This is a genomic window from Nocardioides caldifontis, from assembly GCF_008087345.1.
GTDB lineage: Bacteria > Actinomycetota > Actinomycetes > Propionibacteriales > Nocardioidaceae > Marmoricola_A > Marmoricola_A caldifontis.
Genome location: NZ_VHIB01000012.1, coordinates 54,808 through 110,579 on the forward strand (window position 1 = coordinate 54,808; position 55,772 = coordinate 110,579).

Below are 55,772 nucleotides of genomic sequence, written 5' to 3' on the forward strand. Positions count from 1 at the left end.
TGACCAGGGCGGCCAGGAACCCCTCGACCAGGTAGACCCACCGCGGCGGGATGACCGTGAATTGCGTCGACGCCAGCGCCAGGGCACCGAGCGCCAGGATCACCAGGGTGGCCTGGAAGACCCGTGGCTCCCGGAACGCCGCGGCCAGCCCGACGACCGTCGCCAGGAAGAAGGCGCGGGTCGCCAGCCCGAGGCGCTCGCTGGGCGTCACAGGCGGCCCGAGAACGCCTCGAACATCGTGATGCCGGCCGGCCCGAGGACGGCGATGAACAGGCAAGGGAGGATGCAGAAGATCAGCGGGATCAGGATCTTGATCGCGACCTTCTGGGCGGCCTCCTCGGCCTTCTGGCGCCGCTTGGTCCGGATCTCCTTCGACTGCACCCGGAGCACCTGGGCGATCGGGATGCCGAGGGCGTCCGCCTGCACCATCGCGCCGACGAAGCCACGGACGTCCGGCACGTGCGTGCGGTCCGCGAGCGCGCGGAGCGCGGCGCCCCGGCCGAGGCCGATCTGCATCTCCTGCAGGACGCGGGCGAACTCGTCGGCCAGCGGACCGTCGGTGTTGCGGGCCACCTGGGCCAGCGCCGCGTCGAACCCGAGGCCGGACTCGACGGAGATCGTCAGAAGGTCGAGGGCGTCCGGCAGCGCCCGCTCCATCTTCTGGGTGCGGTCGTAGCCGAGCTGGTAGAGGTACATGTTCGGAGCCATGTAGCCCGCCACCGCGATCAGCATGCAGACGGCGAGGCTGGGCAGCAGCGACAGCCCGAAGAGCATCGTGGCAACCAGTCCGATGACGAGCGCCACCACGAACCCGATGAACTTCAGCGACGTGACACGGTCGGTCGTCCAGCCGCGCGGGTTGCCGGCGAGCTCCAGCTTGTGCCGGATCCGCTCGCTGAAGTCGGCCGGCGTCAGCTTCTTGCCCACTCCTAGGGTGCGGTCCATGAGGGGCGTCAGGACGCGGTCGTGGAAGGAGGGCTGGAGCTCGTCGCGCATCTCCTGCGGCGCCGCGGAGAACGCCTGCATGACCGCGAGCGACTTGCTGATGCCGCGGGCACTGTTGTCGGACAGCGTGACCGCCGCCATGCAGAGGAAGAGGGCGGCGAAGATGCCGGCGATGCCGACCACGAGGTAGACGGTGCTCATCTCAGACCTCCACCTTGACGACCCTCTTCATCCAGAAGATCCCTCCACTCAGCAGGATGCCCATCAAGATCAGCATGGCCCACCCCAAAGGGCTCGACCACATGGGTGAGACGTAGCCCGGATTGAACGCGACCAGGTAGGCGAGGAACGCCGGCGGGAGGCCGCCCAGGATCCACACCGACATCCGACCCTCAGCCGACAACGTCTTGACCTGGCGCTCGAGGTACTCGCGCTCGCGGATGGTGTCCGCGACCTTGTTGAGCAGCTCCGACAGGTTGCCGCCGACCTCGCGCTGGATCCGGATGGCCATCACGACCCACTCGAAGTCGACGCTCTCCATCCGCTCGCCGACGCCGGCGAGGGCTTCCTCGATCTCGACGCCGAGGCGGGTCTCGATCAGCGCCCGCCGGAACTCGGCCGCCATCGGGTCGCTGCCCTCCCGTACGACGGTGTCGACCGACTGGGCGAGGGAGAGGCCGGCGGAGAGCGATCCGGCCATCAGCTGGAGGGTGTCGGCGAGCTGTGCCTTGAAGGCGGCCAGGCGTCGGGACTTCTTCAGCGACAGGAAGAGCCAGGGGCCTCCGGCGCCGAGCAGCAGCCCGACGAGCATGAACAACGCGCTTCCGCCACCCAGCAGGATCGCGACCACCCCGAGCCCGAGCGTGAGCCCGGCGTGGATCAGCAGCCACTCGGCCGGGCGCAGGGCCAGGCCGGCGCTCTCGAGCCGGGACTCGAGGGCAGCCTGGAGGCCGCGCTGGCCCTCGAGGACGTTCTCCGCCACGGCGACGGCCTGCTGGGTCACCGATGCGGGCTCGGCGCGGCCGGCCTCGGCCAGCTTGCGGGCTCCCTTGCGGGTGTAGGCCTCGATGCGCCGGTCGACGGCATCCCGCTTCCGGTCACGGGTGCCGCCGAAAGCGAGGAAGAGAATGACCACCAGAGCGACCGCCGTCGCGGCGAGCCCGGCGAGCATCCACTCCTCGGGGATCACCGGACCGCGCTCGGCCGCGAGCACCTCCTCGGTCGGCTCTTCGGGCTGCGGGGCTGCTTGCGGCAGCTGCACGAAGGCGCCGTCGGTGACGGTGGTGCCGTCGACGTGGAAGGAGACCGACAGGGTTCCCTCGGCGCCGCTGGTCGCCTCGGTCGGGGTAACAGTCACCAGCACCTGCTGGGCCAGCGCCTCGGCTTCCTGGGCGAAGACGTCGCTGAGGGCGGCGGGGTCGCTCGCGCTGAGCAGCTTGCCCCCGCCCGCGTCGGTGAGCTGCTGGAGCAGCGCCATGTTCTTCGTGCTCTGGGCCAGCGCCACGACGTCGAGCTTGACCTCGGCACCTTTGACCGCAGCGGTGACGTCGGCGATGGCCGTGGTGGAGGTGTCGGCTCCGTCGGAGAGCACCAGCACGCTGCGCGCGCCGTCCTCTCCGGTTGCCGCGACCGCCTCCGTGACGCCGTCGTAGAGCCGGGTCTGGCGGCTCAGCGCGAGGCCGGCAAGCGCATCCCGCACGGCGTCGTGGTCGTCGGTCGGAGCCTGCACCTCGACCACGTCGGCGGCGAAGGTCACCAGCCCGACCCGAACGTCGGCGGGCACGGTGTCCAGGAAGACCTCGGCCGCCTGCTTGGCCTCGGCGAACTTGTCGCCACGCATGCTGTTGCTCACATCCATCGCAAGCACGGTGGTCCGCTGGATCTCCCGGCCGCCGTCGTCGAGGACGTGGGCCTCGGCGGGCAGCGGCTCGCCGTCGAAGGTGACGGCGACCGACGCGAGATCGGGGGTGGCGCCACCAGTCTCGCCCTGGAGGGAGACGAGCACCTGGAGCTCCTCGCCGTCGCCCTCGACGTGGTCGATGGTGCTCTCGACCGCCCATGCGGGCGCGCTCCCGCCGAGCACCAGCGCGAACGGCGCGGCGCAGAGCAGGGCGGAGGCGGCGAGCGTCCTGCGGGTGCGGTTCATCGGTCAGCCACCGTCCCGGGCGAAGACCATCGGGTCGACGTGCACGTTGTTGTGCGCGAGCTTCTCCAGGAACTTCGGGCGGAGCCCGGTTGCGCGCAGCGAGCCGAGGCTGCGCCCGTTGGCGTCGAACCCCTTGGTGTGGTCGAAGAGGAAGACGTCCTGGAGGGTGATCACGTCGCCCTCCATCCGCTCCACCTCGGTCACGTGGGTGATCCGGCGCGAGCCGTCGCGGAGCCGGGCCTGGTGCACGATCAGGTCGACGGCGGACGCCACCTGCTCGCGGATCGCCTTGATCGGCAGGTCCATGCCGGCCATCAGCACCATCGTCTCGATGCGGGCGAGGGTGTCGCGGGGGCCGTTGGAGTGGACGGTGCAGATCGAGCCGTCGTGGCCGGTGTTCATCGCCTGGAGCATGTCGAGGGCTGCGGAGTCACGGACCTCACCGACGACGATGCGGTCCGGCCGCATGCGCAGCGAGTTCTTGACCAGGTCGCGGATGTCGATCGCGCCCTTGCCCTCGATGTTGGCCGGACGGGACTCGAGCCGGAGCACGTGGTCCTGGTGGAGCTGGAGCTCCGCGGCGTCCTCGATCGTGATGATCCGCTCGTCGCTCGGGATGAACGAGGACAGCACGTTGAGGGTCGTCGTCTTGCCGGCGCCTGTGCTTCCGGAGACGATGATGTTCAGCTTGCCGCGCACGCACGCCGAGAGGAACTCTGACGTCTTCTGCGACATCGTGCCGAAGGCGACCAGGTCGTCGGCCATGTACGGGTCGGCGGAGAACTTCCGGATCGTGAGCAAGGACCCGTCGATGGCGAGGGGTGGGATCACCGCGTTGACGCGCGAGCCGTCGGGGAGCCGGGCGTCGACCATCGGGCTCGACTCGTCCACGCGGCGGCCGATGCGGGAGACGATCTTGTCGATCGTGCGGCGCAGGTGCTGCTCGTCGTTGAAGCGCCCCTCGGCGCGCTGCAACTTGCCGCTGCGCTCGATCCAGATGTCGTCGCAGCCGTTGACCATGACCTCGGTGAGGTCGGGGTCTCGCAGGAACGGCTCGATCGGCCCGTAGCCGAGGATGTCGTCGGCGATCTCCTGCGCGATGCGGGTCCGGTCGGCCGGGGTGAGGATGATGTCCTCGTCGTGCATGGCCTCCTGGAGGGCGCCTCGGACCATCCGCTCGAGCTCGGCCTGCGTCAGGTTCGCGTCGTACAGCTTGGGACCGAGCTCTTGGAGGAGCCGGTTGTGCACCGTCGACTTCAGCTCGCGGAAGGAATCGTGGGCCTCGGCCTTCTTCGGGCGCCCACCCGGCCCCTTGGTCTCCAGCTCGCTGCTGGACTGGTTGGCGACGGCCCTGTCACGCGATGCGGCGGCGAGCCGGTCGGCGAGGCTGCTCATCGTTCCTCCTACCTGGCCTGACGGCGGAGCAGCCCGCGCTTGGGTGCGGTGCTGCGGGACTTCGCGCGGGCGGCGTCGTCCGCCTCCGGCACCGCGGCGGCTGCAGGAGCCCCGGTGACGGCGTCGGCGAGGCGGAACAACGCCTGGCTCGCACTGTGCTTAGGGTGTGAAGCGGTGATCGGCTCGCCGGCGTTGGTGGCGTTCGCGACCTCGGCCGAGGTCGGGATCGCCTGGTCGATCTTCATGTCGAGGGTGCTCTCGACCTTCTCCGGTGCGAGCCCGACCTTGTCGTCGGCACGGTTGAGCACCAGGTGACGGCGAGCCTTCGGGAAGTTGAGCAGGTCAAGGGTCTCGCAAGCGATCTTGACGTTCTTGAGGGTGGGCACGTCGAGCGTCGTCACCAGAAGCAGGTTGTCGGTCTCGTCGAAGGCCTGCAGGACGTGCTCGTCGAACGCCGGGGAGGTGTCGACGATGACGAACTCGAAGTTGGCCTTGAGGATCGCCAGGACGCGCGAGACCAGCGAGGCCGGGATCGAGTCCTTGGCGTCGGGCTGCACGGGTGCTACGAGCGTCGAGAACCCGCGGCGGTGGGGGGTGAGCAGCGGCTCGAGGGCGGCGAAGTCGAGGTCGCTCTCGAGAGCCACCGCGTCCGCGATCGTGCGGGCCGGGAACAGCTGGAGCGTGATCGCGACGTCGCCGAACCCGAGGTCGAGGTCAACCAGGCAGACCCGGGTCTTGTCGCGGGTCGCCAGTGCCACCGCCAGGTTCGCCGCGATCGTCGTCTTGCCCACGCCTCCCTTCGGCGAGAAGACGGTCACGACGCGGCCGACCGGGTGCTCGTCGAGCCGGCTGCTCGGCCCGGTCACTGCCCGGTAGACCTGGAAGGCCCGTTTGATGGCGTCGCTGAGGCCGCTGAGGTCGCGCTCCTCGACCACCTCACGCATCCCCGACCGGAGTGCTTCGGCGAGCACGGCGGTGTCCACGCGGCGGCGCATCAGGATGACGCTGACCGCCGGGCGGGTGATCCGGAGGTTGTCCGCGAGCGCGGCCGCGGCCTCGAGGTCGACGGCGGGGCCGAGGACGACGGCGTGCTCCTCCGGGGTCTCGGCCAGGGCGCGGCGGAGCTCCTCCAACGTGGGGACGACCTTGGCGCCGGCCCCCGCCACCGAGAGGAACAGCTCGGCGTTGGTGGTGTTCTGCTCGACGATGAGGGGCATCAGGTCACCGGAAAAGGTTGGACAGGGAGACGCCGGGACCGGGCTTGACCTTCGAGTCCTCGTCGAGGAGCCCGAAGGACAGCTCGCCGTGGGTCGAGGCGTAGAGGATCTTCTCGGCCTGGTCCTGGGTGACCGCCAGGGTGAAGAGCGTGCGCGGCAGGCTCTCGACCGTCTGGTCGCCTGTCTGGGTGGTCGTGGTGGACGTGGTCATCGTGGTCTGGGCGACGGCGATGACCTGCACCTTGGGGAGCAGCAGCCGCGTACCGTCCTCGCCGCCGGGCCCGATGGGGCCGTTCAGGAAGATCGCCACCTCGGAGCCGGGGGAGACGAAGCCGGCGACACGGCCGGTGTCGGAGAGGTTCACGGAGATCGCGAAGGAGCCCTCCGGGACGGTCAGCGCCTGCTGCTCGCCGGGCGTGCCGAACTTGGAGGTGGTGACCTGCTCGTTGGGGTAGATCGTGCTGAGCGCGACGAGGCTGCCGTTCTCGCCGATCGAGACCAGCGCGCCGTCGAGCCGCTCCTCGGCGGGGACGTCGTCGAGCTCGATCTTGCCGGCGGCCGAGGCGTCGGCCAGCGTCTCGCCGGGCTCGATCTGGGCCACGGCCTTCAGCACCTGCACCGGCGCCTGGGCCTCCTTGGCGCGGTCGTCGGCGCCCTTGACGTAGAGGTACACCATGCCGGAGCCGAGCACCGCGATCAGTGCGGCGACGATCAGCAAGATCGTTCTGCGTCCCATGCCGAATCCTGGTCCTTGTGCGTCGTCCCGGGAGCCTCCCGGGCCGTCGACCGACGTCCACGCGTCGGGGCTCACCGGTGGAGAGCCGAAACAAACGATCCCGTACGAAACGGACATCCGTCCCCGGAATGCAAAATTTCGTCCGGCCCCTCGTGACGGTCAGTCGTAGAGCCTCTCGACGGCGTCCCGGTAGCGCCGGTGGACGACGTTGCGGCGGAGCTTCAGGCTCGCCGTGAGCTCGCCGGTCTCCTCGCTCCAGGTGTCGGGCAGCACCTCGAACCTCCGGATCGCCTCGGCCTGCGAGACCGTGGCGTTGGCGGCGTCGACCGCGGCCTGCACCTCGGCCCGGAGCGCCTCCTCGTCGGTGTGCGCGGAGAGCGGCCCGCGCAGCCCCCGGTCGGCGGCCCACCCGGCGTACGCCTCGGGGTCGAGGGTGACCAGGGCGGCGACGTACGGGCGGCCGTCGCCGACGACCAGGCACTGGTCGACCAGGGGGTGGTCCCGCACCCGCTCCTCGAGGGCGCCCGCCGCGACGTTCTTGCCGCTGGTGGTGACCAGGATCTCCTTCTTGCGGCCGGTGACGCGGACGAACCCCTCGTCGTCGATCTCGCCGACGTCGCCGGTCCGCAGCCAGCCGTCGCCGGGCAGGGCCTGGGCGGTCGAGACCTCGTCCTGCCAGTACTCCCGCATCACCTGGGCGCCCCGGACCAGGAGCTCGCCGTCGTCCGCGACCCGCACCGAGGTGCCGGGCAGGGGGCGGCCCACCGTGCCGATGCGCAGCGTGTCCGGCAGGTTGACGGTCACCGCGGCCGTGGTCTCGGTCAGGCCGTACCCCTCGAGGATCGGGACCCCGATGCCGCGGAAGTAGTGGCCGAGCCGCTCGCCGAGCGGGGCGCCGCCCGAGACGACGAACCGGCACCGCCCGCCGAGCAGCTCCCGGACCCGTGCGTGGACCAGCCGGTCGTGCAGCGTGTGCCGCGCGCGGAGCACCGGGCCGACCCGGCCCCGGTCGAGCGCCTGGCTCCACCGGATCGCGGTCTCGGTGGCCGCGTCGAAGAGCCGCCCCCGCCCCTCGGACGCGGCCTGCTGGCTCGCGGCGTTGACCAGCCGCTCGAAGACCCGCGGCACGCCGAGCAGGAACGTGGGGCGGAAGGTCGCGAGGTCGGCGGGGAGCGTCCGCACGTCGGGGGTGTGGCCGAGCGTCACGCGTGCCTTGACCGCGCCGAGCTGCACGACCCGGGCGAACACGTGCGCCATCGGGAGCACCATCAGCGTCGAGGCGTCCTCGTCGGCGAACAGCTCGTGCAGCTCCGCCAGCGTCGCGCCGAGCCCCCGGTGGAAGTTGGCGTGGGTGAGCACGCACCCCTTGGGATGGGCGGTGGTGCCGGAGGTGTAGATGATCGTCGCGACGTCCTCGGCCTGCACCGACGTGCGCCGGCGCTCGAGCCGCTCGTCGTCGACCTCCCGGCCCAGCTCGGTGAGCGCGGCGACCGCACCGGGGCCGTCGGCGTCGTCGAGCACCCACAGGTGCCGCTCCCCGTCGGGCCAGCCCGACTCGCGGACCCGCGCCCCCAGCGCCGGGGTCTCCACGACGGCCGCGACAGCGTCGCTGTCCTCGAGGATCCACCGGAGCTGGTCGACGGGTGCGGTGGCGTAGACCGGGACGCCGACCGCGCCGGCGTGCCAGATCGCGTAGTCCAGGAGGGTCCACTCGTAGCGCGTGCGGCTCATCAGCGCCACACGGTCGCCCGGGCGGACGCCGGCGGCGACCAGACCGCGGGCCACCTGCCGCACCTCGGCGAGGAACGTGGCCGCGGTGACGTCGCTCCACCCCGGGCCGTCGGCGCCGGGGGAGCGGCGGCGGAAGGCCACCCGGTCCGGCTGCTCCGCGGCGTACTCCACGACGTCGTCGGCGAGCCCCCCGCGGCGGTCCGTGTCGGGACCGGCGGCGGCCGTCGACGGGCTGGTGTACTCGCGCACCGGAGCCTCCTGTCCTGTCGGTAGTCTCAGCGGCACCGTATTGCAGGAGACGCAGGAGGCCCGGCTCCATGGCCGACCAGACCAGCTCGAGCATCGTCATCGCCGCGCCACCGGCCGCGGTGATGGAGGCGATCGCGGACTTCGAGGCCTACCCGGAGTGGGCGCAGGGGGTGCACACCGCCGAGGTGCGCGAGACGTTGCCGGACGGTCGCGCGAAGGAGGTCTACTTCGAGATCGAGGCCACCCCGATCAAGGACTCCTACACGCTGGGCTACGACTGGCACGGGGACGAGTCGGTCACCTGGTCGCTGGTCTCCGGCAAGATGATGAAGAAGCTCGACGGCGCCTACGTGCTGCGGCCGACCGGGTCGGGCACCGAGGTCACCTACCGGCTCGCGGTGGAGGTCGGCATCCCGATGATCGGGATGCTCAAGCGCAAGGCCGAGAAGGTCATCGTCGACACCGCTCTCAAGGGGCTGAAGAAGCGCGTCGAGTCGCAGGTCGGCTGAGCTCGCCCGTGCGCATCATCCTCTTCACCGGCAAGGGCGGGGTCGGCAAGACCACCGCCGCCGCCGGCACCGCGGCCGTCGCGGCGGCCCGCGGGCGGCGCACCCTGGTGATGTCGACCGACACCGCGCACTCGCTCGCCGACGCGTTCGCGGTGCCCATCGGTTCGGAGCCGACACCGGTGGCCCCGGACCTCTACGTGCAGCAGGTCGACCCCCAGCGTCGGTTCGAGCAGTCGTGGTCGGAGGTGCAGCAGTACCTCCTGTCGGTCCTCGACGCCGCCGGCGTGGACCCGATCACCGCCGAGGAGCTCACGGTGCTCCCGGGCGCCGAGGAGGTCCTCGCGCTGCTCGAGCTGCGCCGCCAGGTGGTCTCGGGCCGGTGGGACGTCGTCGTCGTCGACTGCGCGCCGACAGCCGAGACACTGCGGCTGCTCGCGCTGCCGGAGGCGCTCGGGTGGTACATGGACCGGATCTTCCCGGTGGAGCGGCGGGTGGTCCGCGCGCTCAAGCCGGTGCTCGCGCGCGCGGCGGGGGTGCCGATGCCGCACGAGGCGGTCTTCGACGCCGTCGAGCGGCTCCACGCCGACCTCGAGCAGGTGCACGAGATCCTCACCGCCAAGGACACCAGCGTCCGGCTGGTGCTCACCCCGGAGAACGTCGTGGTGGCCGAGGCACGCCGGTCGCTGACCACGCTGTCGCTCTTCGGCTACCGGGTGGACGGTGTGGTGGCCAACCGGGTCTTCCCCGCCGAGGGCGCCGACGCGTGGCGGGAGCGGTGGGTACGCGCCCAGCAGTCGGTGCTCACCACGGTCGAGGAGTCGTTCGTCGGACTGCCCGTGTGGCGTTCGGCGTACCAGGACAGCGAGCCGGTGGGCGTCGCGCAGCTCGACGCGTTCGCGCGGGCGGCGTACGGCGAGGACGACCCGCTCGCGGCGCCGCTCGGCGAGGAGCCGCTGGCCGTACGCCGGACCGCCGAAGGTGCCGTGCTGCGGCTGTCGCTCCCCTTCGCCGAGCGGGGGGACGTTGACTTGGCCCGCCACGGCGACGAGCTGGTGGTGACCGTCGGCTCCTACCGGAGGGTCCTCGCGCTGCCGGCCGCGCTCCGCCAGCACGTCGTCCGCGGGGCGAAGGTCGACGACGGGGCGCTGCGGATCCGGTTCGCCGCGCCTGCGGAGCCGGCGCGGCCGGCAGAGGAGGGTGGAGAGTGAGCGGGACCGACGAGAGCCCCGGGGCCGGCGAGCCGCTGGGCAGCGTGGCCGAGGAGGCCGCGAAGCTCTTCGACGCGCTCCAGGGCTGGGCCCGCGAGAACGGCGGCGACGCGGCGGGCGCGGCGGCGTCCGGGCTGGGCGCCCGGCTCAAGGAGATCGACGAGCACCTCGCCACCGGGGGAGCGGAGTGCACGTGGTGCCCTCTCTGCCGGACGGTGGCGGTGGTGCGCGAGACCAGCCCGGAGGTGCGCGCCCACCTCGCCACGGCGGCGAGCTCGCTGCTCCAGGCGGGCGCTTCGTTGCTGGAGGCCCACGCCCGGAAGGCGGCCACCGAACCCTCGGGAGTGGAGAAGATCGACCTCGACGAAGGGGACGACTGGCCGGACGACGAGGGCGGCTGGGACGCCGAGTGATGGCGGACCCCTCGACCGCGTGACGCCGGCCGCGCCCGGACGAACGAGTATGAGCGATTAGGACATATGCGGCGGAAGCATCACCTATCGTGATCAACGACTGACGGTAGCCCGGTGCTCGGGCAAGGACCGTCGCCGTGAGCCATGAAAGGTGGGGTTATGCCGAGCTTGCCGGGCCTGCGTGGCTGCCGACGTGCCTCACGTTCACGCTCGCAGCGGGGAGCGTCCGCGGTCGAGCTGGCGCTGGTCAGCTTCATCTTCTTCCCCCTCATGTTCGGACTCATCGACTACGGGATGTGGTTCAACGACTCCTTGAACGCGCGCCAAGGTGTTCGAGAGGCGGCTCGACTCGGCGTGGTGCAGGAATTCGGCGCTGGTTGCACCTCCTCGAACAAGATGGAGTGCTTGAAGCAGATCGTGAAGTCCGAAACCAGGGCTGTTGCCGGTCAAACAGCGGTCAAGGTCCTCGTGCCAGAAGGCTGGAGCAGGCGAAAGCCCCTCATCGTGTGCGCTGCGATCAAGGAGACGGGCGTGACCAACCTGACGCCCCTGCCCAACGACGGGGTCATCGTCGCCGAGACGCGCATGTCGATCGAGGTCGACACCCCGCCACAGCCTGCCCTCACGCCGGGGACGTCCGTCGAGGATCCGTTCCCCGGCGCGACCGGCTCATGGGCGTGGTGCGGCAAGGAGGACGACGATGACGCGTGAGGTCTCGCGTCGCGCTGAAACAGGAGCAGTGGCGATCGTTGCTGCGGCTCTCGCGCTCGTGCTCTTCGGTCTGGCCGCCCTCGTGGTCGACCTGGGTCTGGCCCGGGACACCCGGCGGCAAGCGCAGAGTGCCGCCGACGCAGCGGCTCTCGCTGCGGGGAACGCCCTCTATGCAACGAGCATGACGCCGAACTTCGCGGCGGCCGTGGACGCAGCCAAGGCTTACGCCGAGGAGAATTATTCGTTCGACTCCTCGCAGTGGAGTGCTTGCGCGGACCCGTCGCCGCTCGCCTATGTCCCGTCAGCTGCGCATGGCTGCATCTCCTTCAACAACCCGACCAAGCCCACGACGGTCCGAGTGGTCCTCCCCTCACAGAAGGTCAACACCCTCTTCGGTGCCGTTGCGGGCATTCACGAAGTAGAAGTGAGTGCCCTCGCTGAGGCGTCATGGGAAACGGACTCCAAGTCGGAATGCGGAGTCTGTGTCATCGGGGAAGGGCCGCACGAACTGCAGAACGGTGAGCTCTCACTGTCCGGCGGGTCAGACATTCATTTCAACGGCGACGTCTGCGTACAGCAGAACGGTGAAGTGGAGGTTGCCGCCACGGACGGTGGACAGGTCCTCATCGAAGGACAGGCAATGAATGGTGCCGGCGGCTGCAAGGACGGCCCCGAGCAGTACCCGAGCGGCCATACCGAAGGCGCGCTGCCCGTGAGCGACCCCCTCGAGCTGCTCGCTCTTCCTCCACCGGGGTGGGATGCGCTTCCTACGAAGGCGGCGACTCAGAACGCATGCGCGACTGGCGGTGGCCCAGGCGTCTACGGATCCCTCAACATCCCGCAGAACGCCGTGTGCAACCTCTCGCCGGGCCTGTATGTCGTGACCGGACAGAACCATTCGTCGGCTAATGGCACCGTCGTCAACGCCCTCGGAGTCACCCTCTACTTCGCTTGCGGTGACCGCTTGGCTCCCCGCGCGTGCTACCAGAACGGCGAGGAAGGCGGCGACCTTCTCTTCACCGGGAACGCGGTGCTCAACCACAGTGCGCCGACGTGCCTCGAGGTCCCTGCCATTCCGAACTGCGAAGCCATCAAGGGACTGTCCATCGCGGCGGACCGCAACAACACCTCCGCCTTCAGCTGGCGCGGCAACGGGAGCGGTCAGGAATCGTCGGGCACGATCTACCTGAAGAGCGGTTCGCTCGACTACCGCGGCAACGGAACCGGCACGGTCGTCGAGTCACTCATCGTGGTCGACACGCTGACCAACAGCGGGAACAATGCAGGCCTCCAGGTCAAGTACACCGGCGACAAGAATGTGCGACTTCCCTTCGCGAATCTGCGACTCACCAAGTAGAGAAATGCGGTAGGAGGACGGCTCGGCCAGGTCGACCGCTCACCGCCCGGCGTACGACGGGACCAGCTCGCGGGTCAGCTGCTCGATGAAGAGCCCGACGTCGGTGACGATGCCCCGCGCTTGCGAGGAGCCCCGGTCCGCGAGCTTGGTGACCGACGCGGGGTTGATGTCGACGCAGACCAGGGGGATCGAGGCCGGCAGGATGTTGCCGGTCGCCACCGAGTGCAGCGTCGTGGCGACCATGACGCAGAACCCGACGTCCTCCAGCGCCGCCCGCATCGCGCGCTGCCCCTCGATCACGTCGCTGTAGACGTCGGGCAGCGGCCCGTCGTCACGGACCGAGCCGACCAGCACGAACTCCTTGCCGCCCTTGACGAGCGCGTGCATGATCCCGCCCGTCAGCACCCCCTTCTCGACCGCCGCGGCGATCGAGCCGGCCTTGCGGATCTCGTTGATCGCCCGGATGTGGTGCTCGTGGCCGTGCTCGACGCCGTGCCCCTGGTTGAGGTCGATGCCGAGCGAGGTGCCGTAGAGCGAGGCCTCGATGTCGTGGGTGGCCAGAGCGTTGCCGGCGAAGAGGACGTCGACGAAGCCGGCCTCGGTCAGCGCCACCATCGCGGGCGCCGCCCCCGTGTGCACGACCCCCGGGCCGCCGACCCACAACACCTTCTTGCCGGCCGCCTTGGCGTCACGGATGCCGTCGGCCACCTGGCGCACCAGCACCGCCTGGGGCTTCTCGCTGGAGACGTCGGACTCCATGAAGCCGAAGACGACGCCCGACCGCACCTCGCTCGGCGCCGCGACCTCGATCCCCGCTGCGCCGACGACGATGCGCATCCCCGCCTTCACGTCGACCATCGGCACGGTCCGGACCCGCAGGGCCTCGCCCTCGCCCTCGACGAGCAGCCCACAGTCCATCTCCGGGTTCTCCACCTCGACCCAGCGGCCGTCGACGCGCACCTTGGTCGCGAGGTTCGTCGTGGAGTAGAAGCCGTCCGGGAAGACCCCGTCCTGCTCGGCCACCGCGGTCTCGGCGGCGCCCGGGTCGACCTGGTTGAGGCCGCGGGTCTGGATCCGCATCAGGAGCCGCTGCAGCGCCTCGTCGTCCTCGGCGGTGACGGTCAGCGTCGCGTAGGACAGGTCCTGCTGCTCGTGGCCGACGTCGAACCGGTCGATCGTGTAGTCGGCGCCGTACTCCTTGATGTCGTTGAGCACCCCCGACAGGATCCCGCTGTCGATGAGGTGTCCGGTGATCTCCACCTGCTCGCTGGCCGCCAACGCTGGCTCCTCCTCGCTCGTCCGGTCCGTGCGCCCCTCAGACGACCGCGCCGTCGTCCCCCGACCAGTCGTCCGGCGGTCGTGGCCGCATCGTGGCCACCAGGTAGCCGAACCCTCCGACGAAGGCGGCGACCAGGAAGAACGCCACCCACCCCGGGATCGTGACCTGGAGGACGACGAGCAGGAGCGCCACGACCGGGGTCCCGAGCAGGCCGGCCCAGGCCAGCCGGCGGGGTGGGTCGACGGTGGGGAGCGGCGGCGGGGGAGGCGGCACGAAGTGGCCCTCGTCGTCCCACGGCACCGGCGCTCCCGTACGCCGGTCCGCCGGGCCGTCCTCCGGCAGCACGTCGTGGAGGGGCTCCGGACCGGGCTCCGCGTCGGCCGGGTCCGCGACGGCCTGGTCGGAGGCGGCGTCCTCGACTGCCTCGTCGCCAGCCTCGTCGCCAGCCTCGTCGCCAGCCTCGTCGCCCCCGGGGTCGCTCGGCTCCCAGTGGGCCACGATCTCCGCGAAGGCGGCATCGAAGTCCAACCCCTTGTCGGGGTCCTCGGGGCGGGGCTCGGGAGTCACGGCAGGCTCGTCGGGGTCGGGGATGCTCATGCGCCGTCGACGCTACCCCTCGGTGCGAGCGCGGATGAACTCGGCGCTGACGGTGAAGATGACGCCGGCGTCGTTGTCGAGGGTCGCCACGTGGTAGCTGTCCTCGAGGATCCGCTCCTCCAGGTCACGGCTGGAGACCGTCGTCATGATGGTGCGCCCCGAGGAGGGATCGATGACGTGGTCGACGCGCGAGCGGAACATCAGCAGCGGCTGCGTGACCTCCGGCAGCCGCTGCTCGACGACCCGCATCCCCTGGAACAGCGAGTGCAGGGCGCGCAGCGGGGTGCGTCGGTAGCCGCGCTCCTCGACGCCCTCCTTCTTGATGTCGCTGGCGATCCCGGGGAAGGACGGGACGACGTGCTTGAGCACCGGGAGGAGCTTCACGTCCTTGCGGGTGGAGGTGACGAACGGGTTGACCAGGACCACCCCGCTCACCTCGCGCCCCTTGTCGACCGCGAGGTTCAGCGCCAGGCAGCCGCCCATCGACAGCCCGGCGACGTACACCTCGTCGCAGTCGGTCTGGAGCTTCTCGAAGGCCCGCTCGGCCTCGGCGTACCAGTCGGCGTAGGTGGTGGTGTTGCACTCCTGCCAGGTCGTGCAGTGGCCCGGCCAGCGGGGGACCGAGACGGCGTACCCGCGCTCGTGGAGGTACTCGGCCCAGGAGCGCATCGACGACGGGCCGCCGGTGAAACCGTGGCACAGGAGGACGCCGGTGCGGCGGCCGTCGCTGCGCGGCTGGGCAGGGGCGGAGAAGGCCTCGTCTTCGGGGGCAATGCGCACGTCGGAACTCCTGAGGAGATGGGCCCGGGGAAGGTTCGGGGGCGGGTCCGGGGCCGCAGGAGGATCGTCGCACGGGCGCGGGGGTCAGGCTAGGGTGTGACGGCGCGAACGGCGCGCCGGACGCGATCGCCAGGAGGTGGAAGACCGCTTGTTCTACTGGTTCCTCAGGTGGATCGCCCTCGGCCCCCTGCTCAGGCTCGTCTTCCGCCCGACGGTCGAGGGGATCGAGAACGTCCCGGTCGAGGGGCCCGCGATCCTGGCCAGCAACCACCTCTCCTACGCCGACTGGCTCTTCATGCCGCTCACGCTCAACCGCAAGGTGACCTTCGTGGCGAAGGCGGAGTACTTCACCACCCCCGGCATCAAGGGATGGTTGCAGAAGACCTTCTTCTCCGGCGCGGGGCAGGTGCCGATCGACCGCTCCGGCCGCGACGCCGCAGCCGGGGCACTGCTCTCGGCGAAGCGGGTGCTGGCGTCGGGCGGGCTGTTCGGGATCTACCCCGAGGGCACCCGCTCCCACGACGGCCGGCTCTACCGCGGCAAGACCGGCGTCGCGAAGCTTGCGATCGAGACCGGTGTCCCCGTGATCCCGGTGGCCGTCGTCGGCACCGACGTGGTCGCGCCCCCGGGGAAGACCTTCGGGCGCTGGACCCGGCCGCACGTGCGGTTCGGCAAGCCGCTGGACTTCTCGCGCTACGAGGGGCTGGAAAACGACCGGTTCATCCTGCGGTCGGCCACCGACGAGATCATGTACGAGATCATGCGGCTCTCCGGCCAGGAGTACGTCGACATGTACGCCAGCCGGGCCAAGGCGCTCGACAAGGAGGCCGCCCGCCGCGGCTCCGGTGACGACTCGGGCGACGCCGGCGACGGTGGCTCGGCGGGGCTCAAGGCGTCCTGACGGTGGCGGTCCGCCCCGGCCCGGACCCGGAGGCTGCGGCCGACCAGGTCGAGACCACCCTCTTCCGTGCCCTCGGGGTGCTGCGGCTGGTGGTGCTGGTCTACGCACTGGCCCTCAACCTCGCGCGCTTCGAGGAGTTCACCCGCCCGCGGCTGCTCCTCGTGCTGCTGGGAGTCATGGTGGTGTGGACCGGCTTCGTGTCGTGGGCGTTCGACGCGCCGCGCCGGCGGGGGCTCCCGCTGTACGTCGCCGACCTCGGCGTCGCCGTCGGCCTGCTGCTCTGCACGCCGCTGGTGGAGTCCGAGGCGATGCTCGAGCGGCACGCGTCCACCGTGCCGACCTTCTGGGTGATCCCTGCCGTGCTGGCCTGGGCGGTCGGCCGCCACTGGGTGCAGGCGCTGGGTGCCGCCGCGGTGCTCTCGCTGGCCGACCTGTCGGTGCGGGTCGAGGCCGCCGGACGCACCTGGGGCAACATCTTCCTGCTGCTGCTCGCCGCGGGTGTGGTCGCCTACTCCACCCGGACCCTCCGGGTGGCCGTGGAGATCCGGGCCCGGGCCGAGCGGGAGGCCGCCGCGCACGCCGAGCGGCTGCGGCTGGCCCGTGCCGTGCACGACGGCGTGCTCCAGGTCCTGGCGCTGGTGCAGCGGCGGGGGACCGAGGCAGGCGGGTCGATGGCCGAGGTCGGCCGGCTCGCCGGTGAGCAGGAAGCCGCGCTCCGGGCGCTGGTGCAGGCCCAGGACCACGTCGACGCCGTGGACACCGGCGGGGGGTCCGTCGACCTGCTCGAGCTGCTGCCGGCCGCGCCGTACACCGTCTCGGGTCCGGGCCGCCCGGTCCCGATGCCCGCACCCCGCGCCCGGGAGCTCGCGGCGGTCGTCGCCGCCTGCCTGGACAACGTGCGGCGCCACGTCGGGGAGGATGCTCCTGCCTGGGTGCTCGTGGAGGACCTCGGCGGCTCCGTCGTGGTGACGGTGCGTGACGAGGGGCCCGGGATCCCGCCAGGGCGGCTCGACGAGGCCGAGCGGGAGGGGCGGCTGGGCGTGCGCGAGTCGATCCGGGGCCGGGTCGCCGACCTCGGTGGGGAGGCCCGCCTGGTCTCGGCGCCCGGGCAGGGCACCGAGTGGGAGCTGGTCGTGCCGCGCGGCTGAACGGCTGGTCGGGCCGCCGGTCGGAGGCCGCGGAGCAGGTGGCGGTCCTACGATCGGCCCGTGACCTCCCAGCCGGCAGCCGAGTCGTTGCGCGTCATGGTCGTCGACGACCACCCCATGTGGCGGGACGCGGTGTGCCGCGACCTCGAGGCCGCCGGGCTCGAGGTCGTCGCCACCGCGGCCACCGGCGAGGAGGCGCTCGTGCGAGCCCGTGCCACCCGGCCTCAGGTGGTCGTCCTCGACCTGCAGATCCCGCCGCCGAGCGGGGTGGAGGTCACCGCCACGCTGGTGCAGGACGACCCGACCGTGCGCGTGCTGATCCTCTCCGCCTCCGGCGAGCAGGGCGACGTGCTCGACGCGGTGAAGGCCGGCGCCACCGGGTACCTCGTCAAGTCCGCCTCGAGCGCCGAGCTCCTCGACGCCGTACGCCGGGTCGCCCTCGGCGACACGGTCTTCACCCCCGGGCTGGCGGGGCTGGTGCTGGGGGAGTACCGCCGCCTCGCCGAGGGGCCCGAGGCGACCGGCGGCGACGGGACGCCCCGGCTGACCGAGCGGGAGACCGAGGTGCTGCGGCTGGTCGCGAAGGGGCTGAGCTCCAAGCAGATCGCCGAGCGCCTGGTGCTCTCGCACCGCACCGTGCAGAACCACGTGCAGAACACCCTGCGCAAGCTGCAGCTGCACAACCGGGTGCAGCTGGTGAGGTACGCGCTCGAGCAGGGGCTCGACGAGGAGCACTGAGCGTGGCCTCGCTCCAAGAGATCGCCGAGGAGCTCTACGGGTTGGCTCCCGAGGAGTTCACCGAGGCGCGGACCCGGGTGGAGAAGGAGGTGCGCTCGTCTGGCGACCGCGCGCTCGCCAAGCAGGTCAAGGCGCTCCGGCGCCCGGCGCTCCCGGCGTGGGCGGTCAACCAGCTCGTCCGCGAGCGCGCCGACCTCGTCCACCAGGTGGTGGCCCTCGGCGAGTCGCTCCGCGAGGCGCAGTCGCTGCTCCAGGGCAATGCGCTGCGGGAGCTGACCAAGCAGCGGCGCCGGCTCGTCGCGGCGGTCACCGCGCAGGTGAAGGAGGTCGCCGCCGGGCGGGGGCAGCGGCTCAGCGACGCCGCGACCCGCCAGGTCGAGGAGACCCTCCAGGCCGCGATGGCCGACCCGCGGGCGGCCGAGGCGCTCGCCTCCGGGCTGCTCGCCCAGCCGCTCAGCTCGACGGGGCTCGAGTCGCTCGCCGAGGTGCTCGCCGTGGTGCCCGACGAGCCACGGACGGAGGCGCCGTCCGGACCACCCACGCTCACCGTCGTCCAGGACGACGAGCGGCCACTGCGCGAGGCGCAGGACCGGGTCGAGGCGGCGGGGAAGGCGGTCCGCAAGGCCACCAAGGCGCGCGACAAGCTCCGTGAGAAGCGCGAGAAGGCCCAGGCGAAGGTGCTCCAGCTCGAGGCGGAGCTCGACGAGCTGCGCCGGCAGGTGGCCGAGCTCGAGGGTCACACCGAGGACGCCGCGGAGGCGGTCTCCGAGCTCGACGAGGAGCTCGAGGGTGCGGAAGCCGAGCTGGCGGAGGCCGCCGAGGAGGCGGAGGTGGCCGCCAAGGAGCTGAAGAAGCTCAAGAAGCGCTGACCGGCTCTTATGCCGTGCAGATGAGCTGTCTCCGGGCCGGTCCAGGACCCAGCTGCACCGGATGAGGGTGGCTAGTCGGCCCAGCCCTTGGCCCGCTCGACGGCCCGCCGCCACCGGGCATGCGCGTCGTCGGCCGCCTTCCGGTCGCCGCTCGGCTCGAACCGCCGGTCGAGGCTCCAGGTGTCCCGGAGCTCGTCGGTCGAGGACCAGACGCCTGCGCCGAGCCCCGCGAGGAACGCTGCGCCGAGGGCGGTGGTCTCGACCATCTCCGGCCGCTCCACGGGTACGCCGAGCTGGTCGGCCTGCAGCTGGCAGAGCAGGTCGTTCGCCGACGCGCCGCCGTCGACCGTCAGCGAGGTCAGCGACACCGACCCGGGCAGCGTCTCCACGACGTCGCGGACCTCGAAGGCGATCGCCTCCAGGGTCGCCCTGACGAGGTGGGCGCGGGTGGTCCCGCGGGTGACGCCGATGATCAGGCCGCGCGCGGTCGGGTCCCACTCGGGCGCCCCCATCCCGGCGAGCGCCGGCACGAACACGACCCCGTCGGTGCTCTCCACGGTGGACGCGATCGCCTGGGTCTCGGCGGCGGAGCCGACGATCTGCAGCCCGTCACGGAGCCACTGCACCGCCGCCCCGGTCACGAACACCGCACCCTCGAGCGCGTAGGTCAGCTCGCCCTCAGGGGAGCGCCAGGCCGCGCTGGTCAGGAGCCCGTCCGCGCGGACCGGCTCGGTACCGGTGTTGGTGAGGATGAACGACCCGGTGCCGTAGGTGCACTTGGTGTCGCCGACGTCGAAGCAGGTCTGGCCGAACAGCGCCGACTGCTGGTCGCCGGCGAGCCCGCTGACCGGCAGCTCGAGCCCGAGGAACGACTTCGGGTCGGTGGTCGCGATCTCCCCCCAGTTCGGCACGATCTCCGGCAGCGCGCTGCGCGGCACCCCGAAGAGCTCGCACAGCTCGTCGCTCCAGTCGCCGGCCGCGAGGTCGAAGAGGAGGGTCCGGCAGGCGTTCGAGACGTCGCTGACGTGCCAGGTGCCGCGGGTCATCCGGGCGACCAGGTAGGACTCCACCGTCCCGATCGCGTAGCGGCCGTCCTCGACCAGCGCCCAGGTGTGCGGCTCGTTCTCGGTGAGCCAGCGCAGCTTGGTGCCGGAGAAGTACGGGTCGATCCGGAGCCCGGTCAGCTCCACCACCCGCTCCTCGTGCCCCTGGTCGCGCAGCCGCCTGCAGAGCTCGGCGGTGCGCCGGTCCTGCCAGACGATCGCGCGCCGGGGCGACCCGAGGGTCTCCCGGTCCCAGAGGACCACGGTCTCGCGCTGGTTGGTGATCCCGACCGCCCGGAGGGGCGGGCCGTCCTGCCGCTCGTACGACCGGACCGCGGAGCGGCACGCCTCGAGCGTGGCCTGCCAGATCTCCTCGGGCGAGTGCTCGACCCACCCCGGTTTCGGGAAGTGCTGGCCGAACTCCTCGTAGCCCTTGGCTGCGATCGTCCCCTGCTCGGTGACCACCAGCGCGGTGACCCCGGTGGTCCCGGCGTCGATCGCCAGCACGCTCATCCATCGGCTCCTGTCGGCAGGGGAGAAGGTCGCTAGTGCGGTGCGCGGAGGATAGCGAGGACGCGCTCGTCCACCCAGTCGTCGCCGACGCGGAGCTCGAAGTTGGCGAAGCCGACCCAGGAGTAGAAGTCGGCGTGGCCGAGGGCCTGCGCCCGCTCCTCGAGCTCCTCGCGGAGGACGTCGTCGACGGGGACCTTCTCCTCGTCGGTGGACGGGGTGAGGTACAGCTCCTGGAGGGTGAGCAGCCGGCCGAGCTCGGCGCACGGGTCGGGGTGGTCGTCGACCCGGAGGTCCACGTCGATGTCGTCGCCGCCGCCGTACCCCGCGCCCTCGCGGACCACGAACAGCGAGGCCGCCTGACGGCCGCGGATGTCGCCGCCGGCCTCGTCGCCGGCCACGAGCGCGGCGAGGAGCTGCCGCGCGAGCCCCGCGCCCGGGGGCGCCGCCTCGAACGCCTTCTGCATGTTCTCGACGACCTCGGGGCCGGCGAGCAGGTTCCCCTGGATCGTGTACCCCGTGCCGGTGACGCCACCGGCCCAGTCGAGGCAGCCGGCGCCGGTGTAGTTGGCCGCGGCGCCCTCGACGTCCACGATCCCGACCTGGCGGTAGTCGCGCCCCTCGTCGTCCTCGATCATCCGCTGCAGCGCGACCTCGGCGGTGGCGCCCTCCTCGAGCATCGCCAGGCCGAGCCCCTTGTAGGCGACGTTCGCCTCGGCCTGGGTGGTCAGCGCGCCGATCCCGGCGACCGCGGCGGGGCAGACCGAGCCGACCGCGAGGAAGCGCGAAGCGACGGCGACGCCCCAGGACTCGCCGTCCGCGGAGCGCGCCACGATGGAGAACGTCATGCCCGCACGGTACTGACGGGCACGGTCGCCCCGCGAATCGCCCACTGGAACGTTCCAACCGGCGTCGCTACGGTGGCTCCATGCGAGTTGGTGTCCTCACCGGTGGCGGCGACTGCCCCGGCCTCAACGCTGTCATCCGCGCCGTCGTCCGCAAGGGCGTCGGGACCTACGGCTTCGAGTTCGTCGGGTTCCGCGACGGCTGGCGGGGGCCCCTGGAGAACGTGACGTGCCCGCTCGGCGTCGACGAGGTGCGCGGGATCCTTCCGCGCGGCGGCACGATCCTGAAGTCGTCGCGCACCAACCCGTTCAAGATCGACGGCGGCGTGGAGCGGATCAAGGAGAACCTCGCCGCGAACGGCGTCGACGCGCTGGTCGCCATCGGCGGCGAGGACACCCTGGGGGTGGCGACCAAGCTCGCCGACCTCGGTGTCGACGTCGTCGGCGTCCCGAAGACGATCGACAACGACCTGTCCGGCACCGACTTCACCTTCGGCTTCGACACCGCGGTCAACATCGCCATGGAGGCGATCGACCGGCTGCACACCACCGCGGAGTCGCACCACCGGGTGCTCGTCGTCGAGGTGATGGGGCGGCACGCGGGGTGGATCGCGCTCCACGCCGGCATCGCCGGCGGCGCCAACATCATCCTGCTGCCGGAGAAGCCCTTCGACATCGAGAAGGTCTGCGCCTACGTCGAACGCCGCTTCGAGACCAACTTCACCCCGATCGTCGTCGTCTCCGAGGGGGCCGTGCCGGTCGAGGGCGGCGAGATGACCCTGCAGAGCGGCGAGGTCGACGCGTTCGGCCACGTCCGGCTCGGCGGCATCGGCGACCGGCTCGCCAAGGAGATCGAGCAGCGCACCGGCAAGGAGGCCCGCGCGGTGGTCCTCGGCCACGTCCAGCGCGGCGGCACGCCGACCGCGTTCGACCGCTGGCTCGCCACCCGCTTCGGGCTGCACGCGATCACCGCGGTCGCCGACGGCGACTACGGGAAGATGGTCGCGCTGCGCGGCAAGGACATCGTCCGGGTGCCGCTCGTCGAGGGCACCGGCGAGCTCAAGCTCGTCTCGCCCGAGGAGTACGCCGAGGCCGAGGTGTTCTTCGGCTGACGGCGGCCCGGGTCAGGACAGGATGCTGCGGATCCGGTCGTTGAGCAGCGACCGGACGACGGCGCCCTGGACGCCCCGGCTGCACATCCGCGGTGCGCCCACGGCCAGCACGCTGCGCTGCGAGAGCCACAGCACCGCCTCGACGCCGGGCTGCACGAAGAGCGCGTCGTCGAGCCGGGTCGGCGCCTCGTCGTCGTAGAACCGGTCGAGCTCGCGCTGCGAGAAGACCCGCCAGTGGAACGGACCGTGGCGCTCGTTGGCGCGCGTGCCGTCGATCCACAGGGCGTCCGGCGTGGGGACCACGGTCAGGCCGCCCGCGGCGACGACGTCACGTACGAAGACCCAGCCGCTGCCGTCGGCCAAGGGGATCTCGTGCTCGAGCAGGTCCTCGATGTGCCACTCGCACTGGCAGGTGCCGAGCGACGGGGGGTGCCACGCCTCCACGGTCGGAGGCCGCAGCCGGTCCAGCATTCCCATGCCGAGGAGGGTAGGGGAGCTATGCGGCCGATGTCCGAGTTTTCGGAGGGTTCGGTGGGCTCCTCAGGGCCCGTTCTCGGACACTGGCCACCGGGAGGGCGGTGTGCGTGTCCGGCGTACCCTGGAGCGGTGCAGATCCCCGACCTGACCACCCTCCACGAGCAGGGCGCCGCCCAGCAGCCGTCGTGGCCCGACCGAGACGCCCTGGACGCCACCGTCGCCCGGCTCCGCAAGGTGCCGCCGCTGGTGTTCGCGGGGGAGTGCGACGACCTCAAGGGGAAGCTCGCCGCCGTGACGCGGGGGGAGGCGTTCCTGCTCCAGGGCGGCGACTGCGCGGAGACGCTCGAGGGCGCGACCGCGGAGAACGTCCGCGCCAAGCTGCGCGTGCTGCTGCAGATGGCGGTCGTGCTCACCTACGCCGCGTCCGTGCCGGTGGTGAAGCTGGGCCGGCTCGCCGGTCAGTACGCCAAGCCCCGCTCGTCCGACACCGAGACCCGTGAGGGCGTGACCCTCCCGGCGTACCGCGGCGACGCCGTCAACGGCTTCGACTTCACCGCCGAGGCCCGCACCCCCGACCCGCAGCGGCTGCTGGACGTCTACAACTCGTCCGCGTCGACGCTGAACCTGGTCCGCGCGTTCGTCACCGGCGGGTACGCCGACCTGCGCCAGGTGCACACCTGGAACACCGACTTCGTCCGCTCCTCGGCGGCGGGGAAGCGCTACGAGCGGCTGGCCAACGAGATCGACCGGGCGCTGACCTTCATGAAGGCGATCGGGGCCGACCCCGACGAGTTCCACCGGGTCGACTTCCACTCCAGCCACGAGGCGCTGATCCTCGAGTACGAGCACGCCCTCACCCGCATCGACAGCCGCACCGACCTGCCCTACGACGTGTCGGCGCACTTCCTGTGGATCGGTGAGCGCACCCGCCAGCTCGACGGAGCGCACGTCGAGCTGCTGAGCCGGATCCAAAACCCGATCGGCGTGAAGCTCGGCCCGACGACGACCCCCGACGACGCGATCGCGCTGGCGCAGAGGCTGAACCCGGAGAACGAGCCGGGCCGGCTGACCTTCATCACCCGCATGGGGGCCGGCAAGATCCGCGACGTCCTGCCCGAGCTCGTCGAGAAGGTGACCGCGGCGGGTGTCCAGGTGGCCTGGGTCTGCGACCCGATGCACGGCAACACGTTCGAGGCGTCGTCGGGGTACAAGACCCGCCGCTTCGAGGACGTCATGGACGAGGTCCAGGGGTTCTTCGACGTGCACCGTGCGCTCGGCACCTGGCCCGGCGGGCTCCACGTCGAGCTCACCGGCGACAACGTGACCGAGTGCGTCGGTGGTGGCGAGGAGCTGCTCGAGGCGGACCTCGCGAACGCCTACGAGTCGGTCTGCGACCCGCGGCTCAACCGGGTGCAGTCGCTCGAGCTCGCGTTCCTCGTCGCGGAGATGCTCAGCGAGGTGCACGGCCCGGTCGAGGTCTGAGGGTTCCGGCCGGGCACGTGGGGGTAACCGGTCGACATGACCACTCCCACCTCCGACCTCACCTCCGACGCTGCCCCGCTCGCCGTCGTCACCGGTGGCTCCAGCGGCATCGGCCTCTCGCTCGCCCGTGGGTTGCTCCGGCGCGGCCACGACGTCGTGGTGGCTGCCGAGGACTCCGAGCTCGCGACCGCGACGGAGGAGCTGCGCGCCGGAGCCGGTGACCGCGAGGTCATGGCGGTGCCCGCCGACCTGTCGATGCCGGAAGGCGTCACCGCGTTGTACGACGAGGTGGCCCACCTCGGCCGTCCCGTCGACGTGCTCGCGCTGAACGCCGGGATCGGGGTCGGCGGACGGTTCTGGGAGACCTCGCTCGAGGACGACCTGCGGCTGGTCGACCTCAACGTCCGCTCGACCGTCCACCTCGCCAAGCTCGTCGTCCGTGACATGGTGGCGCGCGGCTCGGGGCGGGTGCTGGTGACGGCGTCGATCGCGGCGAAGGCGCCCGGGCCGTACCACGCGACGTACGCGGCTTCGAAGGCGTTCGTGCACTCGTTCGCCGAGGGGATCCGCCACGAGCTCTCGGACACCGGCGTCACCGTGACGTCGCTGATGCCCGGGCCGACGGACACCGAGTTCTTCGAGCGCGCCGACATGGAGGACACCAAGGTCGGGTCCGGGAAGAAGGACGACCCGGACGACGTCGCCGAGGACGGGCTCGATGCGCTGTTCGCCGGGAAGGACCACGTGGTGGCAGGGTCGGTGAAGAACAAGGCGATGGCCGCGGCCTCGTCCGCATCGCCGGACCGCGCCGCCGCCGCGACGATGGGGCAGATGACCAAGCCCGGCTCGGGGAGCTGACCCGCGCGCTTCTTCCGTAGGCTGCGCGGGTGATCGACCTGCGCAGCGACACCCTGACCAAGCCGACCGCCGGGATGCGTCAGGCGATGGCCGGCGCCGAGGTCGGGGACGACGTCTACGGCGAGGACCCCACGGTCAAGGCGCTCGAGGAGCGGGTCGCCGGGCTGCTCGGCAAGGAGGCGGCGCTGTTCTCGCCGACCGGCTCGATGGCCAACGTGCTCGCCGTCCGGTCGCTGGTCGGGGTGGGTCAGGAGGTGCTCTGCGAGGCCTCCGCGCACATCGCGCGCGCCGAGCTCGGGGTGCACGGGGCGGTCACCGGGCTGACGATGCGCACCTGGGTCGGGAAGCCGCTGGACCTGGTCACGATCCAGTCGATGTACGCCCCCGACATGGGGCCGTTCTTCGTCGCCACCCGGGCGATCTCCGTGGAGAACACTCACAACTTCGGTGGGGGAGCGGTGGTCCCGCTCCCCGAGCTGGAGGCTCTTCGGGAGTTCGCGGACGAGCGCGGGCTCGGGGTGCACCTCGACGGGGCCCGGCTCTGGAACGCCCACGTGGCGACCGGGACCCCGCTGGCGTCGTACGGCGCGGTGGCGGACGTGGTGGCGGTCGCGCTCAGCAAGGGGCTCGGGGCGCCGGTCGGCTCGCTGGTCGCCGGGACCGCGGAGACGATCGCCGAGGCGAGGGTCTGGCGCAAGCGGCTCGGCGGCGGGATGCGCCAGGTCGGGATCCTCGCGGCGGCCGGGCTGTACGCCCTCGACCACCACGTCGAGCGGCTCGCCGAGGACCACGAGCACGCGCGGCTGCTCGCCGAGGTCTGCGGCGTCGACCCGGCGACCGTCGACACCAACATCGTCGTCGTCCCGATGGCCGACCCGGCCCGGGTCGTCGCCGCGGCGCGCGAGGAGGGGGTGTTGGTCTCCGCCGTCGGCGCGACGTCCCTGCGGCTGGTGACCCACCTCGACGTGACCCGTTCCGACGCCGAGAAGGCGGCCGCCGTCCTCGCCCGCCTCCTGGGTTGACCCGCCCCTCGTGGCGCGCGGGCGGGTGTTGAGCCGCCCCTCCTGGCGCGCGGGTTGGTGTCGAGCCGCCCCTCGTGGCGTCACGGAGGCGGGCGGAGCCCCAGGTCGGCGAGCTCGAGCAGGGCGAGCCGGCGTACGACGAGCGGGTCTCGCTCACGCCACGCCCCCGCGGGGTCGTCGCTGACCTGGGCGAGCCGGTGCATCGGCTGGTTGGTCAGCGCCCGGAGCGCGAAGAGGTCGAGGTCGGCGGCCCCGTCGACGAACCGCTGTCCCGCCGTCGCCTCGCGCACGAACCTCCACCGCAGCGGGACGTAGACGGCGACCGCGAGCAGGATCGGGATCGCGCCGACCGCGAGGGCGAGCCAGGTCGCGAGCTGCTCGACCGCCTCGACCTGGGAGGCACCGGCCCCGGCCAGCTTGTCGGCCGCGTCGCCGGCGCCGGAGAACGGCGACTCGAGCCGGTCGCCGAGCAGCGGGGCGTCGTCCACCGCGTTGCCGGCGTCGCGGAGCCGCTCGGCGAGCCCGTTGCCCGCCGACTCGATCTCCTCACCCGGGCGGGCCAGGAGCATCACGGTCTCGTGCACCAGCCGGGCGAACGCCACCCACGCGACGATCCACAGGGCGAGGAGGAGGTCTCCGGCGACCTGGCGGGTACGGCGGACCGGCGCATCGGCGTACAGCTTCATCCCGGAATGCTTCCCCGCGACAGCACCCCGACGCAGCCGACCCGGACGCGCGCCACGAGGGGCGGTTCGACACCAGGGCGGCGCGCCACGAGGGGCGGTTCGACAAGAGATTCAGTCGGCGGAGGACGACTCGGCGCGGCGGGCGATGTCCTCGAGGTCCTGGTTCAGCAGCCGGCTGGTGAGCGCGGCGCCGACCCGGCCGAACACCGTGACGGTCACCCGTTGCAGCAGCGTCGGGTCGGGGTGGCTCGCCCCGAAGCAGACGCTCAGCTCGGTGCCGTCGGCGATGGGCTCCAGGGTGAAGACCGTCCGGTAGAGCACCCCGGTCGACCGGGACTCGATCACCGTCCGCCGGGGCGGGTCCGAGCCGGTGACCTCCATGGTCTGGGTCTCCTCCTTGCCGAGGATCCTCCGGGTCTCGGCCCACCGCGTCCCGACGTCGTACGACGCCCCCTCGAGCACCTCCACCCGCGTGACCCCGCGCAGCGTCCGGGGTGCCCCCTCGAGGTCGGTCAGCACCCGCCACACCTCCTCGGGAGAGGCGTGCACGACCCGGGTGACGGTGAGCTCTCGACCGGCCATGGGGTGAGACTAGGCGCGCCCGCCGACAAGGTGCCGACGGCTGTCGCATTCGTCCGGGTTCGCCGCCCTCCCGACCCGGCGTGTGATGCCTGTGACTGGTGTGGTGATCCCGTAGATTCGACGCCATGGCGACCCGTACGTCTTCCCCGCCGGCGTCGCGCTCCTCCGGATCCTCCAAGAGCTCCGGCGGTTCGCGTTCCCGGTCGTCCGGTAGCCAGTCCCGCCGCACCACCTCGAAGAGCAGCAAGGGCAGGTCGAGCTCGGCCCGCCCTGCTCCGCGAGCAGTGCGCAACGGGCCTGGCCCCGTGTACCGGCTCTTCGCGGCGCTCGGCCGTGCCCTGAAGGCGTTCTGGCTGGGGCTGGCCCACGGTGTCGGGGCGGTGGTCCGCCGCGTCGGCCACTCGGCCCGGGAGCTCGACCCCGAGCACCGTCGGGACGGCGTCGGCCTGTTCCTCATCGCGCTCTCGGTCGTCGTCGCCGCCTCCGTCTGGTGGCGGCTGCCCGGCGACGTGGGGGAGACGACCCGCACGATCGTCAACGGCTCGGTCGGGCTGCTCGGCTGGTTCGTCCCGCTGGTGCTCCTCGGTGCGGGGGCGGTCACGATGCGCAACCCGGATAGCACCGGTCCCGCCGGCCGACAGGTCATCGGCTGGGGCTCGCTGGTCTTCGGGCTCCTCGGGCTGGTGCACCTCGCCAACGGCAGCCCCGACGGCCAGGACACCGACGCGCTCGAAGGCGCCGGCGGTGCGATCGGGTTCGTCATCGGCTCGCTGGCCACGGACCTGCTGCAGACGCCGTACGTCGTGGTCCCGATCCTGACCCTGCTCACCGTCTTCGGCCTCCTCGTGGTGACCGCGACGCCGCTCTACCAGGTGCCGTCGAAGCTGCGCTCGCTCCTCGGCCGGCACCCCGAGCCCGCCGCCGAGGCCGCGCAGGTCCCCGAGCAGGCCAGCCCGCTCAAGCGGAGCCGCCCCCGCCGCCGGGTCGGCTCGATGGCGGTGGAGGGCGACGAGTTCACCCCCGAGGGCGACCCGGCCTACGACAGCCCCGTCATGGTCGAGCCGGGACTCGACGAGCTCGACCAGCGGAAGAAGCGCGGCAAGAAGGCCCCGGACCCCGTCGACGTCGCGCAGGCGGTCGGCAAGGACGAGCCGATCGGCGAGCCCGAGCCGCCCCCGCACACCCCGCTCCCGCCGCGCGTCGAGCAGCTCGCGCTCTCCGGCGACGTCGCGTACTCGCTGCCGAGCAACGAGATGCTCAAGGCCGGCAGCCCGCACAAGGCGCGCACGAAGGCCTCCGACGACGTCGTCGAGCGGCTCACCCAGGTGCTCGAGCAGTTCGACATCGACGCCCAGGTGACCGGCTACACGCGCGGCCCGACGGTCACCCGCTACGAGGTCGAGCTCGGCCCCGCGGTGAAGGTCGAGAAGGTCACCGCGCTCGGCAAGAACATCGCCTACGCGGTCGCCAGCGCCGACGTGCGGATCCTCAGCCCGATCCCCGGCAAGTCGGCGATCGGCATCGAGATCCCCAACACCGACAAGGAGATCGTCTCCCTCGGTGACGTCCTGCGGTCGGGCAACGCCCGCAACGACCACCACCCGATGATCGTCGGGCTCGGCAAGGACGTGGAGGGCGGCTTCGTCGTCGCGAACCTCGCGAAGATGCCCCACCTGCTGGTCGCCGGCGCCACCGGCTCCGGGAAGTCGAGCTTCATCAACTCGATGATCACCTCGATCCTGGTCCGCTCCACGCCCGACGAGGTCCGGATGATCATGGTCGACCCGAAGCGGGTCGAGCTGAACGCCTACGAAGGCGTCCCGCACCTGATCACGCCGATCATCACCAACCCGAAGAAGGCGGCGGAGGCGCTCGCCTGGGTGGTGCGCGAGATGGACATGCGGTACGACGACCTCGCCGCGTTCGGCTTCCGTCACGTCGACGACTTCAACAAGGCCGTACGCGCGGGCAAGGTGACCCCGCCCCCGGGCAGCGAACGCGTGCTCGCGCCGTACCCCTACCTCCTGGTGATCGTCGACGAGCTCGCCGACCTGATGATGGTCGCCCCGCGCGACGTCGAGGACGCGGTCGTCCGGATCACCCAGCTCGCCCGCGCGGCCGGCATCCACCTGGTGCTCGCCACCCAGCGGCCGAGCGTCGACGTGGTCACCGGGCTGATCAAGGCCAACGTGCCGTCGCGGCTTGCGTTCGCCACCTCGAGCCTCTCCGACAGCCGGGTCATCCTCGACCAGCCGGGTGCGGAGAAGCTGGTCGGCCAGGGTGACGGGCTGTTCCTGCCGATGGGGGCCTCGAAGCCGGTCCGCGTCCAGGGCTCATGGGTCACCGAGGCCGAGATCCACCAGGTGGTCAAGCACTGCAAGGAGCAGCTGCAGCCGAGCTACCGCGACGACGTCACCGCCCCGGCGGCGTCGAAGAAGGAGCTCGACGACGACATCGGCGACGACCTCGACCTCGTGGTCCAGGCGATCGAGCTGGTGGTGTCGACGCAGTTCGGGTCGACCTCGATGCTCCAGCGCAAGCTCCGCGTCGGCTTCGCGAAGGCGGGCCGGCTGATGGACATCCTCGAGAGCCGTGGCGTGGTGGGGCCCAGCGAGGGCTCGAAGGCACGCGACGTCCTGATCAAGCCCGACGACCTCGACGAGGTCATCGCCACGTTGCAGGGAGAGCAGTGACATGAGTGCACAGCCGCTCGAGAACGTCCCCACCCTCGGTGGCGACGAGGACCGCGGGCCCGGCAACGAGCTGACGGCGTCGCCCGAACCGGTAGAGGTGCGCCGCAACGGGGCGGTCTCGGCGGTGATCGGCGCGGCCGCCTCGGCGATCGCGATCGCCTACCTCTGGCGGGCGACCGAGACCGGTGCCGCTCTCGACTGGCTGCTCTGCGTGGTGCTCGCCGTCACCGCGGTCGGCTTCCTCCGCTCGCTGCTCGACGGCCGGGCGCCGCTGCTCGTCGCCGACGAGATGGGGGTGCGCACCCGGTTCGGCGACCAGTGGCGCGGGCTGCCCTGGGAGGCCATCGAGAAGGTCGTCGTGCAGCCGCGCAAGGGGCTGCTGCACGACGGGCGGCTGGTGGTCTCCCTGCACCACGTGCAGCGGGCGGCCGAGGGGCTCGAGGGGCGGGCGCTGCGTGCGGCCCGGCTCAACCAGAAGGTGTACGGCGCCGCGATCGCCGTCCCGCTGGGGATCACCACCCGGGTGACCGGCGAGGGCGACCTCGGCGACCGGGTGGCGGCGCTCTCCCAGGGACGCGCCGAGGTCGTCACCCTGCTCGCCACCCCCGGCGACCCGGTCCGGGCCGAGGAGGTCGCGCTCGCCCCACCGGCAGCGCCGGTCGTCCCGGAGCAGTCGGCCCCCGAGGTCGAGGAGCGCCCGGTGATCGTGGACGACGCCGAGCCGGTCACCGAGCGGCGGCCGCGCTGGCTGCGCCGCTCCGCCGACCGCGCGCCCGTCGAGGAGCGGACCGGGGACGAGGGCGACGAGCCCGCCGGAGCCGTCGCCCGGACTGAGGACGACGACTCCACCGGGCACACCGCGCCGCTCCGGGTGATCGACGCCGACGCCCCGGCCGTGCACCGGTCGGGCAAGGTCCGCGCCATCGCGCGCATCGGGGAGCCGGTCGCGCCGCTGGTCATCGAGGACTTCGAGCCCGAGCCGGCGTACGACCCGGTCATCGGCCCTGAGCTCGCCGCCGCCCGCAACCGCGTCGGGCTCAGCGTCGACGAGCTCGCCGAGCGGACCCGGATCCGACCGCACGTCATCGAGTCGATCGAGGTCGACGACTTCACGCCCTGCGGCGGCGACTTCTACGCCCGCGGGCACATCCGTACCCTCGCCCGGGTGCTGGGCAAGGACCCCGCGCCGATGCTGGCCCAGTTCGAGGCCCGCTACGCCACCGCGCCGGTCAACGCCCGGCGGGTGTTCGAGGCCGAGCTGGCCACCGGGATGCACGGCAGCATCCGGAGCACCTACGGCGGACCGAACTGGGCCCTGCTGATCGGACTGGTGCTCACTCTCGTGCTGGTCTGGAGCGGGGTGCGGCTGTTCGCCGGCGACGGCGAGGAGCTGCTCCAGACGCCTCCGCCGGTGCTGAACGGGTCGGGCGGGCTGAGCAATGCCTACGGCGAGCCGCCGAAGCGGCAGGTCGGTCCGCAGCCGGTGCCGACGACGCTGACCGCGGTCGACGCGAGCGCGCACGTCGAGGTCCGCGACAAGGACGGCGAGCTCGTCTTCGAGGGCGACCTGGTCATCGGCGAGGTCAAGCGCGTCGAGGTGCTCCCGCCGATCACGGTCAGCAGCGACAACGGCGGCGCGGTCTCGGTCATCGTGGGGCAGCAGGACATGGGGTTCCTGGGGGAGCCCGACGAACCGGCGACCCAGGTGTTCCAGCGCCCCTGACCCCGGCGGGCTAGGTAAAGCGTTTCGCCCGTTTTCGCCCGTTCAGGGGTGGTTCGACGGTACCGTCGATGCGATCGTCCAGCGTCCGCTGGCCCGCACGTCGGCGTTGAGCAGGAGCCCCCATGGAGACCACGACGGAGCCGGCGCCTCCCGCTCCGCCCCAGCTGCGAGTCGTGGAGAAGCACCGGGTGCGACGTCCGCTCGCCGCGGCCTTCTGGGTCGTGGCGCTCGTCGTACCCCTCGGCCTGGCCGCCCTCGTCGGCGCGGTCAGCGGGCCCGACCTCGAGTCGGCCCTCGTCGACGACGCGCAGACGGCGCTGGAGAAGGCCGGGGTCACCGGGGTCCGGCTGGTGGCCGACGGCCGCCAGGTCGTCGCCGAGGTGCCCACCGGGACCGACGCCGGCCAGGTCCGCACCGTGGTCGGCGACGTGCCAGGCGTGCTCGCGGTGCGCACCGAGTCGGTCTACGCCTCCGCCAAGGAGGCCCGCGCCTGCACCGACCTGCAGGCCAAGATCGACCGCGCCACCCGGAACCAGCGGATCCTCTTCGCCCCGGGGTCGGCGCAGCTGACCTCGGCGGGACAGGGCATGGCCCGCGAGACCGGCCGGCTCCTCGCTGCCTGCGCGTCCGCCTCGGTCGTGGTCGGCGGCCACGCGGATGGCGACACCCCCGACGGCGCGAACCTCTCGCTGAAGCGCGCCAAGGGGCTCGCCGCCGTCCTCAAGCAGGCCGGCGTCGCGAAGAACCGGATGGACCTCCGCGGCTACGGCGACCAGTTCGAGGTCGCCGAGCAGCGGGCGCAGAACGAGCGCGGCTCCGTCGTCGTGAAGGAGGGCTGAGGTGCTGTTCCTCTACGGAGAGCTGCTGGTGCTCCTCCTCGTCTCGTTCGGTCTCGGCGCCGCCGCCGCGGCGGTGGCGCTGCGGGCCGTGGTCAAGCCGCTGCCGCCCGAGCTGGCCGGCAGCGTGGTGACCAAGGAGTCCGTCCCTGAGCCTGACGCAGGGAGTGGTACGCCGTGATGTGGCTGATTTCCCAGGTCTGGTGGGCCCTGGCCCTCTCGGCCGGTGCAGGCGCGGCCGTCACCGTGCTGTTCTCCACCCGCCGTGTGGTCGTCGAGCGCTGGGTCGACGCCCCCGCTCCGGAGGCCCCCCGCACGCCGGAGCCGGCGGAGCAGGAGCTCGCCGGGGTGGGTGCGGGAGCCGCCGCCCGCGGCTCCGCGGCCACCGTCCTGGACGAGCCGGAGTCGCCCTTCCCGGTGGTCGGCGGTGGCCGACCGTGGGAGGAGGAGGAGCTCTGGTCCCGCCCGGCCCGGGTCGCCGCCTCGTCCGGCCGCAAGGCCGAGAAGCGGGACGACTGGTCGGAGGCCGCCGAGAACTGGCGCGACTGGGCCGGTGTCGCCACCGGCAAGGTCGCGGTGCCCGCCGAGGAGCGGGCGTCGCGCCCGTGGGACTCGCGCCCCTCGGACCCCTACGCCGTCCCCTCGTCGGACGCGTTCGTACCTGGTGCCGACGAGGTGCCCTTCCCGTTCGGCGCTCCCGCCGGTCGCGAGGCCGCGGAGGACCCGTTCCCGTACGCCGAGCCCGTCGACCCCTTCCCCTACGCCCGCCCGGTCGAGGCCGGCGGCGCCCCGGACGACCGCGACGACGACCGGGAGGCGGAGGAGATCCGCCTGGCGCTCGAGCTGCGGCGACGTGAGCGCGAGGAGGCCGAACGGCTCGAGCGTGAGCGGCTGGAGCGTGAGCGTGCCGAGGCGGAGCGGTTCGAGGCGGAGCGGCTCGAGCGCGAGCGGGCCGAGATCGATCGGCTGGAGCGTGAGCGGGCGGAGGCTGCGCGGGCTGAGGCCGAGCGGCTGAAGCGTGAGCGCGCTGAGGCTGCGCGGGCTGAGGCCGAGCGGCTGGAGCGTGAGCGGGCCGAAGCCGAGCGTGCCGAGGCTGAGCGTGCCGAGGCTGAGCGGCTGGAGCGTGAGCGCGCCCAGGCGGAGCGCGCGGAGGCGGAGCGAGTCGAGGCCGAGCGGCTGGAGGTCGAGCGGGTGGCCCGGTTGGAGGCGCAGCGTGCCGAGGCTGAGCGGCTGGAGCGTGAGCGCGCCGAGGCGGAGCGCGCGGAGGCTGCGCGGGCTGAGGCTGCGCGGGCTGAGGCTGCGCGGGCTGAGGCCGAGCGGCTGGAGGCCGAGCGGCTGGCCCGGTTGGAGGCGCAGCGTGCCGAGGCCGAGCGGCTGGAGCGCGAGCGCGCCGAGACCGAGCGTGCGGAGCGGGAGCGTCTCGAGTCCGAGCGGCTCCTGCGGGAGCGTGCGGAGGCGGCCCGGCTGGAGAAGCAGCGGCTGGCCCGGCTGGAGAAGCAGCGCCAGGAGGCGGAGCGGCTCGAGCGTGAGCGCGCCGAGGCCGAGGCGGCTGCCGCCGCGGCGACCGGGGACGCCGCAGAGGACGCCGACGACGAGGACGACGGCGCCTGGCGGAAGGGGCCGTACGGCCCCGGATCGGCGTACGCCCCCTACGACGGCAGCGCGCCGCCGGGCTACTCGGTCAAGGGCCACGTCGCGACCAAGACCTTCCACACCCGGCGGTCCCGGCTCTACGCGCGGGCGCAGGCGGACGTCTGGTTCGACACCGAGGAGTCGGCGGAGGCCGCCGGGTTCGTGCGGTGGGACCGGCGGGGGACCTCGCTGGGCACCGTGGTGACGCCCGGCGAGGAGTGAGCCGCGGCACCACGGGTGCTGAACCCCACACCCGCGTCACGTCGCGCGGATTCGTGGGCCCGTCGGGGAGCCGTCATACTCGACGGTAGTGACTTCCTCCACCCCTGACCTCGCCGACGTCCCGACCGAGGAGCCCACCGGGCTCACCACGGTCGCCATGCTGACCCTCGGGTGCGCCCGCAACGAGGTCGACTCCGAGGAGCTCGCCGGCCGGCTCGAGGCCGAGGGGTTCCGGCTGGTCGAGGACGCGTCCGCCGCCGAGGCCGTTGTGGTCAACACCTGCGGCTTCGTCGAGGCGGCGAAGAAGGACTCCGTCGACACGCTGCTCGAGGCCGCCGACCTCAAGGAGCAGGGGGCGACGAGGGCGGTCGTCGCCGTCGGTTGCATGGCCGAGAGGTACGGCCGCGAGCTCGCCGACTCGCTCCCCGAGGCCGACGCGGTCCTGGGGTTCGACGACTACCCGGACATCGCCGACAGGCTGCGCGGCATCCTCGAGGGCCGCCCGCACGTCGCCCACGTCCCGCAGGACCGTCGCAAGCTGCTGCCGGTCAGCCCGGTGGCGCGCGGCGACGCTGCGGTCGACGTCGTCGTCCCCGGCCACACGATCGCGGCGCCCGACCTCCCGGAGGCGGTCGCGCCACGCACCGGTCCCCGCGCGGTCCGCCGGCGGCTCGACGGCGGCCCGGTCGCGCCGCTCAAGCTCGCCAGCGGCTGCGACCGACGGTGCGCGTTCTGCGCCATCCCGAGCTTCCGCGGCTCCTTCGTCTCGCGCCGCCCCAGCGACGTCCTCGGCGAGGCGCGCTGGCTGGCCGAGCAGGGGGTGAAGGAGCTCTTCCTGGTCAGCGAGAACTCCACCTCCTACGGCAAGGACCTCGGCGACCTCCGGCTGCTCGAGACGCTGCTGCCCGAGCTCGCCGCCGTCGACGGCGTGGAGCGGGTGCGGGTCTCCTACCTGCAGCCCGCCGAGACCCGGCCGGGGCTGGTGTCGGCGATCACCGGCACCGACGGCGTGGCCGACTACTTCGACCTCTCCTTCCAGCACGCGGCACCCGGCGTGCTGCGCCGGATGCGCCGCTTCGGCGACCCGGACAGCTTCCTCTCGCTCCTCGACGACATCCGCCGCCAGGCACCCGCTGCGGGGGTCCGCTCCAACGTGATCGTCGGGTTCCCCGGCGAGACCGAGGAGGAGCTGGAGACGCTCTGCTCGTTCCTGGAGGCCGGCCGGCTCGACGTCACCGGTGTCTTCGGCTACTCCGACGAGGACGGCACCGAGGCCGCGTCGTACGACGGGAAGCTGGACGCCGAGGAGATCCGCGCCCGCGTGGAGCACGTCGTCTCGCTGGTCGAGGAGCTCACCGCCCAGCGCGCCGAGGACCGCGTCGGCGAGCATGTCCGGGTGCTCGTCGAGCAGGTCGAGGGGCCGACCGCCGAGGGGCGGGCCGAGCACCAGGGGCCCGAGGTCGACGGCACGACGACGCTCATCGGGTACGACGAACCGGTGGCCGTCGGTGAGATGGTGGACGCCGTCGTCGTCGACTGCGAAGGAGCGGACCTGGTGGCGGAGGTGACCTCATGAGCGACAGCACCAGCGGCGGCACGACCCCCACCAGCACGCAGGCCAAGCCCAGCAACTGGAACGTCCCGAACGCGCTGACCACGCTGCGGATCCTGATGGTGCCGTTCTTCGCGTGGGCGCTGCTGGTCGACGACGGGGAGTCCGCGGGCTGGCGGTGGGTGGCCTACGGGATCTTCGCGCTGGCGATGCTCACCGACAAGATCGACGGCGACCTCGCCCGCAAGCACAACCTCATCACCGACTTCGGCAAGATCGCGGACCCGATCGCGGACAAGGCGCTGACCGGCATGGCCTTCGTCGGGCTCTCGCTCATAGGCGAGCTGTGGTGGGCCGTCACCGTGGTCGTGCTGGTCCGCGAATGGGGGATCACCGTCATGCGGCTGGTGCAGGCGCGGCAGGGGATCGTCCTCCCGGCCGGCCGTGGCGGCAAGCTGAAGACGATGGTGCAGACCCTGGCGCTCGGGACACTGATCGCGCCGGTGCAGCAGTTCACCGGATCCTGGGAACCGATCGGCACCGGGCTCTGGTGGATCGCGATGGCGCTGATGGCGGTCGCCGTCGCGCTCACGGTGGTGACCGGGCTGGAGTACGCCCGCGACACCGTCCGTGCCGGCCGCGAGCGCCGCGCCCCGCGCTGAGACCGCTCCTTCAGCGCATCCGCGCCTCGGCGACGTCGACCGCGGCGTTGACGAGCGCGAGGTGGGAGAACGCCTGCGGGAAGTTCCCGACGTGGTGGCCGGTCCGGGGGTCGTGCTCCTCGGCGAGCAGCCCGACGTCGTTGGTCAGCGACATCAGCCGGGTGAGCAGCTTCTCGGCGTCGTCGACGCGACCGGCCGCGGCGTAGGCGGAGACCAGCCAGAACGAGCAGGCCAGGAACGGGTTCTCCGATCCCGTCAGCCCGTCGACCCCGGTCTGGGTGCGGTAGCGGAGCAGCAGCCCCTCGTGCATCAGGTCCTCCTCGACCGCCGCGATCGTCCCGAGCATCAGCGGGTCGTCGCCCTCGACGAAGCCGAGCGTGGGGAGGACCAGCAGCGACGCGTCGACCTCGGTGGTGTCGTAGTGCTGGGTGAAGGTGCCCCGCCGCCGGTCGACACCCCGGTCGAGCACCTCGGCGCGCACCCGTTCGCGCAGCTCCCGCCACCGCTCGACCGGCCCCTCGTGGCCGTGCTCCTCCACGGCACGCACGGCGCGGTCGAAGGCCACCCACACCATCACCCGCGAGTGGGTGAAGTGGCGCTGTGGGCCGCGGACCTCCCAGAGCCCGTTGTCGGGCTGGTCCCAGTGCTCGGCGAGCTCCTCGACCAGGACCCGCTGGAGCGCCCAGGACTCGTGGTCATCGTCGATGTTGCGCTGCCTCGCCAGGTGCAGCGCGGCCATCACCTCGCCGAGGACGTCGGTCTGCCGCTGGTGAACGGCGCCGTTCCCGATCCGGACCGGGCGTGAGTCGGCGTACCCCGGGAGATGGTCGAGGGTGCGCTCGGGCAGCTCGCGGCCGCCGTCGACGGTGTACATGATCTGGAGGTCGTGCGGGTCGCCCGCGACCGCCCGCAGCAGCCAGTTGCGCCAGAGCCGGGTCTCGCGCCGGTAGCCGCACCGGAGCAGCGCCTCGAGGGTGAGCGAGGCGTCGCGGAGCCAGCAGTAGCGGTAGTCCCAGTTGCGCTCGCCGCCCACGTCCTCGGGCAGCGACGTCGTCGGGGCGGCGACGATCCCGCCGGTGCCGCCGTGGGTGAGCATCCGCAGCGTCACCAGCGAGCGGACCACCTGGGTGCGGAACGGGCCGTCGTAGTCGCAGTGGTCGGCCCACTCCTGCATCGTCCGGCAGGTGCTGTCGATGCGGGAGCCACGGTCGAGGAAGTTTGGCAGCCCGCGGTGCGAGGCCTGCCAGGTCGTGGAGAAGGTCATCACCTCGCCGGCCTCGATCTCGAACTCGTCGACGTGGTGGCCGTCGTCGGGACGGGGGAGCCGCGGGCCGCGGAGGACCAGCCGGTCCGGACCGGCGACGGCCATGATCACCTCGTGGCCGTCGTGGTGGTGGCGGGTCACCCACGGCTTGATGCGGCCGTAGCCGAACCGCACCGTCCACTCGTGGCGCACCCGGCAGCTGCCCTCGAGCCCCTCGATCCGGCGGACCACGTCGGCGCGCTGGTCCGCGAGCGGCATCACGTCGGTGATCCGGAACGAGCCGGTCGGGGTGGTCCACGTCGTCTCGAGCAACGCGGTGTCGCCGACGTAGCGCCGGCTGCTGGTCGCCTCCTGCGCCGGCCCCAGCAGCCACCGGCCGTGCTCGCGCGTCCCGAGGAGCGCCGCGAAGCAGGCGTGCGAGTCGAACCGGGGCAGGCAGAGCCAGTCGATCGACCCGTCTGAGCCCACGAGGGCCGCGGTGCCGGTGTCGCCGATGAGCGCGTACTCCTCGATGGGCAGGGCCATGGCCCGACCGTAGCGGTGCTCCGGTCGCCGGGCCCTACGATCGCGGCGTGCCCGATCCCGCCACCTCCGACCCGGCCACCCTCGACCCGGCCCGCGCCCTTCCCGCCGCCGCCCGGGTGCTCGCCCTCGCCGAGGAGCGCGGGCTGACCCTGGCCACCGCCGAGTCGCTGACCGGAGGTGGCGTCGGCGCGGTCGTCACCTCGGTGCCCGGCGCCAGCAGGGTGTACGTCGGAGGGGTGGTCGCGTACGCCGGCCGGGTCAAGGTCGAGCTCCTCGGGGTCCCGCCGGAGGTCGTCGAGGAGCACGGCGTGGTCTCCGAGCCGTGCGCCCGGGCGATGGCCGAGGGGGTGTGCCGACTCCTGGGCGCCGACATCGGGGTGGCCACGACCGGGGTCGCCGGCCCCGACCCCCAGGAGGGGAAGGCCGCGGGCACGGTGCACGTCGCGGTGGCCGTCCCCGGGGGGACGCATGCCCGGTTGCTGCGCCTCGACGGTGACCGCTCCGCCGTACGGACGGGGACGGCGCGGGGCGTCCTCGAGCTCGCCGCCGAGGTGCTCGCCGGCGCGCCGGTCGAACCGGACGCCGACTCGATGGTGGATAACCGCTGAGGAAGTTTGAGCCGCGCGATAGCGTTTCCCTACTCCAGGCCGCTGTGCGAGTCGGTGGCGAGACAGAGAGGGGCGTGACCATGGTGCTGTTCCGGCGCCTTCTCGGCGACGTCCTCCGCTCGCACCGGATGCGGCAGGGCCGCACGCTCCGCCAGCTGAGCGGCGACGCCCGGGTGAGCCTCGGCTACATGTCGGAGATCGAGCGGGGTCAGAAGGAGGCGTCCAGCGAGCTGCTGGCCTCGATCTGCTCGGCCCTCGACGTGCCGCTGTCGGAGATCCTCTCCGAGGTGGCCGACGCGGTCGCCCTCGAGGAGGCCGCGATGGCGGTCCGGCTCGAGACCGTCGAGCTCGGCAGCGTGCCGATCGCCACCGAGGACCCGCGGGGCGACGTGGTCGCCTCCGCCGCCTGATCCTCCGGGCTCAGCCCTCTCAGTAGCAGAGCTCGTAGTTCGGGTCGTCGACCTCCGCGATGTCGACGTCGTCGCAGATGTCGTCGCGGACCGCGTCGAACCACTCGGCGCCCAGCCACACCACCGCGATCACGAAGAAGTAGACGACCAGCCACACGAGCGTGCCGATCACGCCGGTGATGATGCCGCCGAGGGCGAGCCCGTCGCCGCCGACCCGGCCGTCGGACTCGCGGATCTCGCGGCGTGCCTTGATGCCGAGGATGATCGCCGGGATGCCAGTGAAGAGGCCGCAGAGCACCAGCGAGGCGATGCCGAGCACCAGCGAGGTGGTAGCCCGGCCGCTGCTGGGTGGCGACGGCGGCGGGGTGTAGACCGGAGGAGCGGGCGGGTAGCCGCCGTAGGGAGGCTGGCCGGGCTGGCCCGGTGCCGGCGGGTAGCTCGGCGGTCCCCACTGGCCGGGGGGCGGCGTCGACCCTCCCTGAGGCTCGTCCGGTCCCGGTGGGGGCGGCGGGTAGCTCATGGCTCTCCTTCGGCTGGGGTCGGACGGCAGTCTGTCAGGTCAGGACCGCTCCGGCTGGCAGCGTGGGCACCAGAACGCCTCGCGCCCGCCGAGCTCCGCCTCGACGATCCGGGTCCCGCACCGGCGGCACGGACGGCGCGCGCGCATGTAGACCCAGTGCTGCTCCCCGCGGCGGGTGTTGCCGGTGGTCGTCTGCGCCACCCGCTCCTTGTTGGTCTCCAGCACCTGCTTGGCGCGGCGCACCAGCCGGGGGAGCGTGGTCACCTCGCCGACCGGGGTCGTGGGGTGGATCCCGGTGATGAAGAGCAGCTCGGCCTTGTACATGTTGCCGATCCCCGCCAGGTTGCGCTGGTCCAGCAGCGCCTCGCCGATCGGGCGCCGAGGGTCGGCGGTCAGCCGCCGCAGCGCCTCCTCCTCGTCCCAGTCCGGCCCGAGGAGGTCCGGGCCGAGGTGGCCGACGACGCCGTCCTCGTCCTGACGGGCGACGACCTCGGTGATCCCGAGGGCGAACCCGACCGCGGTCCAGCTCTCGGTGCGGAGCACGACCCTGGCCTCGTGCGCCGGACGCCGCCACCGGGTGCCGTGCTTGTAGAGGTGCCAGGACCCCTCCATCTTCAGGTGGGTGTGGAGCGTGTGGTCGTCACCGATGCGGGTGAGCAGGTGCTTGCCGCGCGAGACCGTGCCGACCACCGGACGGCCCGACAAGTCGAGGGTGGCGTGCGCCGGCACCCGGAAGTCCGTCTCGGTCAGCACCTGACCGGTGAGGGCCCGGTCGAGGTGGTGCGCGGTGCGCCAGACGGTGTCCCCCTCAGGCACGGAGCCTCAGCCCCCTCGGCGTCACGACGAAGCCTGCCGACTCGAGGGCCTGGCGGAGCGGGTCCTGCCGGCCGAGGATGTGGGCGCCGTCGGCCCGCTCCACGGTCAGCCGGCCGAGGGCACCGCGCCGCACGGCGGCGGCGAGGTCGGTGACCGCCGCGGTGAGGACGTCGACGTCGTCGGAGAAGGTCAGCAGCGTGCGGCCACCGCGCTCGACGTAGACGACGAGCTCGCCGTCGACGAGCACGACCAGGGCTCCCGCCTTGCGCCCGGGGCGATGGCCCGCACCTCCCTCGCCGGTCGGATCGGTCGGCCGCTCGGGCCAGGGCAGCGCGGCGCCGTACGGGTTCGCCGGGTCCGTCGCCGCCAGCGTCAGCGGCTGGCGCTTGGACCCCGCCTCCGCTGCGTCGCCGGAGAGGTCGCGGGAGAACGAGCGGAGCCGGTCGACCGCGCCCGGGGCGCCGAATTGGGCCGCGCCCAGCCCTGCGACGAAGTAGCCGCGTCGGCACCGGCCCGAGTCCTCGAACGCCGAGAGCACCTTGTAGACGCCGGCGAACCCGCCGGGTACCCGCTCGGAGGCCACCGCGCCCCGGGTCACGACGCCGTGCCGCTCCAGCAGGGCCTCGGCCGCGGCGTGCGCCCGCCGCGTGGGGTCGGGCTCGAGGTCGGGCAGCACCGACCACCGTCCCGCTGCCGTCGGCGGACCGCCGCGCGCCGGGAGGGACGGGCGGGAGCCGAGCCGGGCGCGCGGCGGGGGTCGCCTCGTGCGGTGCGCCGCGCGGCCGCCGGAGACCAGCGTCCGCAGCGGCGCGAGGGTGTCGTTGGTGATCCGGCCGGCCCACACCAGGTCCCACAGCGCCTGCTCGGTCGCCTTGTCGTCGGTGGAGCCGACCGCGTCGGAGAGCTGGCGGAAGAAGTAGCCACCGCCCGAGGCGAGGGTGGAGAGCACCGCCTCGTGGAGCGGCGTCTCGTCGACCACCCCGTGGTCCGGCAACGTCAGGTGCGCGGAGTCCGCGAGGTGGAGGGACACCCAGCCGTCGGAGCCCGGCAGCGTGCCGTGGCCCGCCCACACCACCTCCCCGGTGGCGGTGAGCTCGTCGAGCATCGTCGGCGAGTAGTCGACCACCCGGGCAGCGAGGACCAGCGGCTCGAGGGCGCTCGCCGGCACCGCGCACCCGGCCAGCTGCTCGACGACGGCGAGGACGCCGTCGACCCCGCGCAACCCGCTGCGCCGCGACCGGGGCTGCCGGGGCCGTCCGCCCTGGCCGTCGAGCGCCGGCTCCTCGCCGGTCGGAGCGAGGTTCTGCCAGGCGGGGAGAAAGCGGCCCAGCGTCGACGGCTCGACCGGCTCCACCTCCTTGCGGAGCGCGGCCAGGCTGCGCCGCCGCAGCCGGCGGAGCACCTCGGCGTCGCACCACTCCGAGCCGCTGCCCGCCGGCCGGAACTCGCCCTCGAGCACCCGGCCCTGCGCGGCCAGCCGGACGAGGGTCTGGTGCGCCACCGCGACCCCCAGGCCGAGCCGCCCCGCGACGTCGGCGGCGGTGAACGGCCCGTGGGTCCGGGCGTGGCGGGCGACGAGGTCGGCGAGCGGGTCGTCGACCGGCTCGGTGAACGCCTCCGGCGTGCCCGGCGGGACCGGGACGCCCAGCCCGTCTCGGAGCCGGGGGACGTCCTCGACCGCGGCCCACCGCTCGGTGCCGGCCACCCGCACCTGCACGACACGACGGGCGTCACGGAGCAGCTCGAGCCACCCCGCGGAGTCGGCGCCCTCGGATCGGGCGGCGACCTCCTCGGTCGACAGGGGGCCGAGCAGCCGGAGCAGGTCGGCCACCCCCTCGGCGTCGCGTGCCTTGCGGTCGTCGGTGAGCCGCTGCAGCTCCGCCTCGAGCTCCACCAGCACCTGCGGGTCGAGGAGCTCGCGGAGCTCGGCGCGGCCGAGGAGCTCGGCGAGCAGCCCCTGGTCGAGCGACAGTGCGGCGGCCCGTCGCTCGGCGAGGGGGTTGTCGCCCTCGTACATGAACGCCGCGACGTAGCCGAAGAGCAGCGAGCGGGCGAACGGCGACGGCTGCTCGGTGGCGACCTCGGCGACCCTGACCCTGCGGCTGCTGAGGTCCCGCATCAGCCCGACGAGCGCCGGCACGTCGTACACGTCCTGGAGGCACTCGCGGACCGCTTCGAGGACGATCGGGAACGACGGGTACTTCGAGGCGACCGACAGCAGCTGCGCCGAGCGCTGCCGCTGCTGCCACAGAGGTGAGCGCCGGCCGGGGTTGCGCCGGGGAAGCAGCAGCGCGCGGGCCGCGCACTCCCGGAACCGGGAGGCGAACAGTGCCGAGCCGCCGACCTCGGTGGTGACCAGCTCCTCGATCTCGTCGGGCTCGAAGAGCAGCACCTCCGCCCCCGGAGGCTCCTGGTCGGTCTCCGGGACCCGCAGCACGATGCCGTCGTCGGAAGGCAGCGCCTGGGCGTCGATGCCGTAGCGCTCGGCGAGGCGGGTGCCGATCGCCAGCGCCCACGGGGCGTGCACCTGGGCACCGAACGGCGAGTGGAGCACCAGCCGCCAGTCGCCGAGCTCGTCGCGGAACCGCTCGACCAGCACCGTGCGGTCGGTGGGCAGCAGCCGGGTCGCCTCGCGCTGCTCCTCCAGGAACGCGACGAGGTTCTCCGCCGCCCACTCGTCGAGCCCGGCGTCGCGGCACCGCAGCACCGCCGCGTCGTGGTCGAGCGCGCCGAGCTCGCGGGTGAACGCACCGATCGCCGCCCCGAGCTCGGCCGGGCGCCCCAGCTGGTCGCCCTTCCAGAACGGCAGCCGCCCCGGCTGCCCGGGCGCGGGCGAGACCAGGACGCGGTCGTGGGTGATGTCCTCGATCCGCCAGCTGCTGGCGCCGAGCGCGAAGACGTCGCCGACCCGCGACTCGTAGACCATCTCCTCGTCGAGCTCGCCCACCCGTGAGGCCTTCTCGCCGACGAGGAAGACACCGAAGAGCCCGCGGTCGGGGATCGTGCCGCCGCTGGTGACCGCGAGCCGCTGCGCACCCGGTCGTCCGGTGAGCGTGCCGGTCACGCGGTCCCAGACCACCCGGGGCCGGAGCTCGGCGAACTCGTCGCTGGGGTAGCGGCCGCTGAGCAGGTCGAGGGTCGCGTCGAAGGCGCTGCGCGGCAGGGAGGTGTACGGCGCAGCCCGGCGCACGACCTCGAAGAGCTCGTCGACCCGCCACTCGTCGACGGCCGTCGCGGCGACCACCTGCTGGGCCAGCACGTCGAGCGGGTTGGCCGGGACCCGCAACGCCTCGATCGCCCCGACCCGCATCCGCTCCACCGCGACCGCGGTGTGCACGAGGTCGGCACGGTGCTTGGGCAGCAGGACACCGCGGGAGACCTCGCCCACCTGGTGGCCCGCGCGCCCGACCCGCTGGAGCGCGGAGGCGACGCTCGGCGGCGACTCGATCTGGACGACGAGGTCGACGGCGCCCATGTCGATGCCGAGCTCCAGGCTGGACGTCGCCACCACGCAGGGGAGCCGGCCGCGCTTGAGGTCGTCCTCGATGATCGCCCGCTGCTCCTTGGAGACCGAGCCGTGGTGGGCCTTCGCGATCACCGGTGCGGCGCCCTCGGCCCGCCCGGACTGGGCCATGATCTCGGCGGGGCTGCCGCGGCCCGGCTGGTGGTCGGTCGCTGCTTCCTCCCCGAGCCCGGCGCGCTCGGCGGCGATCTCGTTGAGCCGGGCGGTGAGCCGCTCGGCGAGGCGGCGAGAGTTGGCGAAGACGATCGTGGAGCGGTGCTGCTCCACCAGGTCGACGACCCGCTCCTCGACGTAGGGCCAGATCGAGGCGCGCCGCTCCTCGCCGGCCGCGGAGCCCTCGAGCTCGAGGCCCCCGGTGGAGCCGAGCTCGCCCATGTCCTCGACCGGGACGACGACCTGGAGGTCCCACTCCTTCTGCGACGCAGGGGCAACGACCTCGACGGGGTGGGAGCCGCCGAGGAACCGCGCGACTTCCTCGATGGGGCGCACGGTGGCGGAGAGCCCGATCCGCTGCGCCGGCTCGTCGAGCAGCACGTCGAGCCGCTCCAGGGTCAACGCGAGGTGGGCGCCCCGCTTGGTGCCGGCGACCGCGTGGACCTCGTCGACGATCACCGTCTCGACGCCGCGCAGCGACTCGCGCGCCTGTGAGGTGAGCATGAGGAAGAGCGACTCGGGGGTCGTGATCAGGATGTCCGGCGGGCTGGTGGACAGGGCCCGGCGCTCGTTGGCCGGGGTGTCACCCGAACGCACCCCGACGGTGATGTCGGGCTCGGGCAGCCCGAGCCGCGCCGCGGTGTGCCGGATCCCGGTCAGGGGAGCCCGGAGGTTGCGCTCGACGTCGACGGCCAGGGCCTTGAGCGGCGAGACGTAGAGGACCCGGCACCGCCGGCGCTTGTCCTCCGGGAGCGGCGTGGTGGCGAGCCGGTCGAGCGACCACAGGAACGCGCTGAGAGTCTTGCCGGAGCCGGTCGGCGCGACCACCAGCGCGTTGCGGCCACCGCTGATCGCGGTCCATGCCCCGACCTGCGCGGGGGTGGGCTCGGCGAAGGCGGTCTCGAACCACGTGCGGCTGGCCTCGCCGAACCCGCTCCACAGGCGCCCCTCCGGGCGTGCGTCGTCCACCCGTTCATCCTGTCCTACGGCACCGACAGTTCAACGAGCTCGGATCCACCGGGAACGTGGGGGTCAGGTGCCGGGGGTCAGGTGCCGGTGGTCGTCACGGAAACCGCGATGAGTCCTGTCGGTCCTCCGCGTTATGTTCGGCAGCGTGTCAGCCCCCTCCTCGGAACGAGCTCCCGACGTCGACGCCCAGGCCCCGCCGACGATGGTGGTCGCCCGCGGGCTGCGGAAGAGCTTCGGCTCCTTCGAGGCGGTGCGCGGCATCGACGTGGAGGTGCGGCGGGGGGAGGCCTTCGGCTTCCTCGGGCCGAACGGCGCCGGCAAGTCCTCGACGATGCGGATGGTCGCGGCGGTCTCGCCGCCGTCCGGCGGCGAGCTCCGGGTCCTCGATCTCGACCCCGCGCAGCACGGCTCGGCGATCCGCGGCCGGCTCGGGGTCTGCCCGCAGGAGGACACCCTCGACACCGAGCTGACCGTGCGGGAGAACCTCCTCATCTACGGCCGCTACTTCGGGATCCCGCGCCGCGAGGTCGCCCGGCGTGCCGACGAGCTCCTCGGCTTCTTCCAGCTGGGCGAGAAGCGGGACGCCAAGGTCGAGGACCTCTCCGGCGGCATGAAGCGCCGGCTGACGATCGCCCGGTCGCTCATCAACGACCCCGAGCTGCTGCTCCTCGACGAGCCGACGACGGGGCTCGACCCGCAGGCACGCCACCTGCTGTGGGACAAGCTGTTCCGGCTCAAGCAGCAGGGGGTGACGCTGGTCCTCACCACCCACTACATGGACGAGGCCGAGCAGCTCTGCGACCGGCTCGTGGTGATGGACGGCGGCCTCATCGTGGCCGAGGGGTCGCCCTTGCAGCTGATCCGTGAGCACGCCACCCGCGAGGTCGCCGAGCTCCGCTTCCCGGTGGGGGAGCACACCGCGCTCGCCGACCGCGTCGCCGACCTGGCCGAGCGGGTGGAGGTGCTGCCCGACCGGCTGCTGCTCTACACCCACGACGGCGAGGAGGCGCTGGCGCGGGTCCACGAGCGCGGCCTCGCCCCGGTCGCGGTGCTCTCCCGACGGGCCACGCTGGAGGACGTGTTCCTGCGGCTGACCGGCCGGACGCTGGTGGACTGATGAGCGACCCGACGGAACGCGTCGCGGGACGAGCCCCGCTCGACACCGCGACGCCCGAGGTCGTGGAGCCCGGCGTCGCGGCCATGCTCGGGCGCCAGCTCGACTACTGGTGGACCGTCTTCCGCCGCACCTGGAAGGGCTCGGTCGTCAGCTACTTTCTCCAGCCGTGGCTTTACATCGCGGCGATGGGGCTCCTCCTCGGCGGCTACATCGACGACGCGTCCTCCGGGGTGGGCGGGGCGCCGACGTACCTCGACTTCATCGCGCCCGGGCTGCTCGCCGCGACCGCCATGCAGGTCGCGACCGGCGAGGTGATGTGGCCGGTGATGGGCGCGCTCAAGTGGGACAAGACCTACTACGGGATGATCGCCACGCCGCTGCGCGTCGTCGACATCGTCGCCGGCCACCTGGCGTTCGCGATGTTCCGGGTCGCCTCGGCCGCGGTGGTGTTCGTCCTGGCGCTGGCGGTGATCGGCATCTTCTCCTCGCCGCTCGGCCTGCTCGCGTCGCTGGGCAGCGCCCTCCTGGTCGGGCTCGCCTTCGCCACACCGGTCTACGCGTTCAGCGCAGGGGCCCGCAGCGAGCAGGGGTTCGCGCTGATCTACCGGCTCGGCGTGATGCCGATGTTCCTGTTCTCGGGTGCGTTCTTCCCGGTGTCGAACCTCTCCGAGCCGCTGGAGTGGATGGCCCGGCTGACCCCGCTGTGGCACGGCGTCGAGCTGTGCCGGATGGGCTCGCTCGAGACCTGGGACAGCACCGCGGTCGTCCACGTCACCTACCTCCTCGTGCTCGCGGCGCTCGGCTGCTGGTTCGCAGTCCGCCGGCTCCGCTCCAGGTTGGTGGTCTGAGTGGCGGTCAGCGGCACCACCCTCGCGCGCAGCGGTGCGGCGGCCGAACGGCGCCACGGCGGCCCGCCGGCCCTGCTGCACCGCAACTTCACGGTGTTCAAGCGCGGTTGGGTCTTCTTCCTCACCGGCTTCCTGGAGCCGGTGCTCTACCTGTTCTCGATCGGTGTGGGCGTCGGCGCCCTCGTCGGGGGGTTCACGCTGCACGGACAAGAAGTCGACTACACCGACTTCGTCGCTCCCGCGATGCTCGCCACCGCCGCGATGAACGGCGCGGTCATGGACTCCACCTACAACGTCTTCTTCAAGCTCCGCTTCCAGAAGACGTACGACGCGGTGCTCGCCACCCCGATGGGGCCGCGCGACGTGGCGGCGGGAGAGGTCGGCTGGGCGGTCCTGCGCGGCGGCGTCTACTCCGCGGGGTTCCTGCTGGTGATGCTCGCGATGGGGCTGGTCAGCTCGTGGTGGGGGCTGCTCGCGCTCCCCGCCGCGGTGCTGGTCGGGTTCGCGTTCGCCGGTGCCGGGATGGCGCTGACGACGTTCATGAAGTCCTGGCAGCACTTCGAGTACATCCAGCTCGCGCTCATCCCGATGTTCCTGTTCTCCGCGACCTTCTTCCCGGTCACGACGTACGACGGTGCGCTGCGGTGGGTCGTCGAGGCGACGCCGTTGTACCGCGGGGTGGTGCTGGTGCGGGAGCTCTGCACCGGGCTCGTCACGGTCGAGTCGGCGGTCTCGGTGGTCTACCTGCTGCTGATGGGTGCGGCGGGCACGATGCTCGCGGCGCGGCGGTTGGGCAGGTTGCTGCTCACGTGAACCGACGACGGACAGGCGCGACGACGCGAGAGGAGGGGAGCAGGCAGCGGTGAGGCACACGGAGTTCTGGGCCCGGATGGAGGCCGCGCTCGGGAAGGGGTACGCCCCGGTCTGGGCGCGCCAGCACGTGCTCGGCGAGCTGGAGGGGCGGACGGTCGACGAGGCGCTGGCGCAGGGCGAGCAGCCCAAGCGCATCTGGCGGGCCGTCGCGGAGGCGCTGTCCCTGCCGGAGTCGCAGCGGTGAGCACGGCGGCGGAGGGATCCGTCCGCGGCCCGGAGGTCAGGGCGGCGCAGCGGCACACCGTCGGCGTGCTCGTGGCGTCGCAGGCGCTCGGCGGGCTCGGCCTGACCATCGGCATCGCGGTCGCCGCCGTCCTCGCCGAGGAGGTCTCCGGCAGCGAGGCGCTCGCCGGGCTCGTGCAGACCGCGCAGGTGCTCGGCGCGGCGGTCGCGGCGCTGCTGCTCGCCCGGGTGATGGGGTCCCGGGGCCGGCGGCCGGGGCTGGCGCTCGGCTACGTGCTCGGGGCCGCCGGCGCTGCGGTCCTGGTGCTCGGTGGTGCCGTGGAGTCGTTCTGGCTGCTGCTGGTCGGTGCGGTGCTGCTGGGCGCGGTGACCGCGACGAACCTGCAGTCCCGCTACGCCGCGGCCGACCTCGCGACCCCCGAGACCCGGGCGCGCGACCTCTCGGTCGTGGTCTGGGCGACCACGGTCGGCGCGGTGCTCGGCCCGAACCTCGTCGGCCCGGCGGGCCGGCTCGCGGACCGTTTGGGGCTGCCCGAGCTCACCGGCCCCTTCCTGGTCTCGGTCGTGGTCGTCCTGGTCGCCGCCCTGGTCCTCGCGCTGCTGCTCCGCCCCGACCCGCTGCTGCTGGCGCGCGAGGTGGCGGCCGCCGGCCAGCCGGCTGCTCCTCCGCCGCCGCGAGCCCGTGGCGTGGTGCTGCTGCGCTCGCACCCCGGCATCAGCGGCTCGGTGCTGGCGATGTCGGCCGCACACGCGGTGATGGTCGCGGTGATGGTGATGACGCCCCTGCACATGCACCACGGCGGCGCGGAGCTCGAGGTGATCGGGCTGGTCGTCAGCATCCACGTCCTCGGGATGTACTTCTTCTCCCCGCTGGTCGGGCTCCTCGCCGACCGGGCCGGCCGGGCCGTCGTGCTCGTCGTCGGCGCCGGGGTCCTGTGGGTGTCGCTGGCGGTCAGCGGCTCGTCGCCGGCCGGTGCCTCGACCCAGATCGGGGTGGGGCTCTTCCTCCTCGGGCTCGGCTGGTCGTTCTGCACCGTCGCCGCCGCCGCCCTGCTCACCGAGTCCGCGCCCCTCGAGGTCCGCACCGACGCCCAGGGCGCGGCCGACCTGGTGATGAACGTCGCCGCCGCGGCGGCCGGGCTCCTCGGCGGGCTGGTCGTCGAGTGGTGGGGGTTCGTCGCGCTCAACGGGTTCGCCGCCGTGCTGGTCGCCGGCGTGGTGCTCGCCGCCGTCGTGGCTCGCCGGGAGCCCACCGCGGGAGCCCCTAGCGTGTCCGCATGACCACCCTCGGCGTGATCGGCGGCAGCGGCTTCTACACCTTCCTCGACGACGTCGAGGAGCTCGCCGTCGAGACCCCCTACGGACGGCCCTCCGCGCCGGTCGTGGTCGGCGCCGTCGGGGACCGCCGGGTGGCCTTCCTGCCGCGCCACGGGCCCGGCCACGCCTACCCTCCGCACCTGATCAACTACCGGGCCAACCTCTGGGCGCTCGGCGCCGTCGGGGTGCGCCAGGTCGTGGCGCCGTGCGCGGTCGGCGGGCTGAGGTCCGAGCTCGGCCCGGGGACGCTGGTCGTGCCGGACCAGCTCGTCGACCGGACCTCGGGGCGGGTGCAGAGCTACGTCGAGCGCGGAGCCGTGCACGCCACCTTCGCCGACCCCTACTGCCCCCGGCTCCGCGAGACGCTGCTGCGTTCCTCGGGAGCGGTGGACGGCGGCACGATGGTGGTCGTCGAGGGGCCGCGGTTCTCCACCCGCGCCGAGTCCCGGTGGTACGCCGCCCAGGGCTGGGACCTCGTCAACATGACCGGCCACCCCGAGGCCGTCCTCGCCCGGGAGCTCGGGATCTGCTACGCCACGCTGGCGCTGGTGACCGACCTCGACGCGGGGGTGGACGCGACCGAGTCGGTGGACCAGCAGACGGTGTTCGCGCTCTTCGAGAAGAACCTCGAGCGGCTCAAAGCGATCCTCGTCGACGTGGTGGCGACCGCCGACGAGCCAGGCGGCTGCGGCTGCCACGACTGGCAGCAGGGGCTGGCCCTGCCGTTCCTGCCGCCACCGGTGGCGTCACCGTGAGAGTGCCCCTGACCGGCTGGGTCACCCGGCCGGATGCGAGCCGCCCCGCGTGTCGGGGCGGGTCGAACAGGTGTTCGGGCTAAGGTTCCCTGTGTGTCCACCGCCCGGCAACCCCGGCGGTTCTCCCCAGGCCGACGGTCTTCACGGAAACTGTCGGTGGGGGTTCCTAGGGTCGGCGGAGCAGGGGTCGACACGGGCCCAGAGGCGACGAGAAGGACGGGACAGCACCCATGGCAGGTGGAGATCGTGACAAGGCGCTCGACGTAGCGCTGGCCAGCATCGAGAAGCAGTTCGGCAAGGGCTCCGTCATGCGGCTGGGGGAGGAGACCCGGGCGCCGCTGTCGGTCATCCCGACCGGCGCGATCGCCCTCGACGTCGCGCTGGGGGTCGGCGGGCTGCCCCGCGGCCGGGTCGTCGAGATCTACGGTCCCGAGTCCTCCGGAAAGACGACGGTCGCGCTCCACGCGGTCGCCAACGCGCAGGCCGCCGGCGGGATCGTGGCGTTCATCGACGCCGAGCACGCGCTCGACCCGGAGTACGCCAAGGCCCTCGGCGTCGACACCGACGCGCTCCTGGTCTCCCAGCCCGACTCCGGTGAGCAGGCGCTCGAGATCGCGGACATGCTGATCCGCTCCGGCGCGCTCGACCTGATCGTCATCGACTCCGTGGCCGCCCTCGTGCCGCGTGCGGAGATCGAGGGCGAGATGGGCGACAGCCACGTCGGGCTCCAGGCGCGGCTGATGAGCCAGGCGCTGCGGAAGATGACCGGTGCGCTGAACAACTCCGGCACGACCGCGATCTTCATCAACCAGCTGCGCGAGAAGATCGGCGTGATGTTCGGCAGCCCGGAGACCACCACCGGTGGTCGGGCGCTGAAGTTCTACGCCTCGGTCCGGCTCGACGTCCGGCGCATCGAGACGCTCAAGGACGGCCAGGAGATGGTCGGCAACCGCACCCGGTGCAAGGTCGTGAAGAACAAGGTCGCCCCGCCGTTCAAGCAGGCGGAGTTCGACATCATGTACGGCCAGGGCATCAGCCGCGAGGGCGGGCTCATCGACGTCGGTGTCGAGGCAGGGCTGATCCGCAAGGCCGGCGCCTGGTACACCTACGACGGCGACCAGCTGGGCCAGGGCAAGGAGAACGCCCGCGCGTTCCTCCGCGACAACCCGGACCTGGCCGACGAGCTCGAGAAGAAGATCCTCGAGAAGCTCGGGGTCGGTCCCCAGCTGACCGACGAGGTGCCGCAGGAGCCCGTCAACGTCCAGTTCTGAGGTGGGCGGTCACCCGATGACCTTCCCACGCCCCGCGCCACCGCCCCCGGACGACGAGGAGGCCCTCGGCCCCCCGGAGGACCACGAGGCGGTGGCGCGGAAGATCCTGCTCGACCAGCTGACCGGGCAGGCGCGGAGCCGTGCCGAGCTGGCGACGAAGCTCGCCCGCAAGAAGGTCCCGTCCGACATCGCCGAGCGGCTCCTCGACCGGTTCGAGGAGGTCGGGCTGATCGACGACGAGGCGTTCGCCCGGGAGTGGGTCCAGAGCCGCCAGGCCGGCCGCGGGCTCGCGCGTCGGGCGCTCAAGGTCGAGCTGCGGCGCAAGGGGGTCGACCCGCAGGTGGTCGACGACGTCGTCGAAGAGGTCGACCCGGACGACGAGCTCGAGGCGGCCCGCCGGCTGGTGCGCCGCAAGCTGCCGTCGCTGCAGCGCCACGACGAGGTGACCGTGGTCCGCCGGCTGACCGGGATGCTCGGCCGCAAGGGGTACTCCTCCGGGGTCGCGTTCCGCGTCGTCCGGGAGGAGATCGCCGGCGCCGCGGAGCTGCTCGACGCCGCCGAGTGACTCGAGCCCGTCACACGGCTGGGGGTCGCGGGGCGACCTTGATCACCGTCGTCGTCGCGCCTACTGTCGAAAGCGAAGCACCCCCGGCCGGCCGCAAGGCCGGCCGACTGAACTCGACATGAACTCTCCGGGGCGGCGTGCCGCACCGGAGACCGCGCGAACAACAGCTCGACCTGCGTCGACGACACCCGGGTGTCGCCGGTGCCGGCGTGCGCCGGTCCGCAGGAGGAGCCGTAGAGGCGCCTGACCGCAGGAGCCGCCATGCCCGTCACCGACCCGACAGCGTCACCTGACCAGGCTGCCCGGCTTGCGGTCCCGGCCGCGACCGGCGTCGACCTGACCGTCGTCGTGGTCGGTCTCGTCGTCCTGCTGCCGCTGCTCTGCCTCGGCGTCCTGCTGCTCTCGCGCCACCTCGCCACCCGGCGTGAGGAGGAGCTCCACCGCGACCTGCAGGAGCAGCGGCTCGACATCGAGCGGCGCGAGCACCGGCTCGCCGAGCGCGAGGCCCGGCTCGACGCCGAGGTCGCTGCGCTCGGGGAGCGGCTCCGCGTGGTGGAGGGCGCCGAGGAGGAGCGGCGCCGGCTCCTCGAGCACACCGCGCTGCTCACCGCCGAGGAGGCGCGCGCGGAGCTGATGGCCTCCATCGAGCACGAGGCCCGGCTCCAGGCCGCCCTGACCGCCCGGGAGATCGAGAAGGCGGCCACCGAGGAGGCGGAGACCAAGGCCCGCCGGATCATCACCGGCGTGGTCCAGCGGCTCGCCTCCGAGCAGACCGTCGAGTCCTCGGTCTCGGTCGTCCAGCTCCCGAGCGACGACATGAAGGGGCGGATCATCGGCCGCGAGGGGCGCAACATCCGCGCCTTCGAGCAGATCACCGGCGTCAACGTCGTCATCGACGACACCCCGGGCGCGGTCGTGCTCAGCTGCTTCGACCCGGTGCGCCGCGAGGTCGGGCGGGTCACCCTCGAGGCGCTGGTCGCCGACGGTCGGATCCACCCGAGCCGGATCGAGGAGGTGCACCGCCGCGCCGAGGACCAGGTCGAGGAGCTCTGTCGGCGGGCCGGCGAGGACGCCTGCCTCGAGATGGGGATCAGCGACCTCCACCCCGAGCTGGTGCTCACGATGGGACGGCTCAACTACCGCACGTCGTACGGGCAGAACGTGCTCCGCCACCTCGTCGAGTCCGGCCACATCGCCGGGATGCTCGCCTCGGAGCTCGGGCTCGACCGCACCCTGTGCGTGCGCGCCGCGTTCCTCCACGACATCGGCAAGGCGTTGACCCACGAGGCGGAGGGCTCGCACGCGATCGTCGGCGCCGAGCTGGCCCGGAAGCACGGTGAGTCCGAGGACGTCGCGCACGCCATCGAGGCCCACCACAACGAGGTGGAGCCGCGCACCGTCGAGGCGGTGCTGACCCAGGCGGCCGACGCGATCAGCGGGGCCCGTCCGGGCGCGAGGCGCGAGGCGCTCGACGCCTACCTCCACCGGCTGCACCGGCTCGAGGAGATCGCGATGGCCAAGCCCGGCGTGGAGAAGGTGTTCGCGATGCAGGCCGGCCGCGACGTCCGGGTGATGGTGAAGCCGGAAGAGGTCGACGACCTCGGCGCCCAGATGCTCGCCCGCGACATCGCCAAGGAGGTCGAGGCCGAGCTGACCTACCCCGGGCAGATCAAGGTGACCGTCGTGCGCGAGAGCCGGGCGACCGAGGTGGCGCGCTGAGCGGTGACCGCATGGGGGGTTGCGCAGACGTTACCGGCGAGTAGCATCAGCGCATGCCCCGCGTCCTCGACCTCTGGAACCGCACCTCCGCCCTCCCGCAGGGAAGGCGGGTCTTCTCGCTCGCCTTCGCGCGCAAGGCGCCCTACTTCGGATCGGTCCGGCCGACCTTCATCGAGCTCCGGCCCAACTACGCCGAGCTGGAGATCAAGAAGCGGCGCAGCGTCCAGAACCACATCGGCACCCTGCATGCGATCGCCCTGTGCAACGGGCTCGAGGCGGCGATGGGCGCCCTGGCCGAGGTGACGATCCCGTCAAACAAGCGGTGGATCCCCAAGGGGATGGAGGTCAGCTACACCGCCAAGGCCGACAGCGACGTGCGGTGCATCGCCGAGACCGACCCCGAGCAGTGGGAGAGCGACGACCCTGACCTGCACGTGCGGGTCAAGGGGGTCCGCAAGGACGGCACCGTGGTCATCGAGGGCACCATCCGGCTCTGGGTGACCGAGAAGCCCGCAAAGGCGGCGCAGCCGGCCGGCTGACGGTCAGGCCCCGGCGGTCACCTCGGCCTCGGCCGCCTCGGGCCGGAAGCCGCTGCGGCTGACCCGCCGCTCGGTCCACACCGCGAGCCGGCTGAGTGCGTAGTTGATGACGATGAACATCAGTCCGACCACGGTGAGCACCTGGATCGGGTTGTCGAGGTTCTGGGCGATCAGGTTCGCGCGGCGCAGCGTCTCGAGGTAGAGCCCGAGCACCGCGGCGAGCGAGGTGTCCTTCAGCACCACGACCAGCTGGCTGATCAGCGCCGGGAGCATCGTGCGGAACGCCTGGGGCAGCAGGACGGTGCTCATCACCTGTCCCTCGGTCATCCCGACGGCGCGGGCGGCCTCGCCCTGGCCCCGCGGGAGCGACAGCACGCCGGCGCGGATGATCTCGGCGATGATCACCGAGTTGTAGAGCGTCAGGCCGATGACGAGGTACCAGAGCCCGTCCTCACCAGGCAGCGGCCCGACGTTGATCGGCGTCTCGGGGAGCACCTGCCACACGAAGAAGATCGTGATCACCACCGGCAGGCCGCGGAGCAGCTCGATGACGCCGACGACCGGCATCCGCGACCACCGGCCGAGCCGGAGCCGCAGGGTGCCGAGCAGGGTCCCGACCACGAGCGAGAGCACGATCGCCAGGACGGCGGAGATCAGCGTCGCCTGGAGCCCCCTGCCGAGCAGTCGCCACACGTCGCGGAACGACTCGTTGCCGGGGTCGATGAGCGGACCCCACAGCTCCATGTCGAACTGGCCCTCCTGGGCGAGCTTGCGCACGGCGAGCCCGATCACTCCCAGCAGGAGCAGCCCGGCCACGACGGTGCCGACCAGGGCGCGGCGGCGGGCGCGGGGTCCCGGCTCGTCGTACAGCACGTTCTCGGGACGGCTCATCGGACGATCGCCACCTTCCGCTCGAGCAGCGCGAGGATCG

At 72.6% G+C, this 55,772-nt stretch carries 53 protein-coding genes (2 of these 53 only partly in view); 32 read left to right on the forward strand and 21 right to left on the reverse strand.

Annotated features, from left to right (window positions below; all coding sequences use genetic code 11):
* The 7 genes from FIP57_RS18680 to FIP57_RS18710 form a co-directional block, all read right to left on the reverse strand.
* Positions 1-211, reverse strand: partial view of a sensor histidine kinase gene (locus tag FIP57_RS18680; RefSeq protein WP_148575066.1) — the 5' portion only. Its footprint begins 1,385 nt before the window's first position; 211 of the gene's 1,596 nt are visible here — the first part of the coding sequence; its start codon is at positions 209-211; its stop codon lies off the left edge, out of view.
* Complete coding sequence (locus FIP57_RS18685; RefSeq protein WP_148575067.1) at positions 208-1,146, reverse strand: type II secretion system F family protein; 939 nt, start codon at positions 1,144-1,146, stop codon at positions 208-210. The genes FIP57_RS18680 and FIP57_RS18685 overlap by 4 nt, the downstream gene beginning before the upstream one ends.
* Before the next feature lies 1 nt (position 1,147).
* Positions 1,148-3,091, reverse strand: coding sequence for a type II secretion system F family protein (locus tag FIP57_RS18690; protein ID WP_148575068.1), 1,944 nt, complete (start codon positions 3,089-3,091; stop codon positions 1,148-1,150).
* Positions 3,092-3,094: 3 nt separating this feature from the next.
* Positions 3,095-4,486: a TadA family conjugal transfer-associated ATPase gene (locus tag FIP57_RS18695; RefSeq protein WP_148575069.1), complete on the reverse strand. Its 1,392-nt coding sequence runs from the start codon at positions 4,484-4,486 to the stop codon at positions 3,095-3,097.
* Positions 4,487-4,494: 8 nt separating this feature from the next.
* Positions 4,495-5,703 carry a CpaE/TadZ family protein gene (locus FIP57_RS18700; RefSeq protein ID WP_148575070.1) on the reverse strand — a complete coding sequence of 403 codons (1,209 nt, stop codon included), beginning with the start codon at positions 5,701-5,703 and terminating at the stop codon, positions 4,495-4,497.
* Between the two features lie 4 nt (positions 5,704-5,707).
* Positions 5,708-6,439 (reverse strand): Flp pilus assembly protein CpaB, encoded by a 732-nt coding sequence (gene cpaB / locus FIP57_RS18705; protein WP_162529866.1) that lies wholly within the window; start codon positions 6,437-6,439, stop codon positions 5,708-5,710.
* A gap of 159 nt (positions 6,440-6,598) precedes the next feature.
* Positions 6,599-8,419 carry an AMP-dependent synthetase/ligase gene (locus FIP57_RS18710; RefSeq protein ID WP_148575072.1) on the reverse strand — a complete coding sequence of 607 codons (1,821 nt, stop codon included), beginning with the start codon at positions 8,417-8,419 and terminating at the stop codon, positions 6,599-6,601.
* 68 nt (positions 8,420-8,487) lie between these two features.
* On the opposite strand from FIP57_RS18710, the gene FIP57_RS18715 reads away from it, so the two are divergent.
* The 5 genes from FIP57_RS18715 to FIP57_RS18735 all read left to right on the forward strand — a co-directional run bounded on the left by FIP57_RS18715 (position 8,488) and on the right by FIP57_RS18735 (position 12,617).
* Positions 8,488-8,928, forward strand: a complete 441-nt coding sequence (locus tag FIP57_RS18715) for an SRPBCC family protein (protein ID WP_148575073.1) — start codon at positions 8,488-8,490, stop codon at positions 8,926-8,928.
* 8 nt (positions 8,929-8,936) lie between these two features.
* Positions 8,937-10,136, forward strand: a complete 1,200-nt coding sequence (locus tag FIP57_RS18720) for an ArsA family ATPase (RefSeq protein WP_148575074.1) — start codon at positions 8,937-8,939, stop codon at positions 10,134-10,136.
* Entirely contained in the window at positions 10,133-10,549 is a 417-nt protein-coding gene (locus FIP57_RS18725) for a hypothetical protein (protein WP_148575075.1), read from the forward strand. Before FIP57_RS18720 ends, FIP57_RS18725 begins: the two co-directional genes overlap by 4 nt.
* A gap of 159 nt (positions 10,550-10,708) precedes the next feature.
* Positions 10,709-11,260, forward strand: coding sequence for a TadE family protein (locus tag FIP57_RS18730; protein ID WP_162529867.1), 552 nt, complete (start codon positions 10,709-10,711; stop codon positions 11,258-11,260).
* Complete coding sequence (locus FIP57_RS18735; protein ID WP_148575077.1) at positions 11,250-12,617, forward strand: pilus assembly protein TadG-related protein; 1,368 nt, start codon at positions 11,250-11,252, stop codon at positions 12,615-12,617. The genes FIP57_RS18730 and FIP57_RS18735 overlap by 11 nt, the downstream gene beginning before the upstream one ends.
* 39 nt (positions 12,618-12,656) lie before the next feature.
* On the opposite strand, the gene FIP57_RS18740 is transcribed toward FIP57_RS18735, so the two are convergent.
* Genes FIP57_RS18740 through FIP57_RS18750 form a run of 3 tightly spaced genes read right to left on the reverse strand, consistent with a single transcriptional unit; the run spans position 12,657 to position 15,273 of the window.
* Positions 12,657-13,895, reverse strand: coding sequence for an ornithine cyclodeaminase, nickel-pincer nucleotide-dependent (locus tag FIP57_RS18740; RefSeq protein WP_148575078.1), 1,239 nt, complete (start codon positions 13,893-13,895; stop codon positions 12,657-12,659).
* 37 nt (positions 13,896-13,932) lie between these two features.
* The gene (locus FIP57_RS18745) at positions 13,933-14,493 is read right to left on the reverse strand and encodes a hypothetical protein (RefSeq protein ID WP_148575079.1); all 561 of its coding nucleotides are present in this window, start codon (positions 14,491-14,493) and stop codon (positions 13,933-13,935) included.
* 12 nt (positions 14,494-14,505) lie between these two features.
* Positions 14,506-15,273, reverse strand: a complete 768-nt coding sequence (locus tag FIP57_RS18750; RefSeq protein ID WP_238993589.1) for an alpha/beta hydrolase — start codon at positions 15,271-15,273, stop codon at positions 14,506-14,508.
* 136 nt (positions 15,274-15,409) lie between these two features.
* Between FIP57_RS18750 and FIP57_RS18755 the strand changes: the two genes are divergently transcribed.
* The 4 genes from FIP57_RS18755 (at position 15,410) to FIP57_RS23370 (ending at position 18,929) form a co-directional block, all read left to right on the forward strand.
* Positions 15,410-16,174: a lysophospholipid acyltransferase family protein gene (locus FIP57_RS18755; protein WP_238993590.1), complete on the forward strand. Its 765-nt coding sequence runs from the start codon at positions 15,410-15,412 to the stop codon at positions 16,172-16,174.
* A 2-nt stretch (positions 16,175-16,176) separates the two neighbouring features.
* On the forward strand, positions 16,177-17,322 hold the full coding sequence (macS, locus tag FIP57_RS18760) for a MacS family sensor histidine kinase (protein ID WP_148575080.1): 1,146 nt from the start codon (positions 16,177-16,179) through the stop codon (positions 17,320-17,322).
* Positions 17,323-17,418: 96 nt separating this feature from the next.
* Positions 17,419-18,060: a response regulator gene (locus tag FIP57_RS18765; protein WP_148575147.1), complete on the forward strand. Its 642-nt coding sequence runs from the start codon at positions 17,419-17,421 to the stop codon at positions 18,058-18,060.
* A 2-nt stretch (positions 18,061-18,062) separates the two neighbouring features.
* Positions 18,063-18,929 carry a hypothetical protein gene (locus tag FIP57_RS23370; RefSeq protein ID WP_162529868.1) on the forward strand — a complete coding sequence of 289 codons (867 nt, stop codon included), beginning with the start codon at positions 18,063-18,065 and terminating at the stop codon, positions 18,927-18,929.
* A gap of 71 nt (positions 18,930-19,000) precedes the next feature.
* Here FIP57_RS23370 and glpK read toward each other — a convergent pair whose 3' ends face one another.
* Together glpK and FIP57_RS18780 are read right to left on the reverse strand one after the other, a co-directional pair.
* Positions 19,001-20,485 (reverse strand): glycerol kinase GlpK, encoded by a 1,485-nt coding sequence (gene glpK, locus FIP57_RS18775; protein ID WP_148575081.1) that lies wholly within the window; start codon positions 20,483-20,485, stop codon positions 19,001-19,003.
* A gap of 32 nt (positions 20,486-20,517) precedes the next feature.
* Complete coding sequence (locus FIP57_RS18780) at positions 20,518-21,330, reverse strand: DUF1028 domain-containing protein (protein WP_148575082.1); 813 nt, start codon at positions 21,328-21,330, stop codon at positions 20,518-20,520.
* Positions 21,331-21,410: 80 nt separating this feature from the next.
* On the opposite strand from FIP57_RS18780, the gene FIP57_RS18785 reads away from it, so the two are divergent.
* Entirely contained in the window at positions 21,411-22,439 is a 1,029-nt protein-coding gene (locus tag FIP57_RS18785) for a 6-phosphofructokinase (protein WP_148575083.1), read from the forward strand.
* Positions 22,440-22,451: 12 nt separating this feature from the next.
* On the opposite strand, the gene FIP57_RS18790 is transcribed toward FIP57_RS18785, so the two are convergent.
* Positions 22,452-22,916: a hypothetical protein gene (locus FIP57_RS18790; protein ID WP_148575084.1), complete on the reverse strand. Its 465-nt coding sequence runs from the start codon at positions 22,914-22,916 to the stop codon at positions 22,452-22,454.
* 129 nt (positions 22,917-23,045) lie between these two features.
* On the opposite strand from FIP57_RS18790, the gene FIP57_RS18795 reads away from it, so the two are divergent.
* Genes FIP57_RS18795 through FIP57_RS18805 form a run of 3 tightly spaced genes read left to right on the forward strand, consistent with a single transcriptional unit; the run spans position 23,046 to position 26,278 of the window.
* A complete protein-coding gene (locus tag FIP57_RS18795) occupies positions 23,046-24,398 on the forward strand; it encodes a class II 3-deoxy-7-phosphoheptulonate synthase (protein WP_238993591.1) in 1,353 nt (450 codons plus the stop codon).
* A gap of 36 nt (positions 24,399-24,434) precedes the next feature.
* Positions 24,435-25,256 carry an SDR family NAD(P)-dependent oxidoreductase gene (locus FIP57_RS18800; RefSeq protein WP_148575086.1) on the forward strand — a complete coding sequence of 274 codons (822 nt, stop codon included), beginning with the start codon at positions 24,435-24,437 and terminating at the stop codon, positions 25,254-25,256.
* A gap of 29 nt (positions 25,257-25,285) precedes the next feature.
* Positions 25,286-26,278: a threonine aldolase family protein gene (locus FIP57_RS18805; RefSeq protein ID WP_148575087.1), complete on the forward strand. Its 993-nt coding sequence runs from the start codon at positions 25,286-25,288 to the stop codon at positions 26,276-26,278.
* 80 nt (positions 26,279-26,358) lie between these two features.
* On the opposite strand, the gene FIP57_RS18810 is transcribed toward FIP57_RS18805, so the two are convergent.
* Together FIP57_RS18810 and FIP57_RS18815 are read right to left on the reverse strand one after the other, a co-directional pair.
* A complete protein-coding gene (locus FIP57_RS18810) occupies positions 26,359-26,964 on the reverse strand; it encodes a hypothetical protein (RefSeq protein WP_148575088.1) in 606 nt (201 codons plus the stop codon).
* A gap of 111 nt (positions 26,965-27,075) precedes the next feature.
* The gene (locus FIP57_RS18815; protein WP_148575089.1) at positions 27,076-27,546 is read right to left on the reverse strand and encodes an SRPBCC family protein; all 471 of its coding nucleotides are present in this window, start codon (positions 27,544-27,546) and stop codon (positions 27,076-27,078) included.
* A 125-nt stretch (positions 27,547-27,671) separates the two neighbouring features.
* Between FIP57_RS18815 and FIP57_RS18820 the strand changes: the two genes are divergently transcribed.
* The 7 genes from FIP57_RS18820 to pgsA all read left to right on the forward strand — a co-directional run bounded on the left by FIP57_RS18820 (position 27,672) and on the right by pgsA (position 36,866).
* Positions 27,672-30,239 (forward strand): FtsK/SpoIIIE family DNA translocase, encoded by a 2,568-nt coding sequence (locus FIP57_RS18820; protein WP_148575090.1) that lies wholly within the window; start codon positions 27,672-27,674, stop codon positions 30,237-30,239.
* Position 30,240: 1 nt separating this feature from the next.
* Entirely contained in the window at positions 30,241-31,962 is a 1,722-nt protein-coding gene (locus tag FIP57_RS18825; RefSeq protein WP_148575091.1) for a helix-turn-helix domain-containing protein, read from the forward strand.
* A gap of 122 nt (positions 31,963-32,084) precedes the next feature.
* The gene (locus tag FIP57_RS18830; protein ID WP_148575092.1) at positions 32,085-32,801 is read left to right on the forward strand and encodes an OmpA family protein; all 717 of its coding nucleotides are present in this window, start codon (positions 32,085-32,087) and stop codon (positions 32,799-32,801) included.
* A 1-nt stretch (position 32,802) separates the two neighbouring features.
* On the forward strand, positions 32,803-32,979 hold the full coding sequence (locus FIP57_RS23375; protein WP_162529869.1) for a hypothetical protein: 177 nt from the start codon (positions 32,803-32,805) through the stop codon (positions 32,977-32,979).
* The gene (locus FIP57_RS18835; protein ID WP_476739180.1) at positions 32,979-34,652 is read left to right on the forward strand and encodes a sunset domain-containing protein; all 1,674 of its coding nucleotides are present in this window, start codon (positions 32,979-32,981) and stop codon (positions 34,650-34,652) included. Before FIP57_RS23375 ends, FIP57_RS18835 begins: the two co-directional genes overlap by 1 nt.
* 157 nt (positions 34,653-34,809) lie before the next feature.
* Positions 34,810-36,228, forward strand: a complete 1,419-nt coding sequence (gene rimO, locus FIP57_RS18840) for a 30S ribosomal protein S12 methylthiotransferase RimO (RefSeq protein ID WP_148575148.1) — start codon at positions 34,810-34,812, stop codon at positions 36,226-36,228.
* Entirely contained in the window at positions 36,225-36,866 is a 642-nt protein-coding gene (pgsA, locus tag FIP57_RS18845) for a CDP-diacylglycerol--glycerol-3-phosphate 3-phosphatidyltransferase (RefSeq protein ID WP_148575094.1), read from the forward strand. The genes rimO and pgsA overlap by 4 nt, the downstream gene beginning before the upstream one ends.
* A 10-nt stretch (positions 36,867-36,876) precedes the next feature.
* Here pgsA and FIP57_RS18850 read toward each other — a convergent pair whose 3' ends face one another.
* A complete protein-coding gene (locus tag FIP57_RS18850) occupies positions 36,877-38,655 on the reverse strand; it encodes a glycoside hydrolase family 15 protein (RefSeq protein ID WP_148575095.1) in 1,779 nt (592 codons plus the stop codon).
* A gap of 47 nt (positions 38,656-38,702) precedes the next feature.
* On the opposite strand from FIP57_RS18850, the gene FIP57_RS18855 reads away from it, so the two are divergent.
* Both FIP57_RS18855 and FIP57_RS18860 read left to right on the forward strand, forming a co-directional pair.
* Positions 38,703-39,263: a CinA family protein gene (locus tag FIP57_RS18855; protein WP_238993592.1), complete on the forward strand. Its 561-nt coding sequence runs from the start codon at positions 38,703-38,705 to the stop codon at positions 39,261-39,263.
* Positions 39,264-39,343: 80 nt separating this feature from the next.
* Positions 39,344-39,673 (forward strand): helix-turn-helix domain-containing protein, encoded by a 330-nt coding sequence (locus FIP57_RS18860; RefSeq protein WP_148575150.1) that lies wholly within the window; start codon positions 39,344-39,346, stop codon positions 39,671-39,673.
* Positions 39,674-39,692: 19 nt separating this feature from the next.
* On the opposite strand, the gene FIP57_RS18865 is transcribed toward FIP57_RS18860, so the two are convergent.
* Genes FIP57_RS18865 through FIP57_RS18875 form a run of 3 tightly spaced genes read right to left on the reverse strand, consistent with a single transcriptional unit; the run spans position 39,693 to position 45,654 of the window.
* Positions 39,693-40,193, reverse strand: coding sequence for a DUF4190 domain-containing protein (locus FIP57_RS18865; RefSeq protein ID WP_148575096.1), 501 nt, complete (start codon positions 40,191-40,193; stop codon positions 39,693-39,695).
* A 39-nt stretch (positions 40,194-40,232) separates the two neighbouring features.
* Complete coding sequence (locus FIP57_RS18870; protein ID WP_148575097.1) at positions 40,233-41,009, reverse strand: DNA-formamidopyrimidine glycosylase family protein; 777 nt, start codon at positions 41,007-41,009, stop codon at positions 40,233-40,235.
* Positions 41,002-45,654, reverse strand: coding sequence for an ATP-dependent helicase (locus FIP57_RS18875; protein ID WP_238993593.1), 4,653 nt, complete (start codon positions 45,652-45,654; stop codon positions 41,002-41,004). The genes FIP57_RS18870 and FIP57_RS18875 overlap by 8 nt, the downstream gene beginning before the upstream one ends.
* A 145-nt stretch (positions 45,655-45,799) precedes the next feature.
* Here FIP57_RS18875 and FIP57_RS18880 point away from each other — a divergent pair, with 145 nt between their 5' ends.
* From FIP57_RS18880 to FIP57_RS18925, 10 genes are all read left to right on the forward strand, one after another.
* Entirely contained in the window at positions 45,800-46,771 is a 972-nt protein-coding gene (locus FIP57_RS18880; RefSeq protein WP_476739179.1) for an ABC transporter ATP-binding protein, read from the forward strand.
* Positions 46,771-47,619 carry an ABC transporter permease gene (locus tag FIP57_RS18885; RefSeq protein WP_238993594.1) on the forward strand — a complete coding sequence of 283 codons (849 nt, stop codon included), beginning with the start codon at positions 46,771-46,773 and terminating at the stop codon, positions 47,617-47,619. The genes FIP57_RS18880 and FIP57_RS18885 overlap by 1 nt, the downstream gene beginning before the upstream one ends.
* Positions 47,620-48,432, forward strand: a complete 813-nt coding sequence (locus FIP57_RS18890) for an ABC transporter permease (protein ID WP_203231344.1) — start codon at positions 47,620-47,622, stop codon at positions 48,430-48,432. It begins immediately after the preceding gene.
* 49 nt (positions 48,433-48,481) lie between these two features.
* Complete coding sequence (locus FIP57_RS18895; protein WP_148575099.1) at positions 48,482-48,676, forward strand: DUF3046 domain-containing protein; 195 nt, start codon at positions 48,482-48,484, stop codon at positions 48,674-48,676.
* A complete protein-coding gene (locus FIP57_RS18900; protein WP_148575100.1) occupies positions 48,673-49,956 on the forward strand; it encodes an MFS transporter in 1,284 nt (427 codons plus the stop codon). Before FIP57_RS18895 ends, FIP57_RS18900 begins: the two co-directional genes overlap by 4 nt.
* A complete protein-coding gene (locus FIP57_RS18905) occupies positions 49,953-50,747 on the forward strand; it encodes an S-methyl-5'-thioadenosine phosphorylase (RefSeq protein WP_148575101.1) in 795 nt (264 codons plus the stop codon). Before FIP57_RS18900 ends, FIP57_RS18905 begins: the two co-directional genes overlap by 4 nt.
* A gap of 230 nt (positions 50,748-50,977) precedes the next feature.
* Positions 50,978-52,018, forward strand: a complete 1,041-nt coding sequence (gene recA, locus FIP57_RS18910; RefSeq protein ID WP_148575102.1) for a recombinase RecA — start codon at positions 50,978-50,980, stop codon at positions 52,016-52,018.
* A gap of 16 nt (positions 52,019-52,034) precedes the next feature.
* Positions 52,035-52,583: a regulatory protein RecX gene (locus tag FIP57_RS18915; protein WP_148575103.1), complete on the forward strand. Its 549-nt coding sequence runs from the start codon at positions 52,035-52,037 to the stop codon at positions 52,581-52,583.
* 261 nt (positions 52,584-52,844) lie between these two features.
* Positions 52,845-54,302: a ribonuclease Y gene (gene rny, locus FIP57_RS18920; protein ID WP_148575104.1), complete on the forward strand. Its 1,458-nt coding sequence runs from the start codon at positions 52,845-52,847 to the stop codon at positions 54,300-54,302.
* A 53-nt stretch (positions 54,303-54,355) separates the two neighbouring features.
* Positions 54,356-54,841 carry a hotdog fold domain-containing protein gene (locus FIP57_RS18925; protein ID WP_148575105.1) on the forward strand — a complete coding sequence of 162 codons (486 nt, stop codon included), beginning with the start codon at positions 54,356-54,358 and terminating at the stop codon, positions 54,839-54,841.
* Positions 54,842-54,844: 3 nt separating this feature from the next.
* Here FIP57_RS18925 and FIP57_RS18930 read toward each other — a convergent pair whose 3' ends face one another.
* Both FIP57_RS18930 and FIP57_RS18935 read right to left on the reverse strand, forming a co-directional pair.
* Complete coding sequence (locus FIP57_RS18930) at positions 54,845-55,732, reverse strand: amino acid ABC transporter permease (protein WP_148575106.1); 888 nt, start codon at positions 55,730-55,732, stop codon at positions 54,845-54,847.
* On the reverse strand, positions 55,729-55,772 hold the end of the coding sequence (locus FIP57_RS18935) for an amino acid ABC transporter permease (RefSeq protein ID WP_148575107.1). The gene runs 607 nt beyond the window's last position; 44 of the gene's 651 nt are visible here — the last part of the coding sequence; the start codon falls outside the window, past its right edge; the stop codon is at positions 55,729-55,731. Before FIP57_RS18935 ends, FIP57_RS18930 begins: the two co-directional genes overlap by 4 nt.

Bases quoted from the DNA above. Each gene is read 5' to 3' on its own strand.
- FIP57_RS18685 (WP_148575067.1), bottom strand. From the start codon at position 1,146: ATGAGCACCGTCTACCTCGTGGTCGGCATCGCCGGCATCTTCGCCGCC.
- FIP57_RS18690 (WP_148575068.1), bottom strand. From the start codon at position 3,091: ATGAACCGCACCCGCAGGACGCTCGCCGCCTCCGCCCTGCTCTGCGCC.
- FIP57_RS18695 (WP_148575069.1), bottom strand. From the start codon at position 4,486: ATGAGCAGCCTCGCCGACCGGCTCGCCGCCGCATCGCGTGACAGGGCC.
- FIP57_RS18700 (WP_148575070.1), bottom strand. From the start codon at position 5,703: ATGCCCCTCATCGTCGAGCAGAACACCACCAACGCCGAGCTGTTCCTC.
- cpaB (WP_162529866.1), bottom strand. From the start codon at position 6,439: ATGGGACGCAGAACGATCTTGCTGATCGTCGCCGCACTGATCGCGGTG.
- FIP57_RS18715 (WP_148575073.1), top strand. From the start codon at position 8,488: ATGGCCGACCAGACCAGCTCGAGCATCGTCATCGCCGCGCCACCGGCC.
- FIP57_RS18730 (WP_162529867.1), top strand. From the start codon at position 10,709: ATGCCGAGCTTGCCGGGCCTGCGTGGCTGCCGACGTGCCTCACGTTCA.
- FIP57_RS18735 (WP_148575077.1), top strand. From the start codon at position 11,250: ATGACGCGTGAGGTCTCGCGTCGCGCTGAAACAGGAGCAGTGGCGATC.
- FIP57_RS18745 (WP_148575079.1), bottom strand. From the start codon at position 14,493: ATGAGCATCCCCGACCCCGACGAGCCTGCCGTGACTCCCGAGCCCCGC.
- FIP57_RS18765 (WP_148575147.1), top strand. From the start codon at position 17,419: ATGGTCGTCGACGACCACCCCATGTGGCGGGACGCGGTGTGCCGCGAC.
- glpK (WP_148575081.1), bottom strand. From the start codon at position 20,485: ATGAGCGTGCTGGCGATCGACGCCGGGACCACCGGGGTCACCGCGCTG.
- FIP57_RS18780 (WP_148575082.1), bottom strand. From the start codon at position 21,330: ATGACGTTCTCCATCGTGGCGCGCTCCGCGGACGGCGAGTCCTGGGGC.
- FIP57_RS18785 (WP_148575083.1), top strand. From the start codon at position 21,411: ATGCGAGTTGGTGTCCTCACCGGTGGCGGCGACTGCCCCGGCCTCAAC.
- FIP57_RS18790 (WP_148575084.1), bottom strand. From the start codon at position 22,916: ATGGGAATGCTGGACCGGCTGCGGCCTCCGACCGTGGAGGCGTGGCAC.
- FIP57_RS18800 (WP_148575086.1), top strand. From the start codon at position 24,435: ATGACCACTCCCACCTCCGACCTCACCTCCGACGCTGCCCCGCTCGCC.
- FIP57_RS18810 (WP_148575088.1), bottom strand. From the start codon at position 26,964: ATGAAGCTGTACGCCGATGCGCCGGTCCGCCGTACCCGCCAGGTCGCC.
- FIP57_RS18815 (WP_148575089.1), bottom strand. From the start codon at position 27,546: ATGGCCGGTCGAGAGCTCACCGTCACCCGGGTCGTGCACGCCTCTCCC.
- FIP57_RS18820 (WP_148575090.1), top strand. From the start codon at position 27,672: ATGGCGACCCGTACGTCTTCCCCGCCGGCGTCGCGCTCCTCCGGATCC.
- FIP57_RS18825 (WP_148575091.1), top strand. From the start codon at position 30,241: ATGAGTGCACAGCCGCTCGAGAACGTCCCCACCCTCGGTGGCGACGAG.
- FIP57_RS18830 (WP_148575092.1), top strand. From the start codon at position 32,085: ATGGAGACCACGACGGAGCCGGCGCCTCCCGCTCCGCCCCAGCTGCGA.
- FIP57_RS18835 (WP_476739180.1), top strand. From the start codon at position 32,979: ATGTGGCTGATTTCCCAGGTCTGGTGGGCCCTGGCCCTCTCGGCCGGT.
- rimO (WP_148575148.1), top strand. From the start codon at position 34,810: ATGCTGACCCTCGGGTGCGCCCGCAACGAGGTCGACTCCGAGGAGCTC.
- pgsA (WP_148575094.1), top strand. From the start codon at position 36,225: ATGAGCGACAGCACCAGCGGCGGCACGACCCCCACCAGCACGCAGGCC.
- FIP57_RS18850 (WP_148575095.1), bottom strand. From the start codon at position 38,655: ATGGCCCTGCCCATCGAGGAGTACGCGCTCATCGGCGACACCGGCACC.
- FIP57_RS18860 (WP_148575150.1), top strand. From the start codon at position 39,344: ATGGTGCTGTTCCGGCGCCTTCTCGGCGACGTCCTCCGCTCGCACCGG.
- FIP57_RS18865 (WP_148575096.1), bottom strand. From the start codon at position 40,193: ATGAGCTACCCGCCGCCCCCACCGGGACCGGACGAGCCTCAGGGAGGG.
- FIP57_RS18885 (WP_238993594.1), top strand. From the start codon at position 46,771: ATGAGCGACCCGACGGAACGCGTCGCGGGACGAGCCCCGCTCGACACC.
- FIP57_RS18905 (WP_148575101.1), top strand. From the start codon at position 49,953: ATGACCACCCTCGGCGTGATCGGCGGCAGCGGCTTCTACACCTTCCTC.
- recA (WP_148575102.1), top strand. From the start codon at position 50,978: ATGGCAGGTGGAGATCGTGACAAGGCGCTCGACGTAGCGCTGGCCAGC.
- FIP57_RS18915 (WP_148575103.1), top strand. From the start codon at position 52,035: ATGACCTTCCCACGCCCCGCGCCACCGCCCCCGGACGACGAGGAGGCC.
- rny (WP_148575104.1), top strand. From the start codon at position 52,845: ATGCCCGTCACCGACCCGACAGCGTCACCTGACCAGGCTGCCCGGCTT.
- FIP57_RS18925 (WP_148575105.1), top strand. From the start codon at position 54,356: ATGCCCCGCGTCCTCGACCTCTGGAACCGCACCTCCGCCCTCCCGCAG.
- FIP57_RS18930 (WP_148575106.1), bottom strand. From the start codon at position 55,732: ATGAGCCGTCCCGAGAACGTGCTGTACGACGAGCCGGGACCCCGCGCC.